General features: G+C 50.4%; 47 protein-coding genes and 1 other annotated feature (1 of these 48 running past the window's edge). Of the genes, 7 read left to right on the top strand and 40 right to left on the bottom strand.

Annotated features, from left to right (window positions below):
• The 9 genes from dprA to NFS31_RS09075 all read right to left on the bottom strand — a co-directional run.
• Window positions 1-429, bottom strand: partial view of a DNA-processing protein DprA gene (dprA, locus tag NFS31_RS09115; RefSeq protein ID WP_251493764.1) — the beginning only. It extends 684 nt beyond the left edge of the window; the window shows 429 of its 1,113 coding nt (coding positions 1-429); it begins with the start codon at window positions 427-429; the stop codon falls past the left edge of the window.
• Between the two features lie 44 nt (window positions 430-473).
• On the bottom strand, window positions 474-2,024 hold the full coding sequence (locus tag NFS31_RS09110) for a YifB family Mg chelatase-like AAA ATPase (protein ID WP_251493761.1): 1,551 nt from the start codon (window positions 2,022-2,024) through the stop codon (window positions 474-476).
• A gap of 401 nt (window positions 2,025-2,425) precedes the next feature.
• On the bottom strand, window positions 2,426-3,364 hold the full coding sequence (locus tag NFS31_RS09105) for an alpha/beta hydrolase (protein ID WP_251493759.1): 939 nt from the start codon (window positions 3,362-3,364) through the stop codon (window positions 2,426-2,428).
• A gap of 332 nt (window positions 3,365-3,696) precedes the next feature.
• The gene (locus NFS31_RS09100; RefSeq protein ID WP_160302750.1) at window positions 3,697-4,209 is read right to left on the bottom strand and encodes an ATP-binding protein; all 513 of its coding nucleotides are present in this window, start codon (window positions 4,207-4,209) and stop codon (window positions 3,697-3,699) included.
• Window positions 4,210-4,448: 239 nt separating this feature from the next.
• On the bottom strand, window positions 4,449-7,982 hold the full coding sequence (gene nifJ, locus NFS31_RS09095; protein WP_251493756.1) for a pyruvate:ferredoxin (flavodoxin) oxidoreductase: 3,534 nt from the start codon (window positions 7,980-7,982) through the stop codon (window positions 4,449-4,451).
• Between the two features lie 122 nt (window positions 7,983-8,104).
• Window positions 8,105-8,443 carry a helix-turn-helix domain-containing protein gene (locus tag NFS31_RS09090; protein WP_251493753.1) on the bottom strand — a complete coding sequence of 113 codons (339 nt, stop codon included), beginning with the start codon at window positions 8,441-8,443 and terminating at the stop codon, window positions 8,105-8,107.
• A gap of 377 nt (window positions 8,444-8,820) precedes the next feature.
• Window positions 8,821-9,660: a tyrosine-type recombinase/integrase gene (locus NFS31_RS09085; protein WP_251493750.1), complete on the bottom strand. Its 840-nt coding sequence runs from the start codon at window positions 9,658-9,660 to the stop codon at window positions 8,821-8,823.
• 103 nt (window positions 9,661-9,763) lie between these two features.
• Window positions 9,764-11,167, bottom strand: a complete 1,404-nt coding sequence (gene amrA / locus NFS31_RS09080) for an AmmeMemoRadiSam system protein A (RefSeq protein ID WP_251493748.1) — start codon at window positions 11,165-11,167, stop codon at window positions 9,764-9,766.
• Between the two features lie 121 nt (window positions 11,168-11,288).
• Complete coding sequence (locus NFS31_RS09075; RefSeq protein WP_251493745.1) at window positions 11,289-13,235, bottom strand: VanW family protein; 1,947 nt, start codon at window positions 13,233-13,235, stop codon at window positions 11,289-11,291.
• A 380-nt stretch (window positions 13,236-13,615) separates the two neighbouring features.
• Between NFS31_RS09075 and NFS31_RS09070 the strand changes: the two genes are divergently transcribed.
• Window positions 13,616-14,968, top strand: a complete 1,353-nt coding sequence (locus tag NFS31_RS09070) for an MATE family efflux transporter (protein ID WP_251493742.1) — start codon at window positions 13,616-13,618, stop codon at window positions 14,966-14,968.
• On the top strand, window positions 14,965-15,813 hold the full coding sequence (locus tag NFS31_RS09065) for a TrmH family RNA methyltransferase (protein ID WP_251493740.1): 849 nt from the start codon (window positions 14,965-14,967) through the stop codon (window positions 15,811-15,813). Before NFS31_RS09070 ends, NFS31_RS09065 begins: the two co-directional genes overlap by 4 nt.
• A gap of 87 nt (window positions 15,814-15,900) precedes the next feature.
• On the opposite strand, the gene leuS is transcribed toward NFS31_RS09065, so the two are convergent.
• Together leuS and NFS31_RS09055 are read right to left on the bottom strand one after the other, a co-directional pair.
• The gene (gene leuS / locus NFS31_RS09060) at window positions 15,901-18,312 is read right to left on the bottom strand and encodes a leucine--tRNA ligase (protein WP_251493738.1); all 2,412 of its coding nucleotides are present in this window, start codon (window positions 18,310-18,312) and stop codon (window positions 15,901-15,903) included.
• Between the two features lie 93 nt (window positions 18,313-18,405).
• Window positions 18,406-18,660 (bottom strand) — a binding site (T-box leader).
• 100 nt (window positions 18,661-18,760) lie between these two features.
• Window positions 18,761-19,447, bottom strand: coding sequence for an HAD family hydrolase (locus NFS31_RS09055; RefSeq protein ID WP_251493736.1), 687 nt, complete (start codon window positions 19,445-19,447; stop codon window positions 18,761-18,763).
• 271 nt (window positions 19,448-19,718) lie between these two features.
• Between NFS31_RS09055 and NFS31_RS09050 the strand changes: the two genes are divergently transcribed.
• Genes NFS31_RS09050 through NFS31_RS09040 form a run of 3 tightly spaced genes read left to right on the top strand, consistent with a single transcriptional unit; the run spans window position 19,719 to window position 21,367 of the window.
• On the top strand, window positions 19,719-20,264 hold the full coding sequence (locus tag NFS31_RS09050) for an RNA polymerase sigma factor (protein WP_331482573.1): 546 nt from the start codon (window positions 19,719-19,721) through the stop codon (window positions 20,262-20,264).
• The gene (locus NFS31_RS09045; protein ID WP_251493734.1) at window positions 20,254-20,802 is read left to right on the top strand and encodes a hypothetical protein; all 549 of its coding nucleotides are present in this window, start codon (window positions 20,254-20,256) and stop codon (window positions 20,800-20,802) included. Before NFS31_RS09050 ends, NFS31_RS09045 begins: the two co-directional genes overlap by 11 nt.
• Window positions 20,783-21,367: a hypothetical protein gene (locus tag NFS31_RS09040; RefSeq protein ID WP_251493732.1), complete on the top strand. Its 585-nt coding sequence runs from the start codon at window positions 20,783-20,785 to the stop codon at window positions 21,365-21,367. Before NFS31_RS09045 ends, NFS31_RS09040 begins: the two co-directional genes overlap by 20 nt.
• A gap of 249 nt (window positions 21,368-21,616) precedes the next feature.
• On the opposite strand, the gene NFS31_RS09035 is transcribed toward NFS31_RS09040, so the two are convergent.
• The 8 genes from NFS31_RS09035 to leuC all read right to left on the bottom strand — a co-directional run bounded on the left by NFS31_RS09035 (window position 21,617) and on the right by leuC (window position 30,326).
• A complete protein-coding gene (locus tag NFS31_RS09035; protein WP_251493730.1) occupies window positions 21,617-23,296 on the bottom strand; it encodes a methyl-accepting chemotaxis protein in 1,680 nt (559 codons plus the stop codon).
• A gap of 159 nt (window positions 23,297-23,455) precedes the next feature.
• Window positions 23,456-25,153 (bottom strand): phosphoenolpyruvate carboxykinase (ATP), encoded by a 1,698-nt coding sequence (locus NFS31_RS09030; RefSeq protein WP_251493726.1) that lies wholly within the window; start codon window positions 25,151-25,153, stop codon window positions 23,456-23,458.
• Window positions 25,154-25,235: 82 nt separating this feature from the next.
• Window positions 25,236-26,072 (bottom strand): cell wall hydrolase, encoded by an 837-nt coding sequence (locus NFS31_RS09025; RefSeq protein ID WP_251493723.1) that lies wholly within the window; start codon window positions 26,070-26,072, stop codon window positions 25,236-25,238.
• 447 nt (window positions 26,073-26,519) lie between these two features.
• Window positions 26,520-26,987, bottom strand: a complete 468-nt coding sequence (gene ybaK / locus NFS31_RS09020) for a Cys-tRNA(Pro) deacylase (protein WP_251493719.1) — start codon at window positions 26,985-26,987, stop codon at window positions 26,520-26,522.
• Between the two features lie 84 nt (window positions 26,988-27,071).
• Window positions 27,072-28,109, bottom strand: a complete 1,038-nt coding sequence (locus NFS31_RS09015) for a hypothetical protein (RefSeq protein ID WP_251493716.1) — start codon at window positions 28,107-28,109, stop codon at window positions 27,072-27,074.
• A 78-nt stretch (window positions 28,110-28,187) separates the two neighbouring features.
• Window positions 28,188-28,448, bottom strand: a complete 261-nt coding sequence (locus NFS31_RS09010; RefSeq protein WP_251493712.1) for a sodium ion-translocating decarboxylase subunit beta — start codon at window positions 28,446-28,448, stop codon at window positions 28,188-28,190.
• A gap of 99 nt (window positions 28,449-28,547) precedes the next feature.
• Window positions 28,548-29,048 carry a 3-isopropylmalate dehydratase small subunit gene (leuD, locus tag NFS31_RS09005; RefSeq protein ID WP_251493709.1) on the bottom strand — a complete coding sequence of 167 codons (501 nt, stop codon included), beginning with the start codon at window positions 29,046-29,048 and terminating at the stop codon, window positions 28,548-28,550.
• Between the two features lie 12 nt (window positions 29,049-29,060).
• Window positions 29,061-30,326 carry a 3-isopropylmalate dehydratase large subunit gene (gene leuC / locus NFS31_RS09000; protein ID WP_251493706.1) on the bottom strand — a complete coding sequence of 422 codons (1,266 nt, stop codon included), beginning with the start codon at window positions 30,324-30,326 and terminating at the stop codon, window positions 29,061-29,063.
• Between the two features lie 366 nt (window positions 30,327-30,692).
• Here leuC and NFS31_RS08995 point away from each other — a divergent pair, with 366 nt between their 5' ends.
• Window positions 30,693-31,580 carry a LysR family transcriptional regulator gene (locus tag NFS31_RS08995; RefSeq protein ID WP_251493703.1) on the top strand — a complete coding sequence of 296 codons (888 nt, stop codon included), beginning with the start codon at window positions 30,693-30,695 and terminating at the stop codon, window positions 31,578-31,580.
• Here NFS31_RS08995 and NFS31_RS08990 read toward each other — a convergent pair.
• The 3 genes from NFS31_RS08990 to NFS31_RS08980 all read right to left on the bottom strand — a co-directional run bounded on the left by NFS31_RS08990 (window position 31,555) and on the right by NFS31_RS08980 (window position 34,652).
• Window positions 31,555-32,160 (bottom strand): hypothetical protein, encoded by a 606-nt coding sequence (locus tag NFS31_RS08990; RefSeq protein ID WP_331482570.1) that lies wholly within the window; start codon window positions 32,158-32,160, stop codon window positions 31,555-31,557. The two genes, NFS31_RS08995 and NFS31_RS08990, sit on opposite strands and share 26 nt — an antisense overlap.
• Before the next feature lie 187 nt (window positions 32,161-32,347).
• Complete coding sequence (gene wecB, locus NFS31_RS08985) at window positions 32,348-33,454, bottom strand: non-hydrolyzing UDP-N-acetylglucosamine 2-epimerase (RefSeq protein WP_251493948.1); 1,107 nt, start codon at window positions 33,452-33,454, stop codon at window positions 32,348-32,350.
• 202 nt (window positions 33,455-33,656) lie between these two features.
• Complete coding sequence (locus NFS31_RS08980; protein WP_251493699.1) at window positions 33,657-34,652, bottom strand: hypothetical protein; 996 nt, start codon at window positions 34,650-34,652, stop codon at window positions 33,657-33,659.
• A gap of 264 nt (window positions 34,653-34,916) precedes the next feature.
• On the opposite strand from NFS31_RS08980, the gene NFS31_RS08975 reads away from it, so the two are divergent.
• Window positions 34,917-35,681, top strand: coding sequence for a 4Fe-4S binding protein (locus NFS31_RS08975; protein ID WP_251493696.1), 765 nt, complete (start codon window positions 34,917-34,919; stop codon window positions 35,679-35,681).
• A gap of 129 nt (window positions 35,682-35,810) precedes the next feature.
• On the opposite strand, the gene NFS31_RS08970 is transcribed toward NFS31_RS08975, so the two are convergent.
• From NFS31_RS08970 to NFS31_RS08885, 18 genes are all read right to left on the bottom strand, one after another.
• Window positions 35,811-37,289 carry a DUF362 domain-containing protein gene (locus NFS31_RS08970; protein WP_251493692.1) on the bottom strand — a complete coding sequence of 493 codons (1,479 nt, stop codon included), beginning with the start codon at window positions 37,287-37,289 and terminating at the stop codon, window positions 35,811-35,813.
• A 119-nt stretch (window positions 37,290-37,408) separates the two neighbouring features.
• Entirely contained in the window at window positions 37,409-38,446 is a 1,038-nt protein-coding gene (locus tag NFS31_RS08965) for an N-acetylneuraminate synthase family protein (RefSeq protein WP_251493690.1), read from the bottom strand.
• Window positions 38,447-38,461: 15 nt separating this feature from the next.
• A complete protein-coding gene (locus NFS31_RS08960) occupies window positions 38,462-40,063 on the bottom strand; it encodes a cytidylyltransferase domain-containing protein (RefSeq protein ID WP_251493687.1) in 1,602 nt (533 codons plus the stop codon).
• An 11-nt stretch (window positions 40,064-40,074) separates the two neighbouring features.
• On the bottom strand, window positions 40,075-41,490 hold the full coding sequence (locus NFS31_RS08955) for a phenylacetate--CoA ligase family protein (RefSeq protein ID WP_251493685.1): 1,416 nt from the start codon (window positions 41,488-41,490) through the stop codon (window positions 40,075-40,077).
• Window positions 41,477-42,922 carry a lipopolysaccharide biosynthesis protein gene (locus NFS31_RS08950; protein WP_251493682.1) on the bottom strand — a complete coding sequence of 482 codons (1,446 nt, stop codon included), beginning with the start codon at window positions 42,920-42,922 and terminating at the stop codon, window positions 41,477-41,479. Before NFS31_RS08950 ends, NFS31_RS08955 begins: the two co-directional genes overlap by 14 nt.
• Window positions 42,923-42,948: 26 nt before the next feature.
• Window positions 42,949-44,628: a hypothetical protein gene (locus NFS31_RS08945; protein ID WP_251493679.1), complete on the bottom strand. Its 1,680-nt coding sequence runs from the start codon at window positions 44,626-44,628 to the stop codon at window positions 42,949-42,951.
• 28 nt (window positions 44,629-44,656) lie between these two features.
• On the bottom strand, window positions 44,657-45,877 hold the full coding sequence (locus NFS31_RS08940; RefSeq protein ID WP_251493675.1) for a nucleotide sugar dehydrogenase: 1,221 nt from the start codon (window positions 45,875-45,877) through the stop codon (window positions 44,657-44,659).
• 32 nt (window positions 45,878-45,909) lie between these two features.
• Window positions 45,910-47,508: a heparinase II/III domain-containing protein gene (locus tag NFS31_RS08935; RefSeq protein WP_251493672.1), complete on the bottom strand. Its 1,599-nt coding sequence runs from the start codon at window positions 47,506-47,508 to the stop codon at window positions 45,910-45,912.
• 73 nt (window positions 47,509-47,581) lie between these two features.
• Complete coding sequence (locus tag NFS31_RS08930; protein WP_251493669.1) at window positions 47,582-48,805, bottom strand: hypothetical protein; 1,224 nt, start codon at window positions 48,803-48,805, stop codon at window positions 47,582-47,584.
• Window positions 48,806-48,818: 13 nt separating this feature from the next.
• Window positions 48,819-49,985 (bottom strand): glycosyltransferase family protein, encoded by a 1,167-nt coding sequence (locus NFS31_RS08925; protein WP_251493667.1) that lies wholly within the window; start codon window positions 49,983-49,985, stop codon window positions 48,819-48,821.
• A 15-nt stretch (window positions 49,986-50,000) separates the two neighbouring features.
• Window positions 50,001-51,053 (bottom strand): glycosyltransferase family 2 protein, encoded by a 1,053-nt coding sequence (locus tag NFS31_RS08920; protein WP_251493664.1) that lies wholly within the window; start codon window positions 51,051-51,053, stop codon window positions 50,001-50,003.
• Between the two features lie 33 nt (window positions 51,054-51,086).
• Window positions 51,087-51,470: an HAD family hydrolase gene (locus tag NFS31_RS08915; RefSeq protein ID WP_251493661.1), complete on the bottom strand. Its 384-nt coding sequence runs from the start codon at window positions 51,468-51,470 to the stop codon at window positions 51,087-51,089.
• A 2-nt stretch (window positions 51,471-51,472) separates the two neighbouring features.
• A complete protein-coding gene (locus NFS31_RS08910; protein ID WP_251493658.1) occupies window positions 51,473-52,642 on the bottom strand; it encodes a glycosyltransferase family 4 protein in 1,170 nt (389 codons plus the stop codon).
• The gene (locus NFS31_RS08905; protein WP_251493654.1) at window positions 52,626-54,752 is read right to left on the bottom strand and encodes an SIS domain-containing protein; all 2,127 of its coding nucleotides are present in this window, start codon (window positions 54,750-54,752) and stop codon (window positions 52,626-52,628) included. The genes NFS31_RS08910 and NFS31_RS08905 overlap by 17 nt, the downstream gene beginning before the upstream one ends.
• Window positions 54,753-54,814: 62 nt before the next feature.
• The gene (locus tag NFS31_RS08900) at window positions 54,815-55,462 is read right to left on the bottom strand and encodes an acetyltransferase (protein WP_251493652.1); all 648 of its coding nucleotides are present in this window, start codon (window positions 55,460-55,462) and stop codon (window positions 54,815-54,817) included.
• Window positions 55,459-55,725 (bottom strand): PglD-related sugar-binding protein, encoded by a 267-nt coding sequence (locus NFS31_RS08895; RefSeq protein ID WP_251493649.1) that lies wholly within the window; start codon window positions 55,723-55,725, stop codon window positions 55,459-55,461. Before NFS31_RS08895 ends, NFS31_RS08900 begins: the two co-directional genes overlap by 4 nt.
• A 102-nt stretch (window positions 55,726-55,827) precedes the next feature.
• Complete coding sequence (locus NFS31_RS08890) at window positions 55,828-56,616, bottom strand: sugar transferase (RefSeq protein ID WP_275563883.1); 789 nt, start codon at window positions 56,614-56,616, stop codon at window positions 55,828-55,830.
• A gap of 93 nt (window positions 56,617-56,709) precedes the next feature.
• Window positions 56,710-57,671, bottom strand: a 962-nt coding sequence (locus NFS31_RS08885; protein WP_251493646.1) for a DegT/DnrJ/EryC1/StrS family aminotransferase, incomplete at its 5' end; no start/stop codon positions are given.

Below are 57,671 nucleotides of genomic sequence, written 5' to 3'. Positions count from 1 at the left end.
CGCCAGCTCCCCGCCCAAAAGCTCCGCCTCCTGCCGCCCATAGGAGGTGCAGCTCCTGGCCCCAATCAATGCCGCGCTGGGCGCTTCGTCTGACGGGAGCGTCCCTCTCGCAAAAAGCCATCTTGGCATATCATACATATTCCGCAGCCGCTTCGGATATTCCGGATCCGAGGGCAGAAGGAAGCGTATCCCCTCCCGCAGCATGGCGTCGTACTCCCTGCGCCGCAGGCTCAGCTCCCCCCGCGCCGCCTCCATTGCCTCCACATCCCCCTTTGACAGAAATCCGAGACTTAAAAGACGCTGTTTCTTCATATTATATACCGCCTCATAGCTCCCGGCGCATTCCAGGAGCTTTCCCGCCTTCACCGCTCCGATCACGCCGGTCCGGCTCAGCCAGTACGCATACTCCTTTTCCGCAATAAGCGTCATATGTATTCCTCCTCTTTTGTCCCTGATGTACTCCCGGAATCCCGCTACTCACCGAACCGAAAGCCCCAGTAGCTTCTCTCAAAGCTTCTGAACGCCACGGCCTCCATCAACTGTTCCCGCCCGATCTCTTCTTTCCCGTCCAGATCCGCAAACGTCCGGGCGGTCTTTAAGATCTTCTCCTGCCCGCGGATGCTGAAAGGCAGACGCCGGTACACATCCTCCAAAAAAGCCTGATCCGCCTTTGAGAGCGGGCAGAAGCGCTCAATCTGGCGCGCCTTCATCTGGCCGTTAAAGCGGATGCGCTCTCCCGCAAAACGCTCCTCCTGCCGTTTTCTCGCCTCCATGACGCGCTGCCGCATCACGGCCGAGCTCTCTCCCTTTTCCCGCCCGCCTGCGCCCACAAACTTCGGTGGAAGCGGAACCTCCACTCCGATATCGATCCGATCCAGAAAAGGCCCGGAGATACGTCCCAGATAACGGCGGATCTGCGCCTCACTGCAGCGGCAGCGCCCCAGATCCGGATAAAACCCGCATTTACATGGATTCATGGCCGCCGCAACCAGCGGATCCGCCGGAAATTCCACGGCCCGGCTGCTGCGGGACACCACAATCCGCCCTTCCTCCATGGGCTGGCGCAGCAGATCCACAAGCGGCGGCGGAAATTCCGCGAGCTCATCCAGAAACAGGATCCCGTGCGTGGCCAGGGAAATCTCCCCCGGCCGGGGATTTCTGCCCCCGCCCGTAAGCGCCGCGGCCGTCGCGCTGTGGTGCGGGCTGCGAAACGGCCGCATCCTCACAAGCGGCCTGTCGGCCGTAAGAAGGCCGCATATGCTGTACAGCTTCGACAGCTCCATGCTCTCCTCCAGGGAAAGCGGCGGCAGAATTGTCGCGAGCCTCCTCGCCGCCATCGTCTTCCCCGTCCCCGCCGGCCCGATGTAGAGGATATTGTGCTTCCCTGCCACGGCGGCCTCGCTGGCCCGCCGCACTGTCGCAAGCCCCCGAATCTCGTCAAAATCCATATCAAACTCCGGATCCTCCTCCCCGGGAAACAGCGAATCGTCAAACCAGCTCCCCTTAATGGACGCCGGATCCGCTAAAAGCTGGGCCAGCTCCTTTAGGGAACCCGCGCCCACAGCCTCCAGCCCGCGCGCCGCCATGCCCTCCCGTACATTCTCCGCGGGGAGAAACACACGATTGATCCCCAGCTTTGACGCCGCGTAAGCCCTTGGCAGGACGCCCCTGACCGGCTTTATGCTCCCGTCAAGCCCCAGCTCCCCGATAAACGCCGAACCGTTTACGCTCTCCGGCGCAATCTGCCCCAGGCAGCACAGCATGCTGACCGCAATCGCCAGATCATACGCCGTGCCCTCCTTGCGCACCCCGGCCGGGGACAGATTCACCGTAATCTTGCGGGGCGGAAGCCGGAAACCCGAATTTTTAAAGGACGCCCGCACCCGCTCCTGCGCCTCCCGGACCTCCTGCGCGAGATAACCCACCATAATAAAGCCCGGAAGGCCGTCGCTTATATCCGCCTCCACGGAAACCGGAAACGCCTCCACCCCGCACAGGCCAAATGACATGATATTGCTGAACAAAAAGATAAACCTCCTTTATATGTAAAAAACATTGCGCTTCCCCATCCGCCGCCGCGCATACCGGAACCGGACATGAACGCGTGTCTCAAAAGCGTCTTTCCCGCGGAAAAATCCTGTCCATCATCCTGTAAAAATGGGGGAGACAGGTATTAAAATATTGAAATCAATCAGAAAAACAGATATATTCAGAACATAGACAATAAACGAAATGATTCAGAATAGAATTCTCTTTTATTTTCACAGCAGCACCGGAAATGTGGGAGAAGGAACTGCGCGAAACATCCTTTAACAGACCATACAGGTCAGAAACTGTCCAGAAAAATCCTGCGCACGATTCACAAGTTATTTCCGGACAGTTCCTTATTTCACAACAGCTCCTTGCAGGGGAAACGAAGATCCAATTACCCCATTCCCCCATACCTCTTCCTGATCCACTGCAAAATATGGCGGCACACCTCATCCCGGTTGATCTCATTCAAAAGCTCATGGCGCGCCCCGGGATAGAGCCTGAGCCTCACGTCCCGCATCCCCAGCCGCTTAAACTCCCTGTAAACGCGCCGCACGCCGCGCCCCTGTTCCCCCACCGGATCCAGCGCCCCGGAAAGCAGCAGGATCGGCAGCGTCTTTGGAATCCGCTCAAACTGCTTCTGCTGTTTCAAATCCCACATGACCCGGAAAAAGTCCTCATAGGCCCCATTGGAAAACAGAAACTGACAGTACGGATCCGCCTCATAGGCCCGGTTCGCGGCCGTATCCCTCGACAGCCACTGGTGATCCGTCTCCCCCTTCTCAAACCGCCTGTTATAGCCTCCCAGGACGAGACGGTGCAGCGCTTCATTATAAAAGGCCCGCCCTTCTTTCTTCACGGCCCTTGCTACAATCGTCCGCGCCGCCATCAGAACAACCGCCGGCTGGCTTCCGGTTCCCATCAGGATCGCGCCGTCCACCGCATCGCCGTGCAGGGTCAGAAATCGCCTCGCAAAAAAGGAGCCCATGCTGTGTCCCAGCAGAATATGCGGCTTTCCCGGATACTGACGGCCCGCATACTCCGAAACACGCCTTACATCCTCCAGGACATAATACGCCCCGTTCTCCTCCGCAAACCGGCCAAGCGTTCCCTCGCGCGCCGTCCTCCCGTGCCCCAGATGGTCATGCCCCAGCACCGCGATCCCGGACCGGTTCATGCGTTTTGCAAAATATCCGTACCGCCCGATGTGCTCAATCATGCCGTGGGAAATCTGCACCACCGCCCGCGCCTCGCCCTCCGCCGGCCACTGAATGCCGTGAATCCGGCTTTGCCCGTCGCTGGAGGGGATATAAAAATCGAAACTGCTGCTCATATGTCCTTCATCTCCTTGTATCTTCACAGAATAATCTGCCTGCGCTACTAACAGTCTGCCCTGTTTGCCGCCATTCCATGTAACGCTTCAGGCAGACAGAACAGTTCCTTAGCCAACACCCCCGCTGCAGGCAGCATGACATCATACTTGCAGCGCTGCGGAGCAGCGACGTACGCAACCCTTGCGCCAACTAAAAATACTGCTTTCCTGTTGTATTTGTACATTGCGGAAACCTTCCGGAAACAGAAACAGAGTACGCCCGATCATTTAGAAACGAAATTAATTCTATGTTTTTATTATAATAGGATTATCCCGAAATTTCAACCAGAATCTCAAAAAATCTTATCGATTTTATATTCATCATCAATAAGCACATAATTTACATTATATTTTATAGCAAGTTTTAAAAACTGCGCATTATCTTCTAAAGCACGCTCCATAGTATACCGCTCATCGCTTAATCGGTTTTCTACTGCGCTTGCATATTTTTTTATATCGGCAAAATGTTTTTTTATATAATTCCCGCTCATCACAAGACAGTAACACTTAATATATTCAAGATATTTCTTTTCAAAGTCTTTTGTCCAGTCAAAAGGAATATAACATCCTTCAATGATAAGATTTTGTTTGTTCTCTATGGCTGTTTTTATTATTTCACGGATAATCGGCCATAAATAATCTGTAAGTTCATCATCTTCTTCCGGGGTAAGTCTGGTGTAACCGCTGCGAATTAAACCCATTTTCAAATGGTCTATTGATAAATAGGGGTATTTATATTTTTCAAGCAGTTTTTGGGCAAGCACAGTTTTTCCTGTGTGCGATGCTCCTGTTATCAAAACAATCATATTATTTTCAAATCTCCAGCTTATCTTTTCGCTTTTCCTATTGTACCACAATTCCGAAATATGGAAACAGCGAGTTTTCCGGGCTGATTTCCTGCCTTATGGATACTCGGCGCACATTGTATATGATATGCAAAAACAGACGCCGCAGCCTCGCAACCGCGGCATCTGCTCCTGCCGTTCATACTACAAAGATCTCATAACCGTTCCGCTAACCCCTGAACGGCCGCCTTATAGACTACTTATTCATTCCCATACAGAGTAACCAGCTTGTTGAGATAAGCAAATCTCTCCTTTGCCGCTTCCTCATTCTTCGCAAACAGCTCGTTCGCCCGCTCCGGGTTCTTGAGCGCCAGAGATGCGTAGCGCACCTCGCCCTTTAAGAACGCCTGGTAGTCGCCGGTCGGCGCCTTGCTGTCCAGAGTAAACTTCTTCTCCGCAGCCGGATTGAAGCGGAAGTTATGCCAGTAACCGCACTCTACCGCCAGCTTCTCCTCGGTCTGGGCCTTGTCCATACCCTTCTTGATTCCGTGATTGATACACGGAGCGTAAGCGATGATCAGGGACGGACCCGGATACGCCTCAGCCTCAGCCAGAGCCTTTACAGTCTGCGCATAGTCTGCGCCCATGGAGATCTGCGCCACATACACATAGCCGTAGCTCATGGCGATGGAAGCCATATCCTTCTTCTTCACATCCTTACCGCCGGCCGCGAACTGCGCCACTGCGCCGGTCGGCGTGGACTTGGAGGACTGTCCGCCTGTGTTGGAGTAAACCTCCGTGTCATAAACCATGATATTGATGTCCTTGCCGGACGCCAGCACATGGTCAACACCGCCGAAGCCGATGTCATAAGCCCATCCGTCGCCGCCGAATATCCACTGGGATTTCTTGGCCAGGAAGTCCTTATTCTTCACGATCTCCTTGCATACCGGACAGTCGATGCCGTCGAGAGCGGCGACCAGCTTGTCCGTGGCAGCGCCGTTGAGAGCGCCGATGCCGAAGGTATCCAGCCACTCCTTGCAGGCCGCCTTCACCTCTGCGCCTGATTCGGAAGCCGCAGCCACCTCCTCAACCTTCTTCTTTAAGCCGTCGCGGATCGCGTTCTGAGCCAGCAGCATGCCGTAGCCGAACTCTGCGTTGTCCTCGAACAGGGAGTTATCCCAGGCCGGGCCCTTGCCCTCTTTGTTTACCGTATACGGAGTGGACGGCGAGGAGTTGCCCCAGATAGAGGAACAGCCTGTCGCATTGGCGATATACATCCTGTCGCCGAAGAGCTGTGTGATCAGCTTTGCGTACGGAGTCTCGCCGCAGCCTGCGCATGCGCCGGAGAACTCAAGAAGCGGCTGCTTGAACTGGCTTCCCTTTACCGTCGTCTCTTTGAATTTATCGATTACATCCTGCTTGAGCGGCAGGGTCTGGCCGTAATCAAAGCCCTTCTGCGCGTCGAGATTCTTCGCCAGGCTCTGCATGGTAAGCGCCTTCTCACCCTTTTTGCCCGGGCAGACATTTGCACAGGAACCGCAGCCCGTGCAGTCAAGGGCGGAAATGGTCATGGCAAACTTATACTCCGGCATACCGGTCATGGGCAGAACCTTCTGTGTCTCCGGAGCCGCGCCGGCCTCTGCCTCCGTCATGGCAATCGGGCGGATAACCGCGTGCGGACAAACATAGGAACAGAAGTTACACTGGATACAATTGTCCGGATTCCATACGGGAACGTTTACGGCGATGCCGCGCTTCTCGTATGCAGAGGAGCCGGACGGCGTGGTTCCGTCCACGTAATCCTTAAATGCAGATACAGGCAGGTTGTCGCCCTCCTGCGCGTTCACAGCAGCCTGAATGGTGTTGACGAACTTCACAACGTCCGCTCTGCCCTCGGATGCATGCGTCATCTCAAGGCCCTCGTCCGCCGCGTTCTTCCAGCTCTCCGGAATCTGAATCTCCACCACGTTCTGAGCGCCTGCGTCGATAGCGGCCCAGTTCTTCTTAACCACATCCTCGCCCTTGCGGCCGTATGTCGCCTGAGCAGCGGCCTTCATGAGCTCAATCGCCCTCTCCTCCGGGATAATGGCAGCCAGCTTAAAGAATGCGGACTGAAGAATGGTGTTGATACGTGTCGGGCCCATGCCGGTCTCAATACCAAGCTTCACACCGTCGATGGTGTAGAATTTGATGCTGTGATCCGCCATGAACTTCTTTACCTGTCCCGGTAAATGCTCTTCCAGCTCCTCCATGCCCCACGGGCAGTTTAAGAGGAAGGTTCCGCCGTCCACCAGCTCCTGCGCCATGTTGTACTTGCGGATATAAGCCGGGTTGTGACAGGCCACGAAATTGGCCTTGCGGATTAAATACGTGGACTTAATCGGCTTGTGGCCAAAACGTAAGTGGGACATCGTCACACCGCCGGACTTCTTGGAATCATAGTCAAAATACGCCTGCGCGTACATGTCCGTATTGTCGCCGATGATCTTGATGGAGTTCTTGTTCGCGCCTACCGTGCCGTCCGCGCCGAGCCCCCAGAACTTACAGTTTACGGTCCCCTCCGGAGTGGTAACGAGCGGAGCGCCAAGCGTAAGGGAAAGGTTGGTCACATCATCCACGATACCGATGGTGAACTGCTTCTTCTCGGTGTTGTCAAATACGGCAACCACCTGGGCCGGCGTGGTGTCCTTGGAACCAAGGCCGTAACGTCCGGTGAAGATCGGAGTCTGATCAAACTTCGTGCCCTTTAAGGCGGCAACCACGTCAAGATACAGCGGCTCGCCGAGAGAGCCTGGCTCTTTGGTCCTGTCTAATACGGAAATCTGCTTTACGCTGTCCGGAATCGCGTCAACCAGCGCGCCCGCCACGAACGGCCTGTACAGACGAACCTTTACAACGCCGACCTTTCTTCCCTGTGCAACCAGGTAGTCGATCGTCTCCTCGATCGTGTCGTTGATGGAACCCATGGCAATGATTACGTGCTCCGCATCCGGCGCGCCGTAATAGTTGAACAGCTTATAATTCGTGCCGATCTTTTCATTAACCTTGTCCATATACTCCTGGACAATCGCCGGAAGAGCATCGTAGTACGGATTGCACGCCTCTCTTACCTGGAAGAAGATATCCGGGTTCTGAGCGGAACCTCTCTGGCAGGGATGGTTCGGATTGAGCGCGTTCTTGCGGAAAGCGTCGATCGCGTCCATATCAGCCATGTCCTTCAGATCCTCGTAATCCCAGGTCTCAATCTTCTGAATCTCGTGGGAAGTACGGAAACCGTCAAAGAAGTTGATAAACGGCACCTTGCCCTTGATCGCCGCCAGATGGGCAACCGGCGTTAAGTCCATAACCTCCTGAACGCTGGATTCACAGAGCATCGCGCAGCCGGTCTGACGGCATGCATAGATGTCGGAATGATCGCCGAAAATGGACAGCGCATGGCTTGCCAGGGCGCGCGCGGATACGTTGAATACGCCCGGAAGCTGCTCGCCCGCAATCTTGTATAAGTTCGGGATCATCAGCAGAAGACCCTGGGAAGCGGTGTAGGTCGTGGTCAGAGCGCCTGCCGCCAGAGAGCCGTGTACAGCGCCCGCCGCGCCTGCCTCAGACTGCATCTCCGTGATCTGAACCGTGTGGCCGAACATATTGGTTCTTCCGTCTGTCGCCCATTCGTCTGTGGCCTCTGCCATAGGAGAAGATGGGGTGATCGGATAGATCGCAGCCACGTCGGTAAATGCATATGAAGCATGCGCCGCGGCATGGTTTCCATCCATGGTTTTCATCTTTCTTGCCATAGTGCTATATTCCTCCTACTCGATAGTGAATGTATAAGTAACTTCCCCTCTGTGGAAATTTACCTGATAATATTATAACAACTTTTTGTTAAAATGCAAACGAATTTGCCCGGTTCTGCGTATTATTTTAGAAACAAACGCCGTCTGTCCCCGCTTCTTGCCCGTTTGCCTGCCATCAGCGACAGATCCTGAAGCTTCCTGCCGAATTCATCCTCCCTGGCTATATAAAGCAGATCCCTGTCCATCTCATTCATCACATGCAGGACCGACGCATAGATTCCAATCGCCACAGAAGGCGATCCCTTTTCCACAGAGCACATCGTCGTCCTGCTGATTCCCGCCTGCCTGGCCACCGCCTCCGCCGACAGCCCGCGCCGCAGCCTCGCCAGCTTAATCTGCTCTCCCATCTTCTCCAGAATATCCTTTGTCTGCGGCAGAATGGCCGTTGATTTTTTTCCCATGATGTTATCCCCCCTTTATTTTCCCTGCGCCCGGCGTATCTGTCACATAATGCGGATTATGTCGCCGCGCAGGCCCCCGTTTCCCAGTCACTCTCTCCCCAGGGGGAGAAAAAGCCGCCCGCATGCCTCTGATCCGCCCCCATGAAACTCATAACCGCGCCAAAATAAGCCGATGTAAAACCACCTTTTACACCAGCTTTTATTTTCGCGCTCTTTTTTATCCGAGCATTTTCAGACACGCCCCGGCGCCGTTTGACTTTTTAAATATAGTTATGTATAATTATATCATCTTTTAAACGCAAAGCGCCCGCGGCCGCGACATAATCCGCATTATGTCCCCCATATCCTGACAGATCCGCCCCCATCTCTTTCCCGTCTCAAATCACAAGCTGCAGCCGCTCAATCAGCCGTTTATGCTCCATCTCTGTAGTCATGACATAGATACGCGTCGTATTGATGCTGCTGTGCCCCAGGATATCCGCCAGCTTCACGATGTCCTTTCCCATGCCGTAAAAGGTACGCGCAAACAGCTTCCTCAAATTATGCGGAAACACCTTGCTGGCCTTTACCCCCGCCTTCCCGCAGATCCGTTTCATCTCCGCCCAGATACGGCTGCGGTTTAAGGGCTTTCCGCTTTTCGCCCTGAAAATCACCCCGCAGCGTATCCCCTGTTTCCTGGAAAATGCCAGCAAAAGCTTTCTCAGCTTTCCCGGTATGAGAATGACGCGTGTTTTATTTTTGCAGGAAACCGTAACCGCTCCCTGGCGCACGGATTCCACGGTGAAATACTTAAGCTCCGACACCCGTATCCCTGTCCCGCAGATCGTCTGCAGCAGCAGGCACAGACGCGGCCGGGCCCGGGAGGCCTCCACAAGGCGCAGATATTCCGCTTTTTTCAGTTCCCTGTCTCCGGCAGTATAAATCTGGCGCTGTATCTTTATATTCTTCACCCTGCAGTCCCCGCGTCCCAGATAAGTAAGAAGGCTGTTGACCGATGACAGCATGGAGTTAATACTCCCCGCCTTATATCCCTGCTCCAAAAGCCGTCCCTTATACTCCATCACTGCCTCCCTGGCAATCGCCCTGCCGCCCAGGAAAGCGGCAAATCTGCGCGCATCCCGGAGGTATTTGTCAATTGTAGCCGCACTTTTTTCTTCATTTGCCAAATGTAACTGATACTGGAGCATTATTTCTTCTGTCAATGTCCTCTGAGCCATGCTGAATCCTCCATTCGTAGCAAATCTGTACTCCCAAAATCCCGGCGCGCCGGAGCGTGCCTGAGACATGCATTCTGCCGGATGCGCCTGAATCAACGCACGTTCAAACGGCCGCGCTCCCAGCGTGATGGCGGATCACCTCAAAGCGCTCCAGCGTCACCGCCTCCCCGTCCGCGATACCCGCCTTCTTTCTGGCAATGGCAATCTGCTGCTCTGCGGTGTCAACACCCTCCAGATCCGGCAGCAAAATACCTCTCTTCGCTCCGTTTGAGACGATCACCCCATACCGCTTTACATTGAGTTCCGCGGGCGATGCGATCCGCTCCTTTTCCCCCAGCACATCCACGCTGATCTCCAGCAGCCCCAGCTCCCGGCGTTCTACGGCCGGAAACCGCGGATCCCGGCTGCACGCGCTGACCGCGTTTTCTATAATCTCCTCCGCCAGCGAGGGCTGCACAGCCTCAATGGCGCCGATACAGCCGCGGAGCGCGCCGGCCTCCTTTATGGATACAAACGCGCCGGCCCGGGAACGGTAAAGCTCCTGCGGGAGGCCCTCCGGAACCGAAAGGACGGCGCCGGCGCTGACATATACCTCTATCGCTCTGCGCGCAAGGCTCACACAGGCGTCCTCCTGCTCCCGTAAAGCCTGAATCCTCCGGCGCTCCTGTTCTTCATATATTGTAAGGAAATGCCTTCCCGGCTCATCGCCGAAAGCCTCATAGCAGCAGATCCCATAGCCCACGCCGAACGGTCCCTCATAGGAAAGCGCCTCCGCCTTTACCCCCATGCCGTCCAGCGCGCCGGCCATCACAACAAAGGAGCGGTGGCCGCATTCCCCGGCTTTCTCACAGAACGTCTCAGGAAACTCGAACAGTCTGCCAAAATCCCCCTTTCCCATGACCTCCATAATCCGCTGATCATACGCCGGCCCCTCCTCCTGATAGCCGTACGGGCCGTCCTCCTTCAGCCGATGGGACAGATCCCCGCTGGCGACGACCACGATCCGCCTGCCGAGCCGTTCTGCCGTCTCCCGGATACACTTTCCCAGCTCATAATGCATGGCAAGGGGAAGGCCGGACAGGCCGATTCTCACCAGACGGCAGCCGCCCCCGCGCGGATTGATAAAATACAGCGGAACCATGGTCCCGTGATCCAGGCTTCTCTCCCGTTCCCCCAGCGTTCCCGCCGCAAGCCCCTGCGCGTCTGCCTGCCGGCAGAGCTCCCGCACAAACTCCTGGTCGTAGAGGACCTCCATCGCTTCTTCCCGCGCCCCGAACGCGCCAAAATCCCCCCTGGCCCCATCTCCGGGCGAGATATGGAAATAATCCGCATACATCGTCTGGTGCGGCGAGAGCAGAACGAGAGTCTCCGGCTCCATGCGGCGGATCCTCTCAGCCGCCTCCCGATATGCCGAAGCTGTCTTCTCAAGCCTTCCCTCCTCTCCCCTTCCGATTGCCGGTATGAGGATCGGCGGATGAGGCAGCATAAACGCTCCTGATACTCCCATAGCAAAACCTCCATATATTTCAAAGAAATGCAAAAACAGCCCGGGAACTATCTCCCGGGCCATTCTCTATCGTGCCCTGGCTGTGCGTTACAGCCATACGCGCCTGTTGCAGTATTACATGTTACATACCGGGGCCGCCCGGACCGCCGCTGCCTCCGGGCGTATTCCCTCCCGGGGAGGGAACGCCGCCTCCCGGAGCGTCCTGCCCCTGGCCGTCCTGCGGCGTCTGCGGGCTCTGCGGCGTCATCTGTCCGTTATTCTCCCCCGGATTCACGCTGCCCGGATTCTGCGGCGTCGTTGTCCCCTCTGCCGGCGCGCCCGTCGTCTGTGCCGGAACCGTCGGAGCAATGCCTTCTCCTCCCGGGCCCTCCCCGGCCGGACCGCCCTCGGACGTCGGGAGGTTCGCATCTATGGATTCCGCCTCGCTTGATTCCGTCGTCTCCGCCACGGTTGTCAGGACAACGCCTGAGGTGTTTCTCTTAATCTGCGCCGACTTCCCGCGGTAACTGCTGTTGTGGAAAAATTCGCGGCTCACCTCAACCCCATCCTTGGTTATAACCAGATATGTGCTCCAGGACGTGCCCGGAACCCCTTCCTTTACAATCTTCTCCTCATCCGGCTGCAGCGTCTGATCCTCTTCATACACAGGAGCCGGCGGATCAAGATTTCCGGACTTCTTGGACTCCATCTTGACCTTGGTGCCTTCCTCCAGAATCGGGATGCCGTAGATCGATATCGTCAGCTCCGGAGCCGAGAAGCTCGTCTTAATGGCAATCGGGTAATCCGATGTATTGACAAACTTAAAGTCCGGCCCGCCATAACTGACCGCCGCGTCCTCGCCCGGGGTCACATAGGACGGCTCATACGTGTGGGCCTTGCGCTCCGTCGTCTTAAGCCCTGCAAAAATCACCGCATTGTAAAGGGTCGAGGACACCTGGCAGACGCCGCCGCCCGGCTCCTGCACGATCTCGCCGTTCAGATAAGCCGTCGCGGGCTTATAGCCCTTCTCCACGGTGCGCGCTCCTGTCGTATCATTAAAGGAAAATGCCTGCCCCGGATTTACAATCGTGCCGTTTAGCGCCTCGCATGCCAGGCGGATATTCTCATTCCGGTTGCTGTTGGAGGTGGTCTTCGTGGTATAGGTCCCGATGGTCTTGTACCGCTCCGCAAGCTGAGCCGCCGTCGTGTCCGGGGAAACCTCCCGCACCTGCGCCTCGATCACCGCGTCGTAATCCTTTTGCGCCACGGCCGCCAGCATATCCTGCGCCAGCTTGTCCTGATCAATCACCAGGCCGTTGCTGCCCTCCGTGAAGGTAAACTTGCCGGATTGCTTGTCATAGCCGGAAATGCCGCCGTTCTTGGCCACCATGTTCCAGCTTCCCGCCACCAGAGCCGCCTCTGACTTGGCCGCGTCCAGAAGGTTCGCCGTATCGATCTCATAGCTCTCGCCCGGCTTCAGTTCGCTGGCATAGATCCCCTCCAGAAGCTCGTCCAGCTTGGCCTCCATCAAATTGTTGACCTCTGTCTCCTTATCCTGATACGTCACCTTCATGCCCCAGTTATACTGATCCAGAATCGCCTTCCTGGCCGCCTCCTGGGAAAGGCCCATGATGTTCACGCCTTCCACTGTAACCTGCTCGCCGCCCGCCGTCTCCTCCGCCGTACTGCCGCTCTCCGACGCCTCCGCGCTGCTCTCCCCGCCGTTCTCCTTCCCCTTACAGCCTTTAACCGCAAGGGAAATGCATAAAATCAGTATTATAATTCCCGCTGCGCCCAGAAGGACGGCCGGCGCTGCCGAAGCGCGCCTCCTCCTGTGCCTTCCATGATGACCGGATGAATAAGAATACCGCGCCGGCCCGCTGTGGCCGGACTGGCTGTGTCTCGTATGCGCCCCATAATCCGTACGGCCCGTACGGCCGCTTCCCTGAGAAACACGCCCGCTCCCTGAAGAACGGCCGGAGCCTGCTGTATGGCTTCTTCCCGCCGATGTCCTGCTCCCCGAAGAACGCCCCGAAGCCCCGGAGCCCGCTGCCCTTCTGCCCGAACCGCTGTTATAATTACTACTCATTTCCTATCACCCGTCTGTCGTTTATTTATCATTTGTTTCCTTGCATAAATTCTCTTCATGATGTATGAAACCGCGGCCGCTGTCCCTGCGGCCTTCATGAAGGATATCAAAGTACAGTATAGCACACTTCGCGGAAAAAGAAATGACTAATTTCTTAATATTCGTAAAATTGCAGAGGCGCATAACCGTTCAGACAGGTCTGCGATCCTGATGCGCTGACTGTACGATGCAGGCCGTATGATGAAATGACGGCCGCAGACATTCGTTTTGCGCCGCGTCTTCTTCTGCTTGCATTCCTGCTCCCATGCTATATAATATATAATGCCAACACAGTAAAAGCCCGGTACATAAGCAAAGACATTATAAAGGAGACTTAAATCGTGAAAAAAGACATGACCTCCGGCCCGGAGTGGGCCGTCATCCTCTCCTTCTCCCTCCCGATCATGGGCGCAAACCTATTGCAGGTGCTCTACAATTTCGCCGACAGTGTGATCGTAGGCAATTTCATCGGCCCCGCCGCCCTGGGCGCAGTCGGCCTCACCAATTCCATGACCTGGCTTCTGGTCGCCTTCTGCAGCGCGCTCGGAGCCGGCGCGAATATCGCGGCGGCCCAGTTCTTCGGCGCCGGAAAAGATACGGAGATCAAGGAAACCATCGCCGCCTCCTACCTCATGGCCGCGGCCTTAAGCGCGGCGCTGACGCTTCTGTGCGTCCTGGCCGCCCGCCCGGTGATTGACGGCTTTTTAAAGGCCCCGCAGGAGATGAGCGCGGACAGCCGGGCCTATTTCCTGATCTATTCCGGCGGGATCGTATTTCAGCTCCTCTACAATGTGACCTACGGCATCCTCCGGGCGCATGGGGATTCCAGGGGGGCCCTGTACTTCCTGCTCATCTCGGCCTTTGTCAATATCGCCCTTGACTGCCTGTTCATCCTGGTCTTTCAGATGGGCGTCCCCGGCGCGGCGCTCGCCACGGTCATCGCGCAGGCCGGATCCGCGATCGCCAGCATGCTCTACCTGCGAAAGCAATTTCCGGATCTGCTTCCCGGGCTGCGCTGTCTGAGCGCGTGGAAGAAACAGACCTGGCTTTTAACGCGGCTGAGCGTGCCCATCATTTTACAGAGCACTGTGACGTCGTTCGGCTTTATTATTCTGCAAAGGCTCATCAATTCCTTTGGCACGCCGAGCATCGAGGGCTATTCGGCCATGATGCGGATCGAACAGCTCGCCCACATCCCCTCGCAGAGCCTTAATGTCGCGCTCTCCAGCTTTACCGGGCAGAACATCGGAGCGGGAAAGACAGAGCGGGCAAAAAAAGGCTGCCGCTCTGCCATCGCGATGGGCGTCCTCACAAGCGCTGCCATCAGCGCCCTGGTCCTGCTCTTTGACGATCCTTTACTCGGCCTGTTCCACATCACCGGGGAATCGCTGCGCCGCGGGCGGGAGCACCTGGATATCCTGATGCTCTTTATCTGGACCAACACCATCATGAATATTACCTGCGGCTTCCTCCAGGGGGCGGGAGACGTCAAAATCCCGGCCGCCTCCGGCTTTGTCAACCTCGGCATACGGCTTTCCCTGTCGTATCTTCTGGCCGCAACGCCTGTCGGCTTTCGTTGCTACTACGTCAGCATGCCGCCGGCCTGGTGTATTTCCTGCCTTCTGGTGGTATGGCATTACAGGAGCGGGAAGTGGAAGGAGTATTGTATTGTGAAGAAAGGAAACGCTTCATGACAAACATCACAGAAATCACAGACTTTGACGCCCCGGGGCTGGACGTCTACGCCCGCCTGACAGAAGGGCAGCTTTTGAACCGGCATGAACCGGAAAAGGGCCTGTTTATCGCGGAAAGCCCCAGGGTGATCGAACGCGCCTTAGACGCCGGATATACCCCTGTCTCGCTTCTCCTGGAACAAAAGCATGTGGAAGGGCAGGCAAAGGAGATCATCCGCCGCTGCGGGGAAATCCCTGTCTTTACAGGCGAATTTTCGCTTCTCACAAAGCTCACGGGCTTTCACTTAACGCGCGGCGCGCTCTGCGCCATGCGCCGAAAGCCCCTTCCCGCCCCCAGAGAGGTATGCGCCGGCGCAAAACGGATTGCAGTGCTTGAGCATGTCATGAATCCTACCAATGTGGGCGCTATTTTCCGCTCTGCCGCGGCGCTCGGCATCGACGCCGCGCTGCTTACGCCCGCGTGCAGCAATCCGCTCTACCGCCGCGCCATACGCGTCAGCATGGGGGCCGTATTTCAAATCCCGTGGACATACCTCGGGCAGGAGGAATCGCAGGAAGCCGTCCCCGAAAGCCTTCCGGAAACGGATCTGGCGCTTCTTAAGGATCTCGGCTTTAAGACGGCTGCCATGGCCTTAAGCGAGCGCGCCGTGCCGATCGATGACCCGGCTTTGGCTTTGGAGGAACGGCTTGCCATTATACTGGGAACCGAAGGCGACGGGCTGGCCGCGTCCACGATTTCCGCCTGCGACTATATTGTGCGGATTCCCATGTCCCACGGGACGGACTCCCTGAATGTCGCCGCGGCCAGCGCGGTCGCTTTCTGGCAGTTGAGAAGGAAGGGGTGAGTAAAAAACTGTCGCGAAATGACGAACCATTCCTTATTTCGCGACACCCCCCGGAGCCGAAGGCTGAACTGCTGCGCTATTCACCCTTTATTTCACAACCAGATTGACAATCCGCCCCGGAACATAGATCTCCTTGACGACAGTTCCGGCCAGCTTGTCCTTCACCGCCTCTTTTCCGGCAGCGATGGCGTCCTCCTTTGACACATCCGCCGGCAGCGTCACCACAGCCCTGGTCTTTCCGTTGATCTGAACCGCGATCTCCTTTTCGTCGTCCTTCATCTTCTCCGCGTCGCACTCCGGCCACCGGGCGTGGAAAACGCTGTCCGTTCCGCCTAATACCTGCCACAGCTCCTCTCCCAGGTGCGGGGCAAATGGCGCCAGCAGCACCACAAACGTGCGCAGTGTCTCCCGGTCAATACCGCCCTCCTTTTTATTCAGCTCCATAAGACGGTTATTGTACTCCATAAAGCCGGAGATCACGGTATTTAAGCTGAACTGCTCAAAACGCTGCTCAATATCATAGATCAGCTTGTGGCGCGTCTTCACCATCTCCCGGGTCGCCTTTATATCTTTATCCCTGTTATCCATCACCAGATTGTAGAAACGGTTCAGGAAACGGGAAACGCCCTCGATCCCTCTGTCGTCCCACTCGGCGTCCAGCTCCGGCGGCCCTACAAACAGCTCATACAGGCGCAGGGAATCGCAGCCGTAGTCGCGGACCAGATCGTCCGGCGAAACCACATTTCCCTTGGACTTGCTCATCTTGATGCCGTTCTTGCCGGTGATCATGCCCTGATTAAAAAGCTTCTTAAACGGCTCGTCAAAATCCACCGCGCCGATGTCATACAAAAACTTCGTATAGAAGCGCGAGTACAGAAGATGCAGCACCGCGTGCTCCACTCCGCCGATGTACATATCCACCGGAAGGTATTTGTCCGCCTTCTCCCTGGAAACGAGCGCCTCTGTGTTCTTATTGTCCACATACCGCAGGAAATACCAGGAGGAACCGGCCCACTGGGGCATGGTGTTTGTCTCCCGTTTGGCCGGCGCGCCGCAGCAGGGGCAGGTCGTGTTCACCCACTCGCCGATCGCGGCCAGCGGCGATTCCCCTGTGCCTGTGGGCTGGTAGCTGTCAACCTTCGGAAGCTCTAACGGAAGCTGATCCTCCGGAACCGGGACATTGCCGCATTTCGGGCAGTGCACGATCGGGATCGGCTCGCCCCAGTAGCGCTGACGCGAAAATACCCAGTCGCGCAGCTTATAGTTCACCCGCTTGTGGCCGATTCCCATCTTCTCGATCATCTCCGGCGCTTCCTTTTTAAGGACCGCCGACTCCATTCCGTTCCAGTCCCCGGAATTGATCATGGTTCCCGACGCGTCCGTGTACGCCTCGGTCATGGACGCGATCTCTTTGCCGTCCTTTGCGATCACCTGGATGATGGGGATATTGAATTTTCTGGCAAATTCAAAGTCGCGGTCATCGTGCGCCGGCACGCACATGATCGCGCCCGTGCCGTAATCGGCCAGCACATAATCCGACAGCCAGATCGGAACCTTTGCCCCGTTTAACGGGTTTATTGCATAGCTTCCGGTAAACACGCCCGTCTTTTCCTTGTCCTGTAAGCGATCCACATTGGAACGCATGGAGGAATCGAAGATATACTTCTCCACCGCCTCCCTCGTCTCGTCCGTGGCCAGGCCCTTTGCCATCGCGTGCTCCGGGGCCAGTACCATAAACGTCGCGCCGTGCAGCGTGTCAGGCCGCGTGGTGTAAACGGTGATCTTCTCTTCCCTTCCCTCGACCGGGAAATCCACCTCCGCGCCGTAGGACTTGCCGATCCAGTCCGTCTGCATCTTTTTAACCTTTTCCGGCCAGTCCAGCTTGTCTAAGTCATTCAAAAGGCGCTCGGCATACGCCGTGATCCTAAGCATCCACTGGCGGAGGTTTTTCTTCGTCACCGCAGCTCCGCAGCGCTCGCAGCAGCCGTTTACCACCTCCTCATTCGCCAGCCCCGTCTTACACGACGGGCACCAGTTGATGGGGAATTCCTTCTCATAGGCCAGGCCCTTTTTAAACATCTGCACAAAGATCCACTGCGTCCATTTATAAAAGCCGGGATCCGTGGTGTTGACCTCCATATCCCAGTCATAGATGGCCGCAATCTCGCCGATCTGGCGCTTGATATTCTCCACATTCTCCGCCGTCGAGATCGCCGGATGGACGCCCATCTTGATCGCGTAATTCTCCGCCGGAAGCCCGAACGCATCCCAGCCCATGGGGTGGATCACATATTTCCCCTTCAAAAGCTGATAACGGCTCCAGACGTCCGAGATCACGTATCCTCTCCAGTGTCCCACATGAAGGCCGCTGCCGGACGGATACGGAAACATATCCAGGCAGTAATACTTTTCCTTTTTCCCGTCGTTTACATTGATCGGGTTCTTCTCCCAGTTGGCACGCCATTTCTTCTCAATGGCTGTGTGATTGTACTGCGCCATGTCTTTTTCCTCCTGCATTCTCGATAAAATAAATATAGGCAGCGGCAAACAATTGTTTGCCGTCCCATGTAAAAAGCCCCCGTCTCCATCTAAGATAGAGACGCAGGGCTGTATACTCCATACTCCGCTGCGCGGTACCACTCTATTTCATGTGCATAACACATGCGCTTTGATCTTCTCTGTAACGGGCGGACCCGGCTCTGCTTACGCAGGAAAGCGTCGCTTAGCGCCTTCCCTTCGGCAGGGCTGCTCCAAGGCCAGTTCGGCTGCGATCCATAACTGCCTCGCACCTGACGGCAGCTCTCTGATATGTCCCCTCAGCCTACTACTCCTCTTCACGGCATTTTAACTATGTGATAATGTACCATATCCGGGCGGGCTTGTCAAGGCAGGCGGATTGCTTCCGGAAGATCCTCCTGACCAGGGGGGACAATAACGTACAGACACATCAGGCGTTTCTATGAGACTGCCGCTGTCCTTTTCCCCAAAGCCGCAGAATCTCCCCCAGCTTTTCCACACTTTCAGCCAGATAATCCACGCCCGCCTCAAGAAGCTCCTCCCGCGATCCGTATCCAAACAGGACGCCCGCGCATAAAAGCCCGTTCTCCTTTGCCCCAGCCACATCATGCCTGCGATCGCCCACCATAATCACCGGCGTCTTTTCCGGATCCACGCCCAGCCGCTTGAGCGTCCAGGCAATCACCTCGCCTTTTTTCACCCGTTTTTCCTCCATATCCGCCCCGCCCACCAGCTTAAAATACCGGCGCAGGCCGAAATGCTCCAGAATCTGCTCTGCGAACACCTCCGGCTTGGATGTGGCAACCGCCAGGGTAAAGCCATCTCTGCACAGCCCTTCAAGCATGTCATGGATTCCCTCATACGGACGGTTCTCAAAGATTCCGCGCCCGACAAAGTATTCGTGAAAATGCGGAATCGCCGCCCTGGCGTCCGCTTCACTGAAGCCGTAAAACTCCATAAAGCTCTCTGTCAGGGGCGGGCCGATAAACGGGCAAAGCGCCTCCAAATCCGGCTCCTCAATCCCATATGCCCGCAGGGAATGCTGCACAGACTTCGTAATTCCTTCCTTTGGATCCGTCAGAGTTCCATCCAGATCAAATAAGATAATGTGTTCCATCGCGATTCGTCTCCTCCTGCCTTTGTCCTGTATTTCAGTATAGCATATTATGACATAATTTATGGTAAAATGGAAGAAAAAGCGTATATGAGCCAGAGAATTATCGCCGAAAGATGTAACGGTTCAGAGGTTATCTGAGCTGTCACAAAAAAATATTATGGCCATTCCGGCATCATGGCGCTGGTTCACATCCCTGCCGGGGTGTGAACCGCAGGGAAATGATTCAGATTTAAAAAAATGAAGATATTCCCTGGCTCCAGTCGTTTAATAGATAAGACCGACAGGAAAGGGGGCGATCCGAATCAATGCAGAGCAGCGGCTGGAACATTGGATAGACCAGTATCAGAATTTAATCTACTCGATTTGCTACAAATTCACCGCCAATTATTTTGATGCTGAGGATCTCGCCCAGGAAACCTTTCTTTCGGCGTACAAAAGCATGGCGTATTTTGACGGCGGCAATGAGCGCGCCTGGCTCTGCCGGATTGCGACGAACAAGTGCCTGGATTATTTAAAACGGGCCGGCCGGAAATCAGTCCCCACGGACGACGAATATTTCACAGCCATCGCCGCCCCTGACTCCGTAGAGGAAACGATGCTGGAGGACGAGGTGAGGCAGAAGCTCTTTGATTGCTGCAATTCCTTAAAGGAGCCCTACAAAAGCGTGGCTCTGGATTACTATTACAATGAGATGGAAATCGGCGAAATCGTCCACAAGACAGGTAAAAATATCAAAACGCTGCAGACCCAGATTTACCGTGCCAGGGGGATGCTGCGCAAGCTCTATGGAAAGGAGGATATCGGGCATGGATCTTAGCAGAAAGCAGGAACAAAGAAGACAAAACACAGAAGGAGCGCTTTTGTCCCCTGTGCGTATCTCACACATTTCCCCTGAACGCCTGAAGGGAAGCCTGAAAGGAAGGCTTTCGGACAGTGAGTTTAAGCATCTGGCCGTATGTCCCCGGTGCCTGGAGGCGCTGTCCGAGGCGGCGGCCGGAAAGGAGCTTTTAACCGCTCCCCGCGATCTGAAATCCTCGATCCTCGAGCGGAGCAGGAAGCTGGATGTCCAGATTATCGCAGGATCGAACCAATTGTCAAAAAAGCTGCAGTTTTTCTATTTCAGCTTAAAGGTGGGCGCCGCGGTCCTCTGCTCCTTAAGCCTGCTGTTTCTGGCCCCCAATCTGGCGGAGAGCTCGGCCAGGCGGGCTGCAGATGAGCTGACAGGCGACCACTACGGACAGTTGTCCGAACAGCATTGGGAGTATTATAAGCACATTGAGCAGTTGACCGGACAGCTTCACCAATTGTCAAATTTTAATCTGGAGGTATTTCGTTATGACAAAAAAGAAAGGTAAATTAATGACATTCTGCTGGTCCCTGATACCCGGGGCCGGCGAGATGTATCTCGGCTTTTTCAAACAGGGCGTCAGCCTGATGATGATTTTTGCAGCGCTTCTCGGCGTATCCGGCTTCCTCAGACTGGGGTTCCTGACCTTTTTGGCCCCGATTGTATGGTTTTACAGCTTTTTTCACACCAACAACTTGAACTCCTTAAGCGATGAGGAATTCTACTCCATTGAGGACGATTACCTGATTCCATGGAATGAGTTCGGATTAAACCGCTTTACCATTCAGAAATACCGCCGGCTCCTGTCCGCATGCCTTATCTTCTTTGGAATCAGCATCCTGTGGAATATCGGCTCCGGCGCATTTTTCTGGTACCTGCTGCCCATCCTGCGCCTTTCCGAACGCGCCCAGGACTTCCTCCGGTTCCTTGCGCGCAGCATCCCGCAGGCCATCGTAGCCATCGCGATCATCACTGCCGGCATCTATATGATCAAAGGGAAATACGACGAGCTCCACAGCGATTCCGGCGACATCCCCTCCCCGCCTTATCTGGAAAATGGGGGGGGCAATTGAGGAGCGCGGCCTTAAATACGATGCATTTGCCGTAATTCAACAACCCCGCTGCAAGCAACGGGGCGTCAAACTTACAGCGCTGCAGAGCAGCGGGGTATTTGACCCTCGCGGCAGCCGCCAAATGTGCATGCAAGCATGCCCACTTGGCTCGTTGCCCGCGGGAATAAATGCCGGGCAGGCGTCTGTCACCTGCCCGGTTAAACACAAAGCGGCGCGCACATCTGCCAGAAAGCAATTTTCAAACACGCTCTAATCCGCGCTTCCCGCCGCCTTCGCGTATTGCTTTCTTGTGCGAAACCGTTCGACCAGATTCTCCAGAATCTTTGCCTGGCCGGACAGCTCCCTGGATGCGGCCGAATTTTCTTCAGCGGCCGCTGCGTTTGCATGTACAACCCCGGTAATCTGGGAAACCGAATGAACCATGCACGCAAATGCGTCTGCCTGTTCGCTGGTAGACTGATCAATATCCCCCAAAAGCTCGGCCATTGACTGCACATGGTTCCCCACCTGCTTCATGGATTGCACCGTCGCGTCAGCGACCTGAATCCCGTGTTTCACCGCTAATGTGGATTTTTCAATCATTTCTGCGGTGGTACTGGCTGCTTCCGCGCTCTTGCCCGCAAGGTTGCGCACTTCATCTGCAACAACCGCAAAGCCTTTGCCCGTATCGCCGGCGCGCGCAGCTTCTACCGCTGCGTTAAGCGCAAGAATGTTGGTCTGGAAAGCAATATCCTCAATAATTTTGATCACTTTTGCGATCTCCTGAGAGGAAGAGTCAATCTCCCCCATTGCATGGACCATATCATCCATCTGGCGGTTGCTCTGGACAACCACCTTCCAAGCCTGCCCGGAAATCTCCTTGACATGGGCGGCATTCTCCCCGTCCTGCCGGGTTAAGGATGCGACTTTATCCAGTGACGCCTGAAACGCTTCCACGGCGGCGGTTTGCTCTGTGGATCCCTGCGCCAGCAGTTGTGAATTGGAGGCAAGGCTCTCCGAACCGGCCCTGACCTGGGTGCAGCAGAGATAGATTCGTTCGATGGTGTCATTCAGGGAATCCAGGATCAGGTTGAGGGATTTTTTAATTTCCCCGAAGTCGCCTATGTATTCACGTTCGATTTCCATCGAAATATTGCCGTCGGAAATACCGCCCAGCACATAAGAAATATCCTCCACATACTGCCGGATATTGGACATCGTCGCATTGAGCTGACGGGAGAGCACACCCAATTCGTCCTGTTCGGCGCTGTCCAGATCAATTTCCAGATGCCCCTCCGAAACTTCCTGCATTCCCTGAGACAATTTTTTGAGCGGCACAGTGATGATCACCGCTATTTTATAGGAAACCAGGAGAGCGGCAAGCACGATCACAGCAAACAAAATATCCTGAATTATGATCGTCCGGTTGGCCTGGGAAATTGCCTGATCTTTAAAATCTTCTGCTTTTGCCTCGGAACCGGCGGCCATCTCCTGCGCGATGGTCATCGATTCAGCGAGGACCGCTTCAAACCGCTTCATCTCCTCCTGCGTCTGCCCGTTTTCGGACAATAAGCGGCCGATTTCGGCATACGATGTCTCCAGCGCGGACATGTTCTGTTCAAAAGCGGTTATCAGCGCAGCGTCGATCACGCCGGCTTTCCTGGCTGCGTTCAATTCCGCCTGGATGTTCTTACGGGCATTCTCATAATCGTCCGTCAATTGGGAACCGCCTGACAGGAGCATACTGTCGGCTGCGTTCTGTATCTGGCAGACATCTTTCATCAGGGCCACAGAAGAAACCGCGCTCATATGCGGGCCTGTATACAGATCCACAGACAAGCCGGAAATACTGCGTAAATTACTAAGTGAAAATGCGTTCATTACAATCAAAATAATCAGCAGGAACCCAAAGCCCAATGTCAGCTTCCCTCTGATCTTTAAATGTTTCATAACCATGCTCCTTATAGTACCGTAATCAAATTCAGAGTATAGTAAAGCTGCCGCATCACACAGCCCCCCGGAGGAAACATGCAGATTGTCTGCATGCTTCCTCCGGCTGCATACGTAATGCGGCAGTCTTCTCTGTCTATCAATATTTGCACGCGTCGCTTATTTCAGCTCATCCACAACCTTCTGGATCGCTGCCAGCGCGTCGTCCGGAAGCTTGTCGTAGCCTTCTTTGGCAACGGCAAATTCCTTAATCTCATTCACGCGGTCATTCATGCGGGCCTTGAGCTGGGTTACATACTCCGGATCGTTCATATCCGGCACAAATCCCTCCCAGTCAAGGATCTCGATGTCAGAGAACGGGCCCCACTTGTGGAAATCAGCCTTGCCCTCTACGATGGCCTCCAAGATTCCCAGGGTGTCGGACGGTTTTACCTTCTTGCCCATGAAATCGCCTGTATTTACGATGTAGCAGTCAACGTTTTTCTCTTCTACCAGCTTTTTGAACTTGTCATAGTCGTGAGCCAGCGGGTAGGTGCGGAACGGGTTGGCATACGGAACAACCACCAGCTTGTTCGGATCCGCGCCCGGAGCGAGACGCTCGGCGGAGGAGCGCTTGGTAGCCAGGGTCGCGCCCATAACGGAAGCTAAGGAAGCGCCTTTGAGCTTTACAACCGGCGGAATGGTGGGATCCTTCATGATCCAGAAGATCGCATTCACCGGAGCCTCAATCTTGTCCACACGGTTCGGGGACCATAATTTGGACTTGATCGCGCGGCCGTTGCCGTTGCGGATATCCTCTGTAACGAGCTGGATCTTGCCTTCCTCGTCAAGGGTCGCGGAGCAGTTCTGTGCGGTGAGCAGGTACTTGTTGTCCGCGCAGCCGGTCGGGTAATCCGCGGTCTTATCAAAGTAGGTCGGCTCCAGGGCGATGGATGAGCAGGTATCTGTGTTGATGATAAACGCATCGTCGTGAAGAACCTTGATCTCATACTTTCCGCCGTGCTTCGCATGCGTCAGAGTGGATTTTCCGGAACCGGACAGGCCGTATACGGATGCAACATACTTGCTGCCGTCCGCCAGCGTGTACTCCTTCTGTCCGCCGTGGCAGGAAGCGTAGCCGTTGCGGTTCGCGATGGCCCATGCCATGGTGAGCGTGCCCTTCTTGTGCTCGCCGAAATATCTCATGCCCAGGATGCAGGCGCAGTTCGTCTCTGTGTTGAAGTAGCACAGCGTCTTCTTCTGCGGATCGGATAAGCAGTCAAGGGACACGTTCGGACGGTCGGAGCCGTTCCACTGCGGGTCAGAGAAGATATAGATATCGGCTTCCTTTCCGTCGCCAACCGGCCTGGAATCTCTGTACATCTTCACATACTCATCAGACATATACTGGAAGTTGAGCATCCAGTTATACATCACATTTTCCTCGCCCTCCGGGATTAAGAGATGCGCTTTTACCATAAACTCCGGATCCAGGCCGACGAATACCTCCGCATGATACATGGTTTTCCAGCGGGACTCATAGATTGCGTCCATAGCCACCTTGTCAAGCGCCTCGCAGTCCACGCCCGGCTCTCCCGCGATGCGGCGCGCCGTCGCATAACGGCCTGTGATTGCGCCGTCGTTAAACAGAAGCACCTTCGCGTCCTTCTCAAGGCCGAATTCCTCGCCTCTGTATACGGGCATATCCGTCACAATCGTTCCCGGAGAATTCTTCGCTAATTCATATGCCTCCTTCAAGGTATTTACTTTCACCACATTGTTACCGTAGAAAGCTGCCTCGATGATCGAACGGGTCTTGGAAAAGCCCACCTTATCTTTACCGATCTCGCTGATTGGATAATATGATTTGGTTGACATATTGTTCCTCCTTCTCTGACTAGAAATTTGTTTCATTATCTCACTTTGTTAAACAAAAGTCAATGCCTGAGATTCTAAAAATTCACTTAAAAAACTCATGTCCCCCATGCTCCTTCACAAAGGTAAGCTTCCGGTCAAACCACTCGATATTGGATGAGGCAGACCCCCTGCGGTTCATAAAATAAAGCGCTCCCTCGGAATAATCCTCCCCTGCCAGGGCCCGGTCCACGCATTCGATCGTCTCCTGCGTGATCTCGCACGTATTAATGCGCCCGTCCGATACCGGGGAAAACTGGGAGCGCTCATATACGACGTCTGTAATCGTATCCGGAAATTCGCTGTTCCTGACCCGGTTGATAATCACGTTCGCCACCATGATCTTCCCCTTCGCGTCGCAGATGCCCGCTTCGGCCTGTACGATTCTAAGCAGCACCTCATAATCCCGGGCCGTACAGCGGATCGCCTTTTCGGCCTGTCCCGGTTTCGGTCCGCCGCGCGGCGCCTCCTGCGCGCCCTGGCCGCTGTGCGTGAGGATCTCCTTTGTCAGCGTCTCTACCTCCAGATCGGAGCGGGCGAGCTCGTCCTGAATCCGGCGTTCTAAAAGACCTCCCACAAATCTCCGTCCCTGTTCGCTGCCTGCGATCAATGAAACCTCCAGCCGGCTCACGGGATCCACGCCAAATCCTTCCCTCTTCCCGTAGGATCCGCGCGGCCTGTCCTCCGCGCTCTCTCCGTAAAACGCCGGCGCAGCCCCGGTTTTTGCCCCTGCGTAGCCCGCCCAAAAGAGAAATGCCACCATTGCAACTGACAGGGCGGTTATAAAAGCGCCGGCGGTCCGGCACAGCCTCCTCGCCGCGCCGCGCGCAAGCAAACGGCACAGACGGCGCACAGTCTGAAGAAATGAGTACATATCCGGCATACAATCTCCTCCTTCGCAGCGGTTATTCTGAACATGTTATACAGCAGTACAGCCCTGCACAAATAACGATGGTGGTATTATATTGGAATCACGCAAAACATGTCAATAAGTTTTAATATATTTGTGACAAAATATATGTATATTTAACATATTTTTAATATTTATGTGAGGTATACACAAATATATTCCCGATTTTTTCCATATGTATGGTAACTATTTTATGCTCCCCTGACCGAATTTATTACAATTATGTTAAAAAACTCCAAGCCTAAAAATACGGGCCGGCACCACCGGGCAGGGGAAGCCGCTTTTCCTCCGGCCGCCGCGCGGCCCGCATGCTGCTTGGGCGGCAGACTTCCCTTTGCGGGCCCGTACATAACAAAAAAATGGCTGAAACCAACTCAGCCATTTTCCATAGAAATGAATCTTTTGTTTTCTCTCTCCCCTTCAAATCAGGGCGGCGAATTCGGCCCCTATATATCCGGCCAGCTTTTCCGGATTCAGCCTCACCTGCACGCCGCGCTGCCCGGCGCTGACAGATATCTCGTCAAACAGGACAGCCGTTTCTTCTATAAAGGTAGGAAACTTCTTTTTCATGCCCACAGGCGAGCACCCGCCGCGCATATAGCCTGTCAGGGGGAGCAGCTCCTTCATATGGATCATCTCCACCTTTTTATCGCCTGACGCCCTGGCCGCCTTTTTCAGATCCAGCTCCTCGTCAACCGGGATACAGCAGACCAGATAGCCGTTTTTATCGCCCTTAAGCACCAGCGTCTTGTACATCGTGTCATGATCCACGCCCATCACATCCGCCGCATGGCTGCCGGATAAGTCATTTTCATCCACCTCATACTCCCCCACGGCGTATTCAATCCCGGCCGCGTCGAGAAGCCGCATTACGTTCGTCTTCGTCATCTTTACCAACCTCTGTCAACCTAATCTTAACTGTTCCGATCCCCTGAACGGCTGCAGCACGTAACCGTTCCGGAGTTGTCAGGACTACTGCTGCAGCACATCCACTGTCTCCGGCCCATACGGCTGCACAGAAACCGATACATACCAGCCCGTCTCTGAAACAGGCCCAAAATGCAGCGACGAAGCGGCCTCCCTGATCCTGGCCCCGTCCCCGGAATCCGGATGGCAGGGGCGCGAAGAACCCGCCAGGATCACACCTATTCCGGCCGCTGCCACGCTTCCCGTTTCTCCCCCTTCCTCTGCCACCGGCGTATCTCCGTCGTCTGCGTCCAGTACCCGCAGCTCATCGCCTCCGGGCAGCTCCGGAGCGACCGTATAGCGAAGCGCCAGATAATTCCCGGGAAAAACCATCCCCTGCCCGCCCATTCCCGAATGGCCGCGAAATGCGTTTTCCGGAAGGGCGCGCGCCTCGCAGGACAGGATCCTGATACGGTGAATGGTTCCGGCCACGGGATGGCGAAACGTTTTCTCAAACGCCCCGCTGCCCGGCCCGGCGGTAAAACGGCAGCCGCAGGGGTATTCCTCCCTCCCGGCCTTCATGGCCAGGCTCAGCTCCCTCACTTCCTCCCGTTTCCCGTCCGGCCACAGAAAGCGGATCCGGTGGCAGTACCAGCCCGCCTCTTCACACAGGCCGTACGCCTCCTCAAGCTCCTGCGCCTCGTCCCGGTAAGCGTAAAGAGACTCGTTCTCCCAGACCCGCTGCCAGCCTGTCCCGCACCAGCCCCTGCACTCCGCCTTTTTTCCGTTGATCCGCGCTTCAAACGAGGGGAACGAGCATAGCGGGTTTTCCGCCTCTGCTAAAAGCCTCTCCTCCTTTGTCAGGCCCTCTCCCGCCGGATCCTCCTTAAGCCTTTCGAGCCACCGGCCGGCAAAACGCGCCAGCGTCTCTTTTGGAATCAGCCTTACCACATCTGCTACCAGGCTGTTTTTACAGCCGTACACCGCCGGAACCAGCCACTCCGAGCCTGCGTACGAAAACCGCTTTCCCACCCGGATCGGCTTTCCGGGCCGCTCATACCGTTCATGCCATCCGCTGAAATTTCCGGACCCATACACCTTCATTTATCTAACTCCTGTTTTCTGCCGCGCCGCCAGCCGGAGCGCGCTGTACTTCTCTTGCTCCTCCGGCCGGATCTCCCCTCATTTCTTCCTCTTCTTCTGAATCAGATAATACCCGGCCGCGGCCCCGGCGAACACCGCGGCCGCAGTAAAGAACAGCTCCGGGCCCCCTATCCTGCCGGCCACAAAGATAGCGGTAGGGCCGTCGGCGCCCCCAATCACAAACGATCTCTGAAAACTCCTCGCAGAGCCGGAAAAAAGGCCGATCCCGGCCGCAACAGCCGCGCAGGCCGCCAGTATCCATACAACCACCGTTTTCTTTTTGTCCATCGTACCGCTCAAACTCCTTTCTCCATCAGGCAGAAGCGCCCCATCTCCCGGATCGCCTTCCGGTAAATGGCAAAAACCGTCTCAAGCTCTCCTTCTCCGGCGTCACTGAATTCAAGCTCCATGCGTCTCCTTCCCGTTAATATAATTCACCAGGCCGCCGGCTGTGATGATCCGCTGCATAAACTCCGGAAACGCCTGTCCCTGAAATGAAGTGTTCTTTGTCTTATCCGTGATCACGCCGCTGTCAAAATCGATCTCCACCTCATCTCCGGCCGCAATGGCTTTTGCCGCCTCCGGGCACTCGATAATCGGCAGGCCGATGTTGATGGCGTTGCGGTAGAAAATCCTCGCAAAGGTTTCCGCAATCACGCAGCTCACCCCGGCGCACCTGATAGCCAGGGGCGCGTGCTCCCTGGACGAGCCGCAGCCAAAGTTTTTGCTGGCCACAATGATATCGCCTTTCTCGACCTTGCGCACAAATTCCCTGTCAATATCCTCCATGCAGTGCTTCGCCAGCTCCGCGCCCTCGGTGGCATTTAAGTACCTGGCCGGGATGATAACGTCTGTATCTACGTTGTCGCCGTATTTGAATACATGTCCGCATGCTTTCATTTTCTCTTCCTCCTATAAACCCAGCTCGGCCGGGCTGCTGATTTTTCCGGTTACCGCGCTGGCTGCCGCCACGGCCGGGCTCGCCAGATAGATCTCCGAATCCACATGCCCCATGCGCCCCACAAAATTCCGGTTTGTTGTGGAGATACAGCGCTCGCCCTCTGCCAGGATGCCCATATAGCCGCCCAGGCAGGGCCCGCAGGTCGGCGTGCTGACAACCGCCCCGGCCTCAATAAAGGTTTCCAGGAGGCCCTCCCTCATAGCCTGCAGATAGATCGCCTGCGTCGCCGGGATCACGATACAGCGCACGCCCTTTGCCACCTTCCTGCCCTTCATCACCGCGGCCGCGGCCCGCATATCCCCGATCCGCCCGTTCGTGCAGGAGCCGATTACCGACTGATCAATGCGGATCTCGCCCACCTCGTCAATGGTTCTCGTATTTTCCGGCAGATGCGGAAATGATACCGTTGGCTTAAGCTTTGACAAATCGATGGTATACTCCGCGTCATACTCCGCATCCTCATCCGCCTTGTAAACCGTAAACCCTCTCGTCGCATGCGCCTCCAGGTACCGCATCGCCGTCTGATCCACCGGGAAAATCCCGTTCTTCCCGCCCGCCTCAATCGCCATATTGCAGATCGTAAAGCGGTCGTCCATGGACAGATACGAAACGCCGTCGCCGCAAAACTCCATGGACTTATAAAGCGCCCCGTCCACGCCGATCAGGCCGATGATATGTAAAATAATGTCCTTTCCGCAGACCCATCCATTCGGCTTTCCTGTCAGTACAAACCGAATCGCGGACGGAACCTTGAACCACGCCTTGCCGGTCGCCATCCCGGCCGCCATATCCGTGCTGCCCACGCCCGTGGAAAAAGCGCCTAGGGCGCCGTACGTACACGTATGCGAATCCGCGCCGATAATCGCGTCCCCCGGCACGGTTAAGCCCTTCTCCGGAAGCAGGGCATGCTCGATCCCCATCTCCCCCACATCGAAATAATTCGTAATCCCGTGCCTGGCCGCAAATTCTCGGCAGCATTTACAGTTCTGCGCTGACTTAATATCCTTGTTCGGAATAAAATGATCCATCACAAGGGCGATTTTATCTTTGTGGAAAACGGACGGGTTGTCCATCTTTTTCATCTCATTGATCGCAACCGGGGTCGTAATGTCATTGCCGAGAACCAGATCCAAATCCGCCTCAATCAACTGCCCGGCCCGCACCTCAGGAAGGCCCGCATGCGCCGCCAGAATTTTCTGGGTCATTGTCATTCCCATGACTTTCATCTCCTCCTAAACATGATTTATATAATTGTATTATAGCATCGGTTCTGTTATAATACAATTATATAATATGAATATGTGGCATGAATCAGGGTTATGAGAAGGGGCGCTTGTGTGTGAGAAGGCTGCTTGAATGTGAGAAGGATATTTGGATGCGAGAAGGATATTTGGATGTGAGAAGGATATTTGGATGCGAGAAGGATATTTGGATGCGAGAAGGCCGCCGGCATCCGCTGCGCTTTTTTCTAAGCGGAAGCGGGGGGCTTTTGGATATATAAGCAGACGCGGGCGGCCATCTTATGCGCAGGCACAGGCCATCAATGAAATATATAACATACAGAGGCAGAGGATGTGGAAACGATGGAACAGCATTTATCAGGATACCGGATTTTTTACGCGGTGGCGCGGGCGGGGAATATCTCCCGCGCGGCCAAAGATCTTTACATCAGCCAGCCGGCGATCAGCAAGGCGGTCGGCAGGCTTGAGGAAAGTCTGGGGGTAACGCTCTTTACGCGCAGCTCGCGCGGCGTCTCCCTGACCGCGGAAGGACAGGTATTGTACCAGCATGTCAGCAATGCGTTTGACACCTTAAGCCGCGGGGAGCATGAATTAAAACGCATCCGCGATTTCAATATCGGGCAGATCCGCATCGGCGTCAGCAATACGCTGTGCAAATACATTCTCCTGCCCTATTTAAAGGGGTTTCTGGAGCAGTTTCCGCATGTCCGCATCCTGATCGACAGCCAGGACACGGCGCGGACTATCTCCATGCTCGAACAGCAGCAGCTTGACATCGGCCTCATCGCCGAGCCGCGGATGCGGCGCGGCCTGTCCTTTCTCCCGGTTATGCAGATCGAGGACGCCTTTGTATGCACAAGGGCCTATTTAGACAACTTAAAGATACGCGAGGGTGAGGGAGCGGATCTCTTTACATGCGGGACCATATTGCTTCTGAACCGCAGCAATATGACGCGGGCGCATATTGACGCCTATTTTGCCGAACAGGGCATTGAGCCCAGGCAGGTTTTAGAAGCCACCACCATGGATTTACTGATTGAATTTGCAAAGACAGGGCTGGGAATCGGATGTGTGATCCGCGATTTTGTAAAGGACGAGCTCTCAGACGGAAGCCTCATGGAAATCCCCCTCGCCGCGCCGATCCGGAAGAGGACCATCGGCTTTGCCTACCAGCCCGCGTACGCGACAAAGACCATGCGGCGCTTTATTCACTTTTGTTTTCCGTCCTGAACATGTATCTGCCTTTTCCGTGTCCGGATACCGGCTCGATGATTCTGTGTTCAGCCAGCTCCTTCAGGAGCTGTGACGCCCTGGACGGCTTAATGTCAATTACTTCCGTCACATCCGGCCGTCCAAAGATCGTCCGGCCCGGAAACGCCTCACGGAGTTTGAGAATATGACCTGCCGTTTTGGGCCGGAATATTTTTCCAATGTCCGCTTTTACATCTTTAATATCCGGTTTTCCCGTTTCAATGTCCGGTTTCCCTGGCTTTTTGAGCGCTCCTCTAATGTTCAATGTCCGGTTATGGAGCGCATGATGTTCATTCAGCAAAAGATTCCTTAAGAACAGCTCCAAAAACTCCGTTGTCTCACAGATACCGTTTTTCAGATCATTATAGTTTGCCCGGACGAGGGAATTGCGGAAATACCACGCATTCTCAGCAAAAATATCATTCGTAACATCAAACCCGAGGGTGCGCAGATATTTGATGAAGAACACCGCTGTGGTTCTGGTACTGCCCTCTCCGAATACGTGGAGCTGCCACAGCCTCGAAACGAATATCGCGAGGTGATGGATAATCTCATCCATTGAGAGGTTTCGGTAAGAGAACTTTCTCTCTTCCGAAAAGTCATAATCCAGCGTTGCGCGCAGCTCTGCAGCGCTGCATGGCAGCGGGGTATTTGACCCTCGCGGCAGTCGCCAAATGTGCATGCAGGCATGCCCACTTGGCTCGTTGCCCGCGGGAATAAAGCCGTCCGCAGCGGCCAGAACAGGCTTATTCCCCCGTCTCCCCAAACTCCAGGATATCCGCAATCCGCCTGCTCGCCAGTCCGTCCCCGTACGGGTTGCTGGCGCGGCTCATTTTCTCATACTCCTCCTGATCTTCCAAAAGCTGCTTAAACGCCTGGTAAATCGTCTCCTCCTCTGTCCCCACAAGCTTCAGCGTCCCTGCGCGGATGCCCTCCGGGCGTTCCGTGGTATCGCGCATCACGAGCACCGGCTTCCCAAGGGACGGGGCCTCCTCCTGGATGCCGCCGGAATCGGTCAGTATCATAAAGGACTGGGCCAGGAAATTGTGGAAATCCAATACATCCAGCGGCTCAATCATCCGGATCCGCTCATCTCCCCCCAGAACTTCATTCGCCGTCTCGCGCACGGCCGGGTTCATGTGGATCGGGTAGATCGCCTTCACGTCCGGGTGCTCGTCGCAGACCCGGCGGATCGCCCGGAACATATGCTTCATCGGCTCCCCCAGGTTCTCGCGCCGGTGCGCGGTAATCATAATCAGGCGGCTGCCCTTCGCCCACTCCAGGTGCTCATGCGTATAATCGGCCCGCACCGTCGTTTTCAGGGCGTCAATGGCCGTATTTCCAGTCACAAAAATGCGTTCCGGATTCTTTCCCTCCCGGATCAGGTTCTGCTTTGACAGCTCAGTGGGCGCAAAATTCCAGGAAGCCAGAATCCCGACCGCCTGGCGGTTGAACTCCTCCGGATAAGGGGAATAAATATTGTAGGTCCGCAGGCCGGCCTCCACATGCCCCACCGGAATCTGCAGATAAAAGCAGGCCAGCGCGGTGACAAAGGTCGTGGACGTATCCCCGTGGACCAGAACCACATCCGGCCGTTCCGTCTCCAGCACCTCCCGGATCCGGTTTAAAATATTCGTGGTCACATCAAACAGCGTCTGGCGCTCCTTCATGATCGATAAATCGTAATCAGGAACCACCCGGAACGTTTCCAGAACCTGCCGCAGCATCTCCCGGTGCTGGCCCGTCACACAGACAAGCGTCTGCACATTCTCCCTGGTTTTCAGCTCATTCACCAGAGGACACATCTTAATCGCCTCGGGACGCGTCCCGAAGACAAGCATAATCTTTTTCATCATGATCCTTTCTCACATGTAATCCTATCGTAAAACCCATTAAATCAGCAATCCGCCCTGCGCGGCCGGGCGCTCCCTCCCATTATACCAAAACGGCGATGCGCCGTCCAATTCTTTTTCCCGTTTCTATGGTTCCATGATTCATTTCCACGGTTTCCGCTGTCTGCTTCTAACAGTTCAGATAACCTCTGAACTATTACGTCTACTTCCACTGTTCCGAAAACCTCTGGCGGCGCCCCTCAGCATCTATAGCACACCATTCCCAGCTATGATAAAGCTGCCGCAGGCTGTCCGGCCTGTACTCCCTCTCCTCAGAAAAATAAAAATCCGGGCCTTTCTGAGGATCAAATTCAGCAAAAAAATTATTTTCATCCTGGAAACGTTCCAGCTTCCCCAGGCCCGGATTGGCCTCCAGACGGGAAAGAAGATGGGCATGGGCAAATACCGCGCCCTCCCATAAAGCCGTTTCAAAGGAACCCGTATCAAAATACCGTCCCATGGTATAATCATATACTGCGTAAACAGGATCCGGATCTAATGGCGGATATGCATCCTTACTGCCGCTGTCTCCATATCCGGGACGATATTCCAGGTATCCATTTACCTCTTCCATATACAAGGGTACAAAACCGGAGAATCCCTGTACAATCTTATCCTTTACAGACGCTTCATAGGAGAACATCTCCGCCACAGAATGGCGTCCGGCGCAGGAGGCGGCCAGAAACAGGCCGATGTTTTCCTCCGGAGCGTCCCGCCAGCTTAAGTTCAGGCTCCGGGCGTCCCCCACGGCCGCCATCATAAAGAGCGCCTCTTCCATGGAATACACGCCGGCGGGCGGAGCGGCCTCCGGGCAGATCTGCCTTAGAAACTCCGCATAAACCGACTTCCAGATAGCAGCCTCCTCCCCCTTCAGGCCGCATTGGACGGAAAACTGCGCGATACACTGCGAGCAAAGATCCGCCAGATCACGGGAAACACCTTTCGCAGCATCCTCATATTTGCTTCGGTAATCACGATAGGATTTTCCCCTTTTCTTTGCTTCTATTTTTTCATCAATCTGACGGAAATGGAGAATCGTCTCCTCCATATACCTCTCCAGAGCACCTGTATCTCTATCATCCCAGACGGAAAAATTATATTCCTCTGTTTCATAGGGAAATGAAGAAATCAGGCTTTCCCAGGTTTCTCTTTCAAACAACAGTTCGTGTGTTCCAAGATAATAGTGTGCAAAACAAAAGACCATTAAGAATAACGCAATCAGGCACCAAACAGGACCCACGATCAGACAGGAAAGTATATCCGTATCAGAGATTCTTGAACCTGCAACAAAAAAATGGTATCATAAAGCTGTCAATAATTAAAGCATTTAACAATTCTCAATCAGGCTGTATAACCTGAACATATGGAACATATCAACCTATACCGTGATTCAAAATCAGAATTTCAATCAGGAGGACTACATATGAGCGTATACAAAATCACCTTCAGCCCCACCGGCGGCACGGAAAAAGCCGCCGCCTGCCTGGCCGCTGCCTTCGGGCAGGATATCCAAAGCATTGATTTAACCGACCCGGCCGCGGATTACGGCCGGATAATCCTCAGCCCGGACGACATCTGCATTACTGCCGTCCCATCCTTCGGAGGGCGCGTCCCGGCCGCGGCGGCCTCCCGTCTTGCAAAGATACAGGGCCGGGGAGCAAAAGCGATCGCAGCCGTTGTTTACGGAAACCGGGACTATGACGATACCCTGCTGGAATTACAGAACATCCTGGCCGGAGCCGGCTTTCGCTGCGCCGCGGCGGTCGCCGCTGTCGCGGAGCACTCCATCCTGCGCCAGTTTGCGCAGGGACGTCCCGACGCGGAAGATGAAGCGCAGCTTGGGGAGTTTGCGGGGAAAATCCGGGCCGCCATAGAGGCAGACAGCATAAACAGCCATATCGCGCTCCCCGGCCATACCCCATACAGGGAATACAAGGGCGTTCCCATGAAGCCCAGGGCCGGGAAAGGCTGTACCTCATGCGGGCTCTGCGCGCAGAAATGCCCGGTCCGCGCGATCCCGGCAGAATCCCCCTCACAGACGGATACGGAAACCTGCATTAGCTGTATGCGCTGCGTCGCCATCTGCCCCGCCCATGCAAGGAGCGTCAATCCCCTGATGCTGGCCGCCGCCGCGCAGAAACTGAAGAAAAGCTGTCAGGTGCGGAAGGGTAATGAATTGTTTCTTTGAGGGTTTGCGTTTCTACAACTGGGGATTTTTTCCTAAAAACCTTATCCATCAGGATATGCCATCCCCCTTTGCCGCCCTCTGCCGCAGACAATTCTGCGAAAAAGGGCGGCAGAGTTTCCGTTCATCTTTTTAATGTAATTTTATTTTTCCTTCCCATCCGTCCGGTTCAGCAAAGTCTAAATAATGATAATTTCTCTCATTCCACTCGAACGTATCATTATAAATATTACTTACTATTTCTATACTGTTAATCCGATTCATAATGCCTTTCTCTTTTTTAGAAATCAGTTGATCATAGATACGAATCTTCCTATAATCAATATCCATTAACCTTATTGCCACTAAATCAACCAGCAGCATATCTTCGCCAGCAATCAGAATTCCGCATTTTTTGGCTTTAGGTATTAAAGGTCCATTCCCTTCTCCGGCTATAATTCCATCAACAATACTAAAAAATCTCCGTTGAGGCGTATGTGTTATCCCTCCCTCTGTTGTCCCATAAACAATAATCTTATTTATATCTAAAACCGTTCTCCATAGCGTATCATTTCCATACCATGCGCCTGCCTTTATTTCACTATTCTTTATTCTCTTATTCTTTACAAATTTCTTTGAATTACTATAAAGGGAAAATATCAGCTTATACAAAAGTGACTTTACTTTATTCGGTCTTATAAGTAATTTTTCAATTAAAAAGCGGTTTGTATAATTGATTGCCTTATCCTTTTTATCAAGGGGTTCATATTCATCACCTCCGTCTTTTGGGTCGCCTAACCGGAAATGAGGCAGATAATTTTTATTTCCATTCGCACCGACAAAATTTTTATAATTTAATGTTACTCCGCCCTTCCGGTGTGTTTTCATTTTGGGCAGTGATATAATCACATCAGCATTTAAAACTGTATTAGAAATGCAATATTCATGACAACCTCTTGAATGGTGTTTTAATGTTTCTGTTCTGTCATAATCAGCGCCATAAAGTCTTTCCGGGTGCTCTATATTCATATGCTCGCTGAAATTTCCCAGGTCAAATATTGTATAACCAATCGGATCGCCGCCTAACTTTGATCTTGAGTTATCCAGTAAAACGCCATTTTTATATTCAAATCGCATCTGCCTGAGATCATACACCTCGATTTTAAAATCATAAGTTTCCCTATAATATTCAGCAATCGCACTCAAAGAAGATAATGCTACAATTTTATCAAAATCACACTCTCCTTCCGGCGCATCAGCAATGATGACTCTCCCCTCTCCCTCCAGCGCTTTGTAAACATAGTCAATAATGGCGCGTATAATTGAAGGATGCGTAATTACAGCCCAAATACTGTCCCCACCTCTGTTTTCATGCATGACGTAATTAGGCTTTAACAAAACCACATTCCCTTTACATATTATTTTCTTCAGGGGATTCCAACACGGGGTTCCATAATTTTCGTTATCGTAGCCTAACATATGGAGCAAATTCCGAACCATATCATAAACACGATTATCATGCTCTGAAATCGATCCATTATATTCCGGATATGGAATTCCCGGGTGAAATGGAGGTTCTACAGGATAATCAATCTCATTTTCCTCAATTTTAAATGCCACTTTACTATTCATATAATCACATTCTCCACAAAAATTCCATATCAGTTTTCCCATACAAATATAGAACACAAAATTGTGTTCATCCCGGCCCCATGCATTGTCTTTGTCACCCTGCTCCATTTTTCCATATATCACACCATATCCCAGGTCAGAACCGTATCCTCTTCCAAATCCCGCTTCACCGCCCTGCCGATCACGATCTCCATAAACTGCGGCGGAATGCCTGTTCCGGGCCGCTTGGCCGTCAGATCCCCTTCTTTAATCACTTCCCCTGCCTTCATGCGTCGGGTGAGCGCCAGCGAACGCCTTGCCTCGCGGCGCGGGACCGCCTCACAGGCCAGGACCGTCTTTTCCCCTTTTCCCAGCGCCTTCCCGAGCCGCTCAAAATTTGCGGCCGCCCTCTTAAAATCCTCCGGATCGCCCGCGTGGTAATGATCATTTCCCGGCAGGGTCTTATCCAGTGTAAAATGCTTTTCGATCACCTCCGCCCCCAGCATGTACGCCGCCGTCAGGATCGTCATCCTCTCATCCGGCGCCACATGGTCGCTGTAGCCGATCCGGACGTCCGGGAAATTCCTTTTCAGCGTCCGGATCACCCGCAGGTTCGCATCCTCCGGGGCCGTCGGATACGAAAGGACACAGTGCAGGAGCACGATATCCCGGCAGCCCGCCTCCTTAAGCGCCCGCACCGCCTCGTCCACCTCCGAGAGGTAGGCCGCCCCTGTGGAGAGGTACACTGCCTTTCCCTTTTTGCCAATATGGCGGATAAAAGGGAGGTTGCTCAGATCCGATGAGGAGATTTTATAAAAATCCACCATCCGCTCCAGATAATCCGCCGACGCGTAATCAAAGGGCGTGGACGTAAAATCCATCCCTTTGCTGTGCGCATACCTGCACAGCTCCCCGTACTCCGCCTCCCCGAAATGATCATGCTTTAAAAACAGCTCATACTGCGTTTTTGTCGGCTCCTTTGACGTGTCCCAGTACGCGGGGGAATTCTTTGAGACAATGGTCCCCGCCTTGTAGGACTGGAACTTGGCGCAGTCAATCCCCGCCTCTGCGGCCCTGTCGATATAGAGCTTCGCCGCCTCAAGCGGCGCGATGCCTAAGGCCCGCGCCGTGTCATAAAAATTGACGCCCATTTCCGCGATGATATATGGTCTTCCCATGCCTGTCCCTCCCGTTTATAAATTGTTGATTAACCCCATGACGCGTTTCCTGCCTCCCCTTAAATCATGGCCCAGCAGGGTATCCTGAAAGCGCTGCCGGCTCTTTTTCGGCAGCTTCAAGTACATATCAAGGCTGCTCTTTATGATCGCATCGTCCGGGTTTAGCCCGATATAGGTAAAGCCGTTTTCATTGCAGACAAAGCCGTGCTTTTCCTCACGCTTATTCTGCGCCAGCGCGATGGACGGAATGCCAAGGAGCGCCAGCTCATACCCGGTCCGTCCCCTTGATGTGATCCCGATATCGCAGCCGGACATCAGCTCCGGCATATTGGGGACGTCATGCAGGACCTCTATATGCCCATACCGGTTATAGCCAAGCAGCCTGTCCACGTTATATTTTGCCCTGCCCAGCACAACCACAAAGGAATATGCCCGGTATTCCGGCCCGCAGATCATTTCCAGGATCCGATCCGAATAGTTCTGCGGATCCGCCCCTCCAAAGGAAATGAAGACGCGCTCCACCCGTTCCCGGATGCGGATTGGCTTATAATACATAAAAGTCCTGCCGGAAATATAATACTTCTCCCCTGCCCTTACCTGCGGCAGGGCCGCTTCGCTGTACAGCGCGTTGAACACCAGATCCGCTTTCGCAATCCCCTCGCCGTCGTCTTCAAAGTTCACAATCTTCGCGTCCGGCAGCACGGAGCGCAGGCCAATCATATAGTCAATGGAGGTTGTGAGAATATCGTTGATAAACAGCGTGTACCGCTCTCTTTTACAGATACCGAACAGCTCGGCAATCCCGTCCACCCCCCTCAGATGGTGCGTGGTGTTCCCAAACACAGTGGGATCCGTCTGGTTGATATCATAATAAATATCCGGCTTTACATAAAATTCGTCCGCTATTTCAAGGGCCCGGTAAATATGCCCGATCCCGCGCCGGTTATTTCCGTTTACATAGATCGCAACCTTTGGCCTGTTCAAAATGAAGGACACATTTCTCAAATCCCCAAATGTATCGATATCCTGGGCCTCGTCCTCCGGGAGCTCAAACACATCGATCCTCTCCCCGATCCGGGAAGAGGGCGTGACCACAGACGCCTTTGAGATGACAAAAGCGCCTGTCTCCATGTAACACGGAGGAAGATACTGCCGGTTCAGCCGTTTTTCATAATTCGGAACCTTTTTTCCGTCCTTTATCCCCCAGGACAGGCGAGGCGCATTGATGGCAGAAATCACCGTATCCAGCTCATGAGCCAGCGCGTACCGCACCGCGCGGTCCAGCGTCTCCTTTTTAAGCGTCGGCGATGTGGGCTGCATGGTGATAATATAGTCCCAGCTCTCATCCTGCGGGATCGCGTCATATATCACGGCATCCAGCGTTGCCTCGTCGCCGCACAGGGAGGCATCGCGCCGCCGGACCGCGACCCCCATCTGCCTTGCGATGATCCCCACCTCCGGGGAATCGGTTGAAACGACGATATCCGTTATGTATTCTGAGTTTATCGCGTTTTGGATCGCATAAAAAATCAGCGGATGGCCGCTGACTATACGGATATTTTTATTGGGAATTCCTTTGGAACCCGCCCTTGCGGGGATAACTGCTAATATTTTCATGTCTTTAACCTTCATAAAATATATGAATCCTTAATATTCTGCACAATAAATCTCTGTTTTCCTCTCACAGTCCTCTCAATCGAATTGACATACTCAAATTCCACATCGAGCGAACTTCCAAATTTTTTCTTTATTTCGTCCATGATCCCCTTTTCATCGTCTGCCCTATATTCTTTATTTTTTACTATTTTCAATATACAGATTCCCGGATCATTTTGAACAAATTGATAATTCATTACATTTTTGAATATATCGCTGTGCATATTCATTGCTGTCATTGATATTTTGTTTCCCTGAATGCCGATAAAAAGCTCCTGCGTCCACCGGCCGGATATCTGATTTAACAGGATATAATGCCTCCCGCACTTACATGTCTGGTTGTGGCTGTACGAGGAATAGTCCCCGGTTTTATATCGAATAAAGGGCATAACCTCATTGTCAAATCCAGTGCACACAATCTCGCCAGTCCTGTCCGGTTCCTTAATAACGTCCCCATTTTCATCAATTAATTCCAGATAACCATATTCGCTCTGTACATGATACTTATCTGAATATTCACACCACCCTGCAATTGCCGAGCATTCACTGTGTCCGTAAAAGGTAAAGCATCTGGCCCTTAAATATTTTTCAATCTTTTCCTTCTGGCCCTCATATAAATTCTCTGAAGTGACGAGTATTGCCCTTAATGACCCTTTGAATTCTATTTGATTTCTTTCTATATAATCACATAAAATTAATGCAGAGGATGGGTAGGTATGTAAATACTCAATATGTTCCGACACAATTTTGTCTAAAATGAGAGAAATATTTTCATCGGTTAGATGATAGGTATCGAAAACGAGGCATCTATGCTTATAGTCGTATTCCCATAAGCCGCCATTTTTGATAATCTGATTTCTTAGCTGAGCTATTTTGGATTTTCCTCTTTGATAGCCTGTCCTCTCCCATATAGCATTGACGAATGGAATCTCTCTCTCAAAATATGCATTCTCTCCCATGTAAAATCTCAATTGTTCCCCGGTTGTTCCGCCTGTTGTCTGCAATCTTATCTTATTTTGTGACGCTTGATCACTGAGTATGTTCTGAGCATTGTGCAGAATTACAGTTTTATCCGTAAATGGAACCCGCCCAATATCGTCAACGGAATGAAAATGATAAGGATCAAACCCGGCTCTGGTAAATGAAGCTCTGTAAAACGGGATATGTTCATACGAATAAATGAGTGTTGATTTCAATTTATCAATCTGATATTGATCCATTTGTGCTCTGCTCCACCATTGCGACTGCTTCAGCAGCCTGGTGTACTGTCTGTATCTGCTCCCATACTTTACAGAATCCGGTATTGCTCCCCATATTGAATCAATCCCCCCCTTTAATAAACCGGGGCTGTGATCATATAAGCTCTTCATTTTATTAAAACCAATCATTTCTGATACCCCTTTTAGACCCTAACGCAAACTTTATATAGAACAAATAACCAATACAATAACACAGGATTACAAGATATCTTATTACAGCCATATCGCGTAAAAGTTCTGCTGATATAAAGCCAGAAAAAACAATAAAAACCGGCGCCCTGTATTCGGCAATTCTGATATTGTAGCCCTTCATTATTTTTCTTGCCGCTATCTCATGAAGCAGCCAAAGCACCATATAAGATACCGCTGTAGCAAATGCAGCTCCCTCTATGCCGAACTCTGGAATCCATATCCGATTCAGCAGAATATTTAACAATGCAGTCGCAATGGTTGCCGGGGCTACATAATTTGTATTTCCGCATAACTGCTCATAGGAAAGCGGAAAACGGTATAAAAACAGAAAAAATATTCCAAAGGCAATATAATTAACGCATGCCGTCCCGCTCCAATATTCCTTTGACGACATCAGGCGCATCAGTTCAGGAGAAAGCAGCATTAAACTGTTAAAAATGATTGACACCGTTACTGTATAAAACAAAAAATATCTTTTGATTTCTTCACCTGATCGCTCCCTGGTCTTTTTATAATACCAGGGATTCCAGGCATCTGCGCATGCGTCTGCAAACGCTAAAACTACGATACCAAGACTGTAAGCCACGCTGTAAACCCCCTGCTGGCCGCTCCCCAGCTCTTTTATTATAAAAATCCTGTCAATATTTCCATTGATATAATTTGCAATCAAATGCGGTATCAGAGGTAATCCAAATTTCAACCCAAATCGGATGTCCCTGATAAATTCTTTTCTGTTATCAAGCGGCCTTCTGTAAAAATATACAAGGATATAGACTGAGACGGCGGTGCATACTATAGTATTCCCCATTATCCTTCCCATACTTTTCAAATCACACTGCCAGGTAAAATAGAGGCCAAACACGACGGTGAAAGCTGAATAAATAACAGAAAACAGGGCTCTTTCTTTCGCTTTCCCAACTGCAATACAATAGCCTGAATACATATTTACCAGACACAAACTAAATGCGTAGATGTATAGCAGGATAAAGTAATCGGGCTTTATCTCTGCTATTTTACAAATCGGGAGCCGGAAAATAAAACATATGGCAAAAAAAACACCGGCAAAGAAGCTGCCTGCACGGATCATGCCTGCCATATAGCTGTCAAACCGATTTTCTCCCCGATTCATTTTTGCTGATACCAGGCCGGATGACAACTGGAGGCATAGAAACGTTGACAACAATTGTCCCCAAAGAAAAAAATTTGAGACTTCTCCGTACTCAAATGCGCTCATCATCCTTGTAAAAATTGGCATACTCAGAAAGGAAATGGCCTTGGTAATAAATGACGCGATAACAAACAATATTGAGTTTTTCAAAAAATCATTTATCTTCAGTTTATTAACCACTTTTTTTAAATCGTACCTCACAGACAGCCTCATCCTTTTTATTATCGTCACAAATAATCATCAATCCCATCCCCTCCTGGAGCATATTTAAAATATTCTCTATATTTTTCATTATAATTTTCCAGAAAGCCTTCAAAATCATTCAGGATATCGACCAGTTCCTTTGGGGAGCGGATAACCGGGTTGATCTCACAATAACCAATATCATTATTCTCTATGTAATATCGGTTGATCCCATTAAAATCAATAATAATTGCAGGTACATGCATCATGACTGCTTCAAATATGACGGAAGATGTCATTGATAAGATTGCGTCCGAAGAACGTATGATTTCTTCCACAGATCCATTAACGATCTGCATCTCATCATACCGCTCCGTCAGACTTTCAAATTGTTCTTTTAAATTCTGCCTGTAATGTAATTTGAGATTCAGATTAATATCAAGTTCATTCGATATGAGACTCTTCATTATCTCCTTGAGCGCATATATATAGCGTTCTGCATAATGATCTGCCTGTGTAAATACGGTTAATGTCCTTTTCTTATTTTTTATGCCCCCTGTATGCCTGAATGGCACATAGTATTGATAAGATTCATCATACATTTTATATAATTCATACGTCTTTTTTGCATATAAATAGTATTTATCCGCCAAATGTAATTCCGGATATAATATCCGGGTCATAAGCACATACTGGAAATTGGCATGCTCTATCTTTGCCGCCCTGGCTGCCTCATGAACCGCAGTGATATCCTTTCCAACCGTCATATCTGTTATCACATACGATGGCCTTTTAATCAATGAAATAAGCCTCAATGTCTCTGTTATTCTTTTCTTTTCGCACTCTGCCTCAAACACAGCCGGAAAATACCCCTTTATTACATCCTCCAACCGAAATTCCAGATTTTGGTTCTTATATCTCAATCTGATGACATCTTGCTTACAGCATTTAGAAGCCCTTTTTATTCTCAAATATAATGCCACGATATAGCCAAATCCTGCTTTTACCAATACAGCGCTTCTGTTAGCATCGCTCTTTATACGCCGGTTACATATATAAAGCGGTTCATATTTACAACTATTTGAACATAATTTCATAAGATGAGTATATTGCAACGGTAAATTTGCGATACATACAATTAAATCTCTGCCATTTCCATACTGTGCTTTATTGATATAGGCAGATAACCTGTAATCTCTGGCAAGCATATAAAACAGGCTCCAAAAAACAACCGCCTGGTTTCTTATATGGCAAAATATCCGCAATCCAACACCGGATCGAGCTTTCCACCTCACTCTGCATATCTTCTTAAAATAATCATAAATATATCGATTGCAGAGCCATGCAGACGAATAAAATCTCTTCTCTCCTTCACCTTCCGCGAATAGCGTTGTTACAAACTCTGTTTTACTGCCTCCAAAAAGGACTATCTCATTCACCTCATATGCTGCCAATATATCTTCGATTTGGTAAATGATTCTGACAACTGGAAATATCAGTCCTACTGCTATTTCATTTTTTATTAATTTATAATGTGCAGGAAGAATTGATAACGCTTCGTTTATATTTTTGTACAAATCACGATCACACATGGAAGCATTCCACAATTCGGTATATATTATCTTTTTTGCTCTGATTTTACAGTCATAATCTGTAAGTATAATATCTGATGCATAATCATCATCTTCCGTTTTTATACCATGAAATAATACGATCAACCGCATACTCATTCCTCTGTCACTGACTTACATACTACAGGTGATAGACCCCTTCTATATCGCACACATTGTGTGTATCAAATATTACCTTTCCTCTCAGTCTTTCCATATTTTCTATAATCTCATTGTGCTTAACCATGATTACAACCATATCAATGCTATCCAGAAATTCATCTAAACTATGGAACTGATTCTTCACTACATTTTCAGTAATAAATGGGTCATATACCTTTAATCCCTCTGCCAGATGGCGTTCCTGCGATTCCAGTAGCTGCAACGTAGGCGACTCACGCATATCATCTACATTTTCTTTATATGTAAGTCCATATAAGCCAACCCGCTTAATATCCCTTATCTCTTTTTCTTTCATAATCTCATAAATACGATTAAGAACAAAATCAGGCATATTGTCATTCGTTTTCATAGACTCGTCAATTACTTTTGCAAGCGACGGGTAATCTCCCACTAAAAACCAGGGATCCACCGATATGCAATGCCCCCCTACGCCCGGCCCCGGCTGAAGAATACTCACTCTTGGATGCATATTACAAATGCGTATAATCTCATAGATATCCATATTATCATGGCGGCATATCTTGGCAAGCTCATTTGCAAAAGCTATATTTACTGCGCGATATGTATTTTCCACAACCTTCGTCATTTCAGCCGTTCTGATATCTGTAACAACGATCTCCCCATGGCAGAAAGAGGCATATAGTTCCTTTATCCTCCTTCCCACCGCAACATCGTCCGCTCCTATGGTTCGGTTATTATTCTTCAGCTCATAGATCATATTTCCTGGTATAATCCGCTCAGGCGCATGTACAAGGTGTACATCAAAACCACATACCAGCCCCGCCTCCTCAATGAGCGGCCTGATAAACTTATCAATTGTGCCAGGTGAAACCGTGGATTCAATTACAATCGTCGTCCCTGCAGGGGCAATTTTCAGCACCCTTCTGACCGCATCTGCTACATATTCCGCATCAACCTTTTTGCTGAATTTATCGTATGGAGTCGGCACTGAAATGATATATGTATCTGTTGTCTTATATTCGGTTGTAAATTTAATCCCTGAAGACACAGCAGCGCTGAACAGCTCCTTCAGTCCCTTTTCCTTAAACGTCACATGTCCCTTATTTAGCGTTGCGATTCGTTCCTGATCATAATCTGTCCCTGTCACCTCCACGCCATGCGCAGCCATCATTAGCGCCGTTGGCAGCCCTATGTATCCCATTCCTATTACATTAACCATTTCACTGAATTCTCCTTATCCCATAGCATAGTTTAAATGAATGAAAGCGTCACTGTTGATCTGTCTTCCGGCATAGCAAGCGCTATCATATGAGAAGCGATCCTCATGCCATATTCAGGAGAAATATTGCAATCAATAACTTCGATCGGTACATCCGCCTGAAAGCGCGCTTTCACTCCCTCTTTTATCAACTGTAGATGGTTTTTATTTTTCTCTATTTTCGTATCAGGAGAGACAAAAAATCTTGCATACACTTTACTGTTAGCATGTCCCCCGTCTCTGGCAATCCCATCCTCAATGACTATTTTATTGGCATTGCATATCGTAATCGTCCGCCTGTGAATATAACCAGTATCGTATTGAAACAGCGCTGACACGCGATCATTACAAAAGTCCAATAATCTGGCTGCGCATTTTCGTTCACAATATTGCCAATTATTTTGGATTGTATTCTGTTCAAGCTCCTCAATCGCCACAGTATTATTTCTATCCGTTTTTAAATTGCCTAATCGGTTCCTGTTATCCGCAATGTATAAATAAGTTCCTGCATTTATAAAAAAGAGCAGACCCCTGAATGCAATTTCAACTGACAATTGGTCATTATGCTGATGCACGCCAATCCATTTATTTTTTTCCCTGTCCCTTATCTCGTCGCATCGGATGGAAACAGCCGCCTTCTCCTGGTTTAAACAGGCAAGCCCAAAATATGGAGCATAATAACAGGATTTTTTTTCCTTTTTCTCAATATTCAGCAGCCTGCAGAGGACGTGTATCAGGCTGATATCCCTGCCGGAATATTCAAAGTAGGCGGGCAACGCCAAAAGCCGTCCTGAATCATTGTCTCCAAAACCATACATAGAATTGCCGACTGAAGCATTGACGCAAAAATCATACATTCTCTTCGCATAATCCAGAAACTCCCTGTCTCTCATCTCCCTGTTAAAATAGAGGAATAATAGAAATGATTCTGTTACATATCTGTGGTAATACGTCGATCCTTCATACAGCGCCCCATCTTCTCCAATCATCTGGCCCATCAGTCTTCTCAATTCTTTCAGTATATAACCTTTTAATCTCCGGAATTTCGTCTTATTCTGTAAGGAATTTATCAGCCATAATATTCCCAGCAGATCAAAGAAATAATGATTTGCGGAATATCTTATACCAAATTCCGGATTTCCTAAAATATATGTAAGGCAGCTTCTGAGATGCCTTCCCACTATGTTACTTTCATATAGCAGCCGTTCATCCGCCTGCCTTATAGAAACTATTATATTAATTAAATGTATGGAAGCCTCCATCGCATTTTTATTGCAAAAAAAGTCTTTGTTTCTTTCTGTCAGACCCTGAATATACTTTAAGATCTCATGGGAATTTCCAGCTCCTGCTGCTAATAAGGGAAGATGATGCCCCCGATCCTGCTCCCAGCCGTATTTTATATCCTTTATATACTCATTCGTATTATAGAATAATATTTTTCTCTCATTACTTTTTATTTTACAGATATCATTTTCTAAATTCCCATCATACAGATCTGTATATTTTATACAATCTCCTGATAAACTATACTGAGCTGCCGCAATGCCCCCAGCGTAACATGCAAAGCATTTCCATCGGATCTTTTTCAGCAAAAATGAGAGGACATCCATAAAAAAGCCCAGGCCCGATGTTTTACTGTTTTTTATAATAAATACCATTGCCTCTCTATATCTGTTCACTGTTCGCATTCTCCATGATCTTCTTTCCCGTCTTTTCCATAATGACAGTACAGGCCCAAAAAAACAAAATTAATTCCGGTTCAAATCTATGCAGATTTACATATAACAGCTTTACTGAATATATGACCACACAGCATACGGCAAATTTATATTCTCTATCATAATGCTCCAGCTTAAACAGGCTTTTATATGATTTTATTACAGGAAAAACTGCCAATATAAAAAGCGCTATCCCGCCCTTGAAAATAAAATTGGACCAGCCAATATGTAACGCCGGATTCAGTGTCCCTAAAGTGCTGTGCGCTCCCCAAAATCCCCTCCCTAACAATGTATATATAAAACTCTCATTACAAAAATAACTCCGGCTCTCTATTACTCTGTCGAATTTCCATATACTGGATAAAAAATCCATTCTTTGGAACATTTGCTTCGTCATTTCATACAAAAAAGAATTCTGGAGAAGAAAACATGCGGTTAAGCCTATGCATAGTATAAATACTCCAATCCGTGTGAGACGACTGCCGCCAGATCGATTTTCCTTATATAAAATATATAAAACCATGAATAGCAATAACGCAGAATCCACAATTATAAATCGTTTCAAAAAAATAAGATTGAATATAATTCCACAAATCCAGTAGGCTACGGCGACTCCCCTTTTTTTACGGTTTAAAAAGCTGTACAGAACGACAGGGATCAAAGCCCAATATATGCCTCCCCAGAAAAATATATTTGTCCATACATATCCTCTGCGGATTGCGACAGTCAGATCGATATGCTGTGTGGCTATCATCAGAACCATCACCGCAACTCCTAAATAGGGGATAACAGACAGAAGGCGCTCCCAGATTTCAAATCTCTTTTGAGTAAGAATACCCCCTGCAAGTATCCCAAAATAAATCACTCCGGTAAAAAAATCCTTTTCCACACCATGAAAAAGCAGACACAAAACAGACCACATAAATATAAAAATAAACAACAGCAGTTCTGCTGTTGAATATGAATTTCTTTTATATTTTGACCGCACGCAAAGGAAAAAACAGAATACCGCATAACCTGCAGCTATGATTCGGTAAATAAGCACCGCTATTCCAATCTTAGAACCGCTGTAATATTCAATGATATTTTCAAAGCTGAGCACTAAAAGAAAAACTACTATGAGTCTTTCTGATAGGCTTAATCTCTGATTTATATGTATTGTGCTTTTCATGCTATCACCATTTTTATTTTAATATTGACTCCGCTATTTTTGCAGGGTCGAAATCCGGCACGGAGTTATATATTACCCCGTCCGAATCATGTTTAATAATTACGTCAACTGCTCTTTGTATATCCTCACATGTATTTTCAGCGAAAACAAACCGATTATATTTTGAAAAATAGTGGAACAGTTTTTCCTTTTCTCCATCTAAAATAAACAAAACCGGTTTATCTGTCCCTGAATATTGATATATTTTTCCTGGTATCTGGGTTCCGGAACGATTGCTGATATGTACCAATATATCTGCCTTTGACTCAATCTCCTGCACTCTGTCCTGACTCATACGCGGAAGAACCTGTATATTCGCCGCATTCTCCAGACACAGATCACTGATTCCGCAAATTGTTAATTCTACGTCATGGCTCATTGCATAATCATAGAGCGGCCGTATATTCCTTATATGAGAGGAAAAATCGCCGCAATATGCAAGTTTCACCCTTTTCCCTTCCAAGCGCCCACTGTCTTTCACAGAACCTTCTTTTCTGAGATATGGTATAGGATACCAGGTCATTTTATCAGCACACTTTTTATATATGTGTTTTTGCATATCCAATGTAAGAGGAGAAACATAGATTACCTTTTCTGCTCCATCAAGTAACTTTCTCTCTTCTTTTTTAATCCGTTTTTTCATCCATGCCTGCCTGCGCGATATATCATTTAAAAAAGGATCGCCCCATATCTGGATCCAGCGGACAAAAATATCCCGGTTTCTGCGAAGCCATTCATACACAAATAGGTGAGAGGATTTAGGATCAGAGGAAGATATGATAACGTCAAATTCCTTCATATCCAGCTTAAGCCTTCCAGCATAACCTACGATCCCCTTTAAGTTATCATATACATTAAAATAATCCCAGATTTTATATAACTTCTTTCTGATTTCAATGAAAGTTCGTTTGCCCCTCAGTCCTTTTGCAATCGATTGTACGCCGCCAGTCTTCAGATAATGAACCTTCAAACGTTCGGGCAACATACTCGAATCATAGGAACTGTGGTTGTTATCCGGCTCGGTCGTAAGCAGGGTGACATCATTTCCATTTTCAATCAGCCCTTCTATCGTCGCTCTGTTCCGGATTGATGCAGATGTATTGATCTCAAGAGGTCTGGATGCCACATATAATATCTTCATAATAAGAAAATCCCCCTATATTTGGCTTTTCAAGAGACTGTAGCACCTGACTATTTCAAAAAATATAGCCAGCAAAAGCCATTGATTATGATCACATAAAAAATAATAGCTCTTCCAAACCCACCCCATATCAGAAATCTCCGCCTTGTCTTTCCATTTTTCATATCCTCTGTAACGCAAAACTCTTTTTATCTCTTTACATCTCCTTTTAAAGGAATAATCCGCCTGTGAAATATACAGTAATATGGAAAACCTGTCCAACATGATACGGTTAGCCAGATTAACCAGATTCCCGTCCATCCCATTTACTGTTATAAAATGTTCCATCCTTTTATATACATTCAGTCTTCTGCTAAAATAATTCTCTTTGAATGTATGAAGAAAAGACAACATATTGGATTTATTATAGTGATAATAGGTTTCCGATGTATATACGATCTTTTGTTTAACATTGTACATTGCCTGTATATTAAACCATCCGTCCTCCAGCCAGATTATCTTTGTATCTACAAACCTTATATCTTTCAGAATGGTCTTTCGGTAAACCTTTCCCCAGCACGTATTCAGCCTGTCCATTTCAAGAGGTTTAATAGGGCCATTATCCGATACGGGACCTATCAGCTTTCTTAAAAGATATTCTCTTACATCAGAATTCTCAAATGTTATCCGTTTTCCGGGAAATAACTCAGTAACTATGTTCTTCGACGGATATTCCTTTATAAACGGAAAAAAAACAGCGTCCACATCGTCATCAAAATTTGCCGCCAGTTTTTCTAACGCATCCTTCTCCAAATAGTCATCACTGTCAACAAATGTAACCAGATCACCGCTGCAGGCATCCAGCCCTTTATTTCTTGCCACAGACGGGCCCTGATTCTCCTGAAAAATCAGCTTCAGCCTGTCCTCCGTCTTTCCTATCCGTTTTAAAATATTACCGGTCTGATCGTCTGATCCATCATCAATTACAACAATTTCAATATCATTGTAAGTTTGCCCCGTGAGACTTTCCAGACATCGCTCTATATATGCCTCGTTATTATAAACAGGTACAATTATACTAATCCTCATTATATCTCCTTAAAGCGATTCTACAGCGGAAGATTATAATTGCCTGTTTATCACAGGTTTCATAAATTCGCCTTGATCTCTCTCCATATTGATTGCTATACTCGTTATTAACCCCCCAGGTTTACAATCATTTATCACAATCCGCTCCCCATATGGTATGTCAAATATAAGTGCATCATAACGAATGTAATTCTCCTGTAAAAACCGCTCTGTTATATTACGGTATTTTTCTTTTCTTGATGTAAGAATAATAATATAATCTTCTGCTGGAATACTGTCAATAAAACTTCTGGCTCCGTTTAATAAGCTGTCTGCTCCATCTATCTTATAGCCATTATGCTTTACAAGCGTGCCGTCCAGATCCAGTATCCAGGTATGTCCTAATGAGGATAATACGATTTCCTTTGCTCTATTCATATTTACCTTTTCATATAATGCAAAAATAATTTTCTGTATTTTCTCTTTATAATTCCAATATCCATCATATTTACCGCGATATCCCTGGCGTTTTTTCCATATCTTTCAAGCATCTCTTTATTTCTGTAAAGCTTTAATATTTTTTCCGCCAATATCGCTGCGTTATTTCCTTCTACATATTCTCCTATACTGTATGTATCTATCAGACGCCGCAAATCTCCGTCTTTACCTCCAATGCCGATTAACGCCTCTCCACATGCCATATAGCTGAACGCTTTGCTTGGATATGCAATCATTGAATTGACCTCATTTTGAGCTACAATTGCAATATCGCCGCAGGATATAGAGTAAACAAACGTTTCCGCTGGCTGCAGAGGAAATAATAATACATTTTTCGGAGAATATCTTTCTATATATCTTTCAACAAGCGGCCTTTTTAGTCCATTTCCGATAAAAATAAATACTATTTCATCAATTTTTCTTAATTGTTTTGCCGCCTTAAGGATAATCTCAATATTATGCCCTGCCCCCATATTTCCGGAATATAATACAATAAACTTATCATCCAGGCTATTGTTAATCCGAAACAAATTCTCTTTTTTCCCAATCGGTTTTAATTGTTCTGTGTCAACTCCAAATGGCAAATCTATTATCTTTACCGAACCTTTAATGCTTTTTTTAATTAACTCTGCTTCGGCCGGCCCATTTGCAAGCATCATATCGTACTTATTGTAATTTGCATTATTCCAGCAATGCCATATTTTGCACACCATCTTTGCAAAAATGTTTTGAAAGCTGCTCTCGATTACCTGCGGATATATATCCCAATGCGTAAAAATTACCGGGACATGGAAATCCCTTTTCAGTCTTAACCCTATCCATATATTAATAGGAGGATTTGACGAAACAAAAATTAAATCATAATGGTTTCCTTTGTTGTCTTTCCTCCAATTCTGCATAAAGCAAAAAAATTTTACCCAGCTTATAAACCGGCTCTTTATGGTAGTTTCATCATAAACAGGCGCTCTCTGTATTTCCGCTCTTACGCGGCTGGAAGTGATAATATCTATTTCTGCAATGCCGTCAAGAGCTTGTTCTATAACATCGTAGAATTGCTTCTGTATCACCTGTGAAACTACAAGTACTTTTTTTAATTCAAAATTCCGGGACATCCCTTTTCTCCTTCTGATGTTTCAGTTTACATCCTATCGCGCCTCCAGGATGATTCGGCCTGAAATCCTTATCCACTGTAAGATTTAACCGTTTCGCCAATTCTATTGCTATCGTTTGCAGCACAATCAGATTAAGCGTTGTTGAATTATTAGGAACGATATCCCATAAATCACCCTCATGTTTCAAATTAATAATTATCTTTTTATCAAACATATCTGCTAATTCACTATGCTGATTAAAACTGAGAAGCCAGAGCTTCACACCATCCCGTCTTTTTAATAAATCCACCAGATAAACTGACTCGGCTGTAGCGCCGCTTTTAGTAAGAATCATGACCAGATCGCCTGGTTTAACCATACCCATATCGCCATGAACCGCTGAATTTGTGTGTAGAAATCCTGCATTTAGCCCTAATGATAACATTGTACCGACAAACTTATCACATATCGGTACATTTTTGCCTAAACCAGAAGCAATAATTTTATATCCATCCCGCAGCGTCATTTCACACTCTGAAAGCAAATGTTCCATCTGCCGCTTAGAAATCGTTTTCAAAGCATCCTCAATCAGCTTGCTGTTTTTCTCAAAATAAGGAAATGCGCTTTCCATTTCAAATGCTTCTTCTAAATAATACAATCCCATATAAAATGCCCCGCAGATAGAATCGTAATCCTCCCATGCATATGTAGTCAGTGAAAGCCATGTAATTGCCAGAAATAGTTTCATCTGACTTCTGCTAACTTCACTCTTTAGCAAATCAAAAAACTCATCCTCCAGCCTTTCCCAGCCATTTGACCTAATATCCAGACGCACGCCATCCTCTTTGATGTCAAGAGTGAATCTTTTAAGGTTGAATTGATCGTAATTGCTAATTAATGAGTAATAAATTTTCACCCAATCATACGCTGCATCGCCATAAAATTCCGTATTGCCAAAATATCCTCTTGGATCAATAAGAACAGGGGTATGATCTACCCGGAGCATAATATTACTAAATGTACAATCTCCATGTATCAGGGCAAACTTATCCGGCATATACTGCATTACCATACGCTCAACTTCTTCCTGATGATAAAGAATATTACGGCATGGCCTGCCGTTTATTGTCACAATCTTATCCTTTGCAAACGGAACCAGATTCCATACTTTCTTTAATCGCTCATAAGTTTTACCAAGATATGCGTCATAATAACTATCCCGCTCTGCGGGCATACTTTCCAGATGATGAATATTGTCTAAACAATGAATGAGCGCGCGTAAAATTTGTTTTTTTTCCGCGTCAGATATAGATGAATACTCATATATATTGTTTCCATCAATCCTCTCCATACAGAGCGGTCCATAGCTGTAAATAACCGGAAGATTCCCAACCCCTTTTTGTTGTAATTTTTGATACCATGCAACTTCACGTTCAGATAATTTTATGCCTTGTTCATCAATTCCCCGTTTGTATACCCGATCTCCTTCTATTCTCAGTTCATTAAACGGGCGGCATTTAATTTTAGGCAGCTTATCCCACTCACTGTACAGACCATACTCATGTGCTTTTAATAATGGCTGAACACTAAATTTATATCTCCGGTCTCTAAGCCACTTGACAAATTCCCCATCTTTCGGAACTCCTTCTAAACATGATTTATCCTTAAAAATAAAATATCCGGCAACTCCGCATTCACAACTGCGCTCCTCTATGAATTCGTGATTCTCATACTTCCATCTGCATGGAAAATCTCTGGAAATTCCAAGAACATTTTCTTTTGTGTCCAATAATTCACAATCATCAGCAAGAATGAGATCACACCAAATAAGCAGCAAGCGCTCATTTTGAGGAACAAATGAAACAGCCTCCGCAAGCCCTGCGCAGGTGCCCGTATGTCCTGACGCACACACCAACTTATATTTTACATCTGCAAATTCATATAAATACCTTTTTAAAACATCGTATTTATAATCACCAATAATAATAAACTTTTTATCGGGATATTTTCTGAATAAATGGAAAATCATCGGCAGATTATTTACGGGAACCAAAGCTTTAGGTTTATTTTGTGTTAACCCCCCCATCCTTGTTCCTTTACCACCGGCCTGTACGATTATATAATCCAGCATATAGCAACGCTCTCCTCAATAACTGCTTATAACTTCTGATAAATAGTCTGTCTCACTCAAATTTATCTAAATTCCGGACAATCTCTGCTCATAATTTTAGCAGGAATACCAACATACTTTCCCCTTTTTCTAATATCCGATACAACTACGGCCCCAGCTCCTATCACACATCTGTCACAAATCCTCAAATTGTTGCTGATCGTTGCTCCGGCTCCTATCCATGCTGCATTCCCTATCACAACATTTCCCGCCACATGCGCCCCCACCGCTATATGCACATAATCCCCCAGCATACAATCGTGATCAACCGACGACGATGTATTGATAATGCATCCGCCGCCAATCACCGTCCCGGGATTGATCACGGCTCCGGCCATCATCACCGAACCGGCCCCGATTCTCACTTCATCCCCTATCACCGCGTCAGGGTGGACTAAGGTAACAGGCGTCCCACCGGCATACTCGAGCTTCTTTTGAAGCGCCTCCCGGATCCCGGCGTTCCCAACCGCGACAAAAAATTCAGACGGTATACGCATTTCATCCACAAGCCGCCTGAAATCGGCCGCTGTCCCAATGACCGGGTATTTCCCGCAATTTCTTAATTCCCTGTTGTCATCAAGGAACACTATCTCCCTATATCCGCGCCGCCTGGCCACATCGGCCGCCACCCTTCCGTGGCCGGAAGCGCCGATTATCACTAATCTCCTCATGACGCCCGCCTATGCCGCTGTGGCAGGCCGCCTGATGAATGGATTCCCACAGCGCAGACCTCCCAGCAGTCCTGTTCCCTCCCGGCCAGATAACCACAGTCCCCCAGAACCTCATATCCGCCCGCCAGGCTCCCGTGCCGCGCCCTGTCATCGTCAATAAAACCGCAAATCCTCCAGACAGGCGCAATACGGTTGATCCGCTCTGCCAGCCATGCGGTCTCCCTGCCAAAGCCGCCTGCGCCGATCACATATAAATCTCTCATTTTGTCGCCGCCTCACTCGTATCCCATAAACATCGTCTATTATGGACCCTGATACACTGTCTGCAAATACAGCCTTTTTCCACCGCTTGAAGCCCTGCCTGGCTACTCTTTCACGCCGCCCGGGCGGCTGCCTGTAAACGCCTCCATCGTCGCAGACGAAGCCGAGGAGATCCCCTCCCGCTTCATCACAACCAGCGCTGTCTGAAGCAAAATCCTCACGTCCCCTGCAAAGGTGATATGATCCACATACGTTATATCTTCCTCAAACTTCTCTTCCCAGGAAACCGCGTTCCTCCCGTTTACCTGCGCCAGCCCGGTAAGGCCGGGCCTGACCTCATGCCTCCTGGCCTGACGCCCGTCATACCGCCCCAGATACTCTGCCAGAAGCGGGCGGGGGCCCACAAGCGACATATCCCCCCTCAGGATATTCCACAGCTCAGGCAGCTCATCCAGGCTTGTGCTCCTGAGCTTCTTCCCAAAAGCCGTCAGCCTCCTGTCATCTGCCAGAAGCTTCCCGTCCCTGCCCCGCCGGTCCGTCATGGTGCGGAACTTGTAAATCGTAAACAGCTTCCCGCCCAGGCCCGGGCGTTCCTGTCTGAACAGTACCGGCGATCCAAGCCGGAGCCGCACAAGAAGCGCTGTCACCGCAAGCGCCGGCCAAAACAAAACCAGCGCCATACCGGCCAGGACTGCGTCCAGCGGCCGTTTAAAAAACGCCTCATACACTCCAAAAGGAACATGTTCCCCCACTGACTCTGCCCGTTTTCTCCGCTTCCTGAACGCCCTGTATGTACAGACCCCGGCCGCTGCGCCGGCTAATGCGGAAAGAATGGCTGGCAGAAAAAGAAAGCCTCCTTCTCCGGCCCCCCGGCTGCCTCTCCCATTCCCCATCTCTTCATCCTTCTCCCTTTAATCTGTCCTTTGCCATCCCGTTCCGTCCTGCCCTGCCGCATGCTTACCATATGTCCCGCCTCGCGTCCTGTGCTATTCAAAACACCTCCGCACAATCTCCATCACCCTCTCCTGCTCTTCTTCCGTCATCTTGTGGTCCGACGGCAGGCACAGCCCCCTTCTGAAAATATCCGCCCCCGCGTCCGGCGTTCCCGCCCCTTCCAGGTACGCGTTGCTCCGTCCCCTCCCGGAGCCGGAAACGGTCACGAACGGGTTCATCCGGTACATGGGCTGCATGTGCATCGGCTTCCAGATGGGCCTCCCCTCGGCGTTAAAACTTTTAAGCGCCTCTAAGATCTCATCCGGGCAACTCTTTCCCGGCGCGCTTTCATACACTGTTTCCCGGTCCCCACGGGCCGTCCGGCACATGGCGGACTCCTCCACTATAAGGCAGCTCAGCCAGAAATTCGGGACCGAATTTTCCTCATCCCAGGGATTCATCGCTGCCGGGAGACCGGAAAGCCCTTTTTTATACCGCTCATAAATCTTCCTCTTTGCTTCGATATGCTCTTCTAAATGCGGGAACTGGCCCCTCACCACGCCGGCGATCACGTTGCTCATGCGGTAATTGTAGCCCAGCTCCTCGTGTTCGTACCACGGGGCCGCCTCCCGGCTCTGCGTGGACCATTTCCGCGCTTTCCTCGCGCCTTCCCCATCATCCGTGAGCAGCATCCCGCCCGAGCTGCCGGTGATGATCTTGTTCCCGTTAAAGCTCACCACGCTGTAATCCCCAAATGTCCCGGTCTGTTTCCCTTTGTACACTGCCCCCAGGGATTCCGCCGCGTCCTCAATGAGCAGCGCGCCGTGCGCGTCGCAGATTTCCCGGATCGCGCCGATCTTCCCCGGCGTGCCGTACAGGTGCGCCACGACCGCCAGCTTCACCTCCGGGTACATTTCAAAGGCCCTCTCAAGCGCTTCTGGATCCATGTTCCAGGTACCGCGCTCCGTGTCGATGAATACCGCTTCGCCGCCCTCGTAGAGCACCGGGTTCACGG

Origin of the sequence: Otoolea muris (assembly GCF_943193115.1) — a bacterium.
Classification (GTDB): domain Bacteria; phylum Bacillota; class Clostridia; order Lachnospirales; family Lachnospiraceae; genus Otoolea; species Otoolea muris.
This window is presented reverse-complemented; position numbering and strand designations above follow the sequence as displayed.

Coding starts and splice junctions, on each gene's coding strand:
- NFS31_RS09105 (WP_251493759.1), bottom strand. CDS start 3,364: ATGAGCAGCAGTTTCGATTTTTATATCCCCTCCAGCGACGGGCAAAGC.
- NFS31_RS09100 (WP_160302750.1), bottom strand. CDS start 4,209: ATGATTGTTTTGATAACAGGAGCATCGCACACAGGAAAAACTGTGCTT.
- nifJ (WP_251493756.1), bottom strand. CDS start 7,982: ATGGCAAGAAAGATGAAAACCATGGATGGAAACCATGCCGCGGCGCAT.
- NFS31_RS09090 (WP_251493753.1), bottom strand. CDS start 8,443: ATGGGAAAAAAATCAACGGCCATTCTGCCGCAGACAAAGGATATTCTG.
- NFS31_RS09085 (WP_251493750.1), bottom strand. CDS start 9,660: ATGGCTCAGAGGACATTGACAGAAGAAATAATGCTCCAGTATCAGTTA.
- amrA (WP_251493748.1), bottom strand. CDS start 11,167: ATGGGAGTATCAGGAGCGTTTATGCTGCCTCATCCGCCGATCCTCATA.
- NFS31_RS09075 (WP_251493745.1), bottom strand. CDS start 13,235: ATGAGTAGTAATTATAACAGCGGTTCGGGCAGAAGGGCAGCGGGCTCC.
- NFS31_RS09065 (WP_251493740.1), top strand. CDS start 14,965: ATGACAAACATCACAGAAATCACAGACTTTGACGCCCCGGGGCTGGAC.
- leuS (WP_251493738.1), bottom strand. CDS start 18,312: ATGGCGCAGTACAATCACACAGCCATTGAGAAGAAATGGCGTGCCAAC.
- NFS31_RS09055 (WP_251493736.1), bottom strand. CDS start 19,447: ATGGAACACATTATCTTATTTGATCTGGATGGAACTCTGACGGATCCA.
- NFS31_RS09045 (WP_251493734.1), top strand. CDS start 20,254: ATGGATCTTAGCAGAAAGCAGGAACAAAGAAGACAAAACACAGAAGGA.
- NFS31_RS09040 (WP_251493732.1), top strand. CDS start 20,783: ATGACAAAAAAGAAAGGTAAATTAATGACATTCTGCTGGTCCCTGATA.
- NFS31_RS09035 (WP_251493730.1), bottom strand. CDS start 23,296: ATGAAACATTTAAAGATCAGAGGGAAGCTGACATTGGGCTTTGGGTTC.
- NFS31_RS09030 (WP_251493726.1), bottom strand. CDS start 25,153: ATGTCAACCAAATCATATTATCCAATCAGCGAGATCGGTAAAGATAAG.
- NFS31_RS09025 (WP_251493723.1), bottom strand. CDS start 26,072: ATGCCGGATATGTACTCATTTCTTCAGACTGTGCGCCGTCTGTGCCGT.
- ybaK (WP_251493719.1), bottom strand. CDS start 26,987: ATGACGAAGACGAACGTAATGCGGCTTCTCGACGCGGCCGGGATTGAA.
- NFS31_RS09015 (WP_251493716.1), bottom strand. CDS start 28,109: ATGAAGGTGTATGGGTCCGGAAATTTCAGCGGATGGCATGAACGGTAT.
- leuD (WP_251493709.1), bottom strand. CDS start 29,048: ATGAAAGCATGCGGACATGTATTCAAATACGGCGACAACGTAGATACA.
- leuC (WP_251493706.1), bottom strand. CDS start 30,326: ATGGGAATGACAATGACCCAGAAAATTCTGGCGGCGCATGCGGGCCTT.
- NFS31_RS08995 (WP_251493703.1), top strand. CDS start 30,693: ATGGAACAGCATTTATCAGGATACCGGATTTTTTACGCGGTGGCGCGG.
- NFS31_RS08990 (WP_331482570.1), bottom strand. CDS start 32,160: ATGGATGAGATTATCCATCACCTCGCGATATTCGTTTCGAGGCTGTGG.
- wecB (WP_251493948.1), bottom strand. CDS start 33,454: ATGAAAAAGATTATGCTTGTCTTCGGGACGCGTCCCGAGGCGATTAAG.
- NFS31_RS08975 (WP_251493696.1), top strand. CDS start 34,917: ATGAGCGTATACAAAATCACCTTCAGCCCCACCGGCGGCACGGAAAAA.
- NFS31_RS08970 (WP_251493692.1), bottom strand. CDS start 37,289: ATGAATAGTAAAGTGGCATTTAAAATTGAGGAAAATGAGATTGATTAT.
- NFS31_RS08965 (WP_251493690.1), bottom strand. CDS start 38,446: ATGGGAAGACCATATATCATCGCGGAAATGGGCGTCAATTTTTATGAC.
- NFS31_RS08960 (WP_251493687.1), bottom strand. CDS start 40,063: ATGAAAATATTAGCAGTTATCCCCGCAAGGGCGGGTTCCAAAGGAATT.
- NFS31_RS08955 (WP_251493685.1), bottom strand. CDS start 41,490: ATGATTGGTTTTAATAAAATGAAGAGCTTATATGATCACAGCCCCGGT.
- NFS31_RS08945 (WP_251493679.1), bottom strand. CDS start 44,628: ATGCGGTTGATCGTATTATTTCATGGTATAAAAACGGAAGATGATGAT.
- NFS31_RS08940 (WP_251493675.1), bottom strand. CDS start 45,877: ATGGTTAATGTAATAGGAATGGGATACATAGGGCTGCCAACGGCGCTA.
- NFS31_RS08930 (WP_251493669.1), bottom strand. CDS start 48,805: ATGAAAAGCACAATACATATAAATCAGAGATTAAGCCTATCAGAAAGA.
- NFS31_RS08925 (WP_251493667.1), bottom strand. CDS start 49,985: ATGAAGATATTATATGTGGCATCCAGACCTCTTGAGATCAATACATCT.
- NFS31_RS08920 (WP_251493664.1), bottom strand. CDS start 51,053: ATGAGGATTAGTATAATTGTACCTGTTTATAATAACGAGGCATATATA.
- NFS31_RS08915 (WP_251493661.1), bottom strand. CDS start 51,470: ATGAATAGAGCAAAGGAAATCGTATTATCCTCATTAGGACATACCTGG.
- NFS31_RS08910 (WP_251493658.1), bottom strand. CDS start 52,642: ATGTCCCGGAATTTTGAATTAAAAAAAGTACTTGTAGTTTCACAGGTG.
- NFS31_RS08905 (WP_251493654.1), bottom strand. CDS start 54,752: ATGCTGGATTATATAATCGTACAGGCCGGTGGTAAAGGAACAAGGATG.
- NFS31_RS08900 (WP_251493652.1), bottom strand. CDS start 55,462: ATGAGGAGATTAGTGATAATCGGCGCTTCCGGCCACGGAAGGGTGGCG.
- NFS31_RS08895 (WP_251493649.1), bottom strand. CDS start 55,725: ATGAGAGATTTATATGTGATCGGCGCAGGCGGCTTTGGCAGGGAGACC.
- NFS31_RS08890 (WP_275563883.1), bottom strand. CDS start 56,616: ATGGGGAATGGGAGAGGCAGCCGGGGGGCCGGAGAAGGAGGCTTTCTT.